The organism is Streptomyces sp. NPDC048825 (assembly GCF_043198355.1).
Taxonomy (GTDB): domain Bacteria; phylum Actinomycetota; class Actinomycetes; order Streptomycetales; family Streptomycetaceae; genus Streptomyces; species Streptomyces xiangluensis.
On the sequence record NZ_JBICUR010000036.1, the window covers coordinates 1 to 47244 of the forward strand.

The following is a 47244-nucleotide window of genomic DNA, read 5'->3' on the forward strand; positions in this document are numbered from 1 at the left end:
GGCACGCTGTTGAGTTCTCAAGGAACGGACGCTTCCTTTGTACTCACCCTCGCAGGCTTTCCTCCGGGCTTCCCTTCGGTCTTGCGTTTCCGACTCTACCAGACCCTTTCGGGCCCGATTCCCAGTCGAAAGTGGGCTGTCTTCACGGCCGTTCGGGCCGTTCCGACGAGTGAGACTTTAGCGGAATCTCCGGCCCCGAGCTAATCGGGGTCGCGCCCTTTCGAACGCGGATTCCTCATTTCGCAAAAGCGCATCAAAACGAGCCGACGACGGATCGTCGATCGTTAGGTGCTTACTGCGGAATGGCTGTCCGGGGACCGACCGGAGTCGGCGCTCACGTCGGACAACTCGGAGAACAGTACGGAGCGGGTTGGGGCGTGTCAACTTGACGCCGTAGAGCACTCAGGAGAGGTAGCCTCGGGCGTATGACGACGCATACGTGCACCCAGCTGTGGTGGGCCGCCTGAGGGCGGCCGTGCTCACGTATGTACTCAACGGCCGCCGCCTCGGCGGCCGTTCTCGTTTCTCCCTCCTGGAGAGCTCGGCCGACGGGCCGCGGCGGTCCTGATCAGGAGGTGGAGAGATGACGCGGGTCTTCAGTGGGGTCAAGCCGACGGGGCATCTGACGCTGGGGAACTACCTGGGAGCCGTACGGCGTTGGGCCGATGTCGATCAGAACAGCGCCGATGCGCTGTTCTGTGTCGTCGACTTGCACGCGCTGACCGTGGAGCACGATCCCGGGCGGGTGCGCAGGCTCAGTCGACAAGCGGCCACGCTGTTGCTGGCCTCGGGACTCGATCCCAAGCTGTGCACTGTCTTCGTACAAAGTCATGTGGATGAGCACGCGCGGCTGTCGTATGTGCTGGAGTGCGTCGCTTCGGACGGGGAGATGCGGCGGATGATCCAGTACAAGGAGAAGGCCGCGCGCGAGCGGACGCGGGGTGGGAGCGTACGGCTGTCGCTGCTGACGTATCCCGTGCTGATGGCGGCGGACATCCTTGCGTACGGGACGGATGAGGTGCCGGTCGGGGACGACCAGACGCAGCATGTGGAGCTGGCGCGGGATCTGGCGGTGCGGTTCAACCAGCGGTACGGGCATACGTTCGTGGTGCCTCGAGCCACGCATCCGGTGGTGGCGACGCGGGTGATGAACCTCCAGGATCCGACGTCGAAGATGGGGAAGTCCGAGGATGTCGGGCCGGGGATCGTCTATCTGCTCGATGAGCCGGATGTGATCCGGAAGAAGATCATGCGGGCGGTGACCGACAGCGGCCGGGACGTCGTGTACGACCGGGAGGGACGGCCGGGGGTCTCGAATCTGCTGGAGATCCTCGCGGCCTGTGAGAGTGGGAACCCCGAAGGCCTGGCCGGTGTATATGAGTCGTACGGATCTTTGAAGAAGGACACCGCCGAGGCTGTGGTCGAGCTCCTCAGGCCCGTACAGGAGAGGCACAGGGAGTTGTGCGCGGATCCTGCGTACGTGGAGGGGGTGTTGCGGGACGGTGCGGAGAAGGCCAGAGAGATGGCGAAGCCGAGAGTGGACGCGGCGTATCGGGCGATCGGATTGCTGCCGTCGGCGTGAGAGCTGAGTCCGTGGGCGTTGTATCCGTGACCGCTGGGGTCGGTGATCGCTGAGTCGCTGTGCCCTTGGCGCCGGGGGTCTGGACGGGCGGGGTCCAGGCCCGGCGCCGGGGGCGGCGTCAGGTGTTGTTGCCGGAGGCCAGTTCGCGGCCGCGGTCGCGGGCTGCCTCGAGTGCGGCGATGAGGGCGGCTCGTACGCCGTGGTTCTCCAGTTCGCGGATTGCGTTGATCGTGGTGCCCGCGGGGGATGTGACGTTCTCGCGGAGCTTGACGGGGTGTTCGCCGCTGTCGCGGAGCATCACGGCGGCACCGATCGCGGACTGGACGATGAGGTCGTGTGCCTTGTCGCGGGGCAGGCCGAGGAGGATGCCCGCGTCGGTCATGGCCTCAACCAGGTAGAAGAAGTACGCCGGCCCTGAGCCGGAGAGGGCAGTGCAGGCGTCCTGCTGGGACTCGGGGACGCGGAGCGTCTTGCCGACGGCGCCGAAGATCTCCTCGGCGTGGGCGAGGTGCTCAGCGGTGGCGTGGCTGCCGGCGGAGATGACGGACATTGCCTCGTCGACGAGGGCGGGGGTGTTCGTCATGACACGGACGACGGGGGTGCCCTGGGCGAGGCGCTCCTCGAAGAAGGAGGTGGGGATGCCCGCTGCACCGCTTATGACCAGGCGGTCGGCGGGGACGTGTGGGGCCAGTTCGACGAGGAGGGTGCCCATGTCCTGGGGCTTGACCGTGAGAATCAGGGTGTCGGCGGTCTTGGCTGCCTCGGGGTTGGACACCGGGGTGACGCCGTAGCGAGTGCGGAGCTCTTCGGCTCGCTCCGGGCGACGTGCGGTGACCAGGAGGTCGGCGGGGGACCAGCCGGCTCGGATCATTCCGCTGAGCAGGGCTTCGCCGATCTTGCCGGTGCCGAGCACTGCGACTTTCTGGATCATGTTCGGTTGCCCTCCGGGCGGGGGTGCGTCGTCCAGGACCCATCCTCGCACCGGGGTCGCGGGGGTGGGCCGCCGTGTCCGCTGGGCGGGATGGATGGCGAACCCCGGGCGCGGGGGCGCTAGGCCGTGCGGCGGCGGAGGGTTGCGGCGCCGAGGGTGAGTACCAGGAGGGCGCAGGCGGCGACGATCAGGACGTCGCGGATGAAGTCGGCGGTGACGTCGGTGTGCTTGAGGACTTCGTTCATGCCGTCGACGGCGTAGGACATGGGGAGGACGTTGGAGATGCCTTCGAGGACGGGGTGCATGTTGGGACGGGGAGTGAAGAGGCCGCAGAGGAGGAGCTGGGGGAAGATCACCGCCGGCATGAACTGCACGGCCTGGAACTCCGAGGAGGCGAAGGCCGAGACGAAGAGGCCGAGGGCCGTGCCCAGGAGAGCGTCGAGGAGAGCCACGAGCAGGAGGAGCCAGGCCGAGCCCGTGACGTCGAGACCCAGGGCCCAGACGGCGAGACCGGTGGCGAGGGCGGACTGGACGATGGCGAGGGCCCCGAAGGCGAGGGCGTAGCCAGCGATGAGGTCGGCCTTCCCGAGGGGCATGGCGAGGAGGCGTTCCAGGGTGCCGGAGGTGCGTTCGCGGAGGGTGGCGATGGAGGTCACCAGGAACATCGTGATCAGCGGGAAGATGCCGAGGAGGGAGGCGCCGATGTTGTCGAAGGTTCGCTGGCTGCCGTCGAAGACGTAGCGCAGCAGGAACAGCATCACGCACGGGATGAGGATCATCAGCGCGATGGTGCGCGGGTCGTGGCGGAGTTGGCGCAGGACCCGGGCCGCGGTGGCGGTGGTGCGGGAGACGCTCAGCGCGCTCGTCGGGGCGGACGCCATCGTCGTGGACGTACTCGTCGTCGTGCTCATCGCGTCGTCTCCTTCTTGCGGCCCGCCGCGACCGCCTCGTCAACCAGGCGCAGGAAGGCCGCCTCGACCGTCTCGGAGCCGGTGCGGTGGCGCAGGGCCTCCGGGGTGTCGTCGGCGAGGATCTCGCCCTCGCGCATGAGGAGGAGGCGGTGGCAGCGCTCGGCCTCGTCCATGACGTGGGAGGAGATCAGGAGGGTGGCGCCGCGTTCTGCGGCGATGGAGTGGAAGAGGTTCCACAGGTCACGGCGTAGTACGGGGTCCAGGCCGACCGTGGGCTCGTCGAGGACCAGGAGTTCGGGGGTGCCGAGGAGGGCCACGGCCAGGGAGACGCGGCTGCGCTGGCCGCCGGAGAGGTTGCCGGCCAGGGCGTCGGCGTGGCTGGTGAGGTCGACGTCGGTGATGGCGTGGGTGACGTTCTCGTGACGTCGCTCAGCGGAGCCACGGCCGGGGTCCAGGATCGCGGCGAAGTAGTCGAGGTTCTGGCGGATCGTCAGGTCGTCGTAGACGGAGGGGGCTTGGGTGACGTAGCCGATGCGGGTGCGGAGGGTGGGGTGGCCGGCGGGGCGGTCGAGGACGTCGAGGGTGCCGGTGACCTTGGCCTGGGTGCCGACGATCGCGCGCATCAGGGTCGACTTGCCGCACCCGGAAGGGCCGAGGAGACCGGTGACCTGGCCGCGCGGGACGGTGAAGTCGAGGCCGCGCAGGACCGTGCGGGGGCCTCGGACGACGGTGAGGCCCTCGGCGCGGACGGCGGGGGCGCCGACTGAGCCAGGTGCGCCGTCGGTTCGGGGTGCTCCCTCGCTGGGTTGCCCGGAAGCATAATTCATCATGCGATGAATAATGCTCGCGTGGGCAGGACGCGTCAAGGGGGAGGCGCACGGTGGCATGGGTGCACGGCGGGATGAGGGCGCGCGGGGGCGTGAGGCCTGCGTGGGCATGAGACGTGAGGCCTGCGTGGGCATGAAGGGAGGGGGAGCACGGGGTGGCCCGGCAGCTGCCGCTCACCGCCGGTCTCGATTCTCGGCGGGCCTTCGGTGCCGGGGTGCTGTGCAGGGGATTCCAGGCGGGGATGCCGGGTGGGGTCAGGAGGCGGCCGTGGGCTTGGTGGCCACCAGCAGGATTACGTCGTAGACCTCCTCGACGATGCCGTCCGGGAAGGCCTTGAGCAGGTGCTTGCGCTCCTCGGTGAGGAAGGCCGCGGTGCGTTCCTTGCCGTGGACGAGGAAGACCGAGTGACTGCCGATGTTCGCGAGGTGCGTGTCGACGGGGACGCGGCGGCTCCAGCGGACCGTGCGGCGGGTGAAGTCGAGGCGTCCGGTGGGGTCGGCGAGCGCGGCACTGACCTCGGGGCCGTTGCCGTTTCTGTCGACCTCGCGGGCGGTGCCGAGGTGGCGCTCGATGCGGTCGGCCTGCTCGCTGATCCACGGGAGTTTCAGGGCGCTGGTGTTCCACCACAGCGCGAGCGAGCCACCTGGGCGCAGGACGCGGAGCGCCTCCGGAACCGAGCGGGCCGGATCGGTCCAGTGCCAGGACTGGGCGTAGGTGAGGAAGTCGGTGGAGGCAGTGGCCAGGGGGAGGGAGTTGCCGTCGCCGCGCAGGAGGGGTACGTCGGGGAGGGTGCGGCGGAACTGGGCCGCCATGCCGTCGCCGGGCTCCACGGCGACGACGTCTGCGCCGCGGGCGTGGAGCAGTGCTGTCGCTATGCCCGTGCCGGCGCCGATGTCCGCGACGCGGGAGCCGGTGAGGGGGTGGCCGGCCAGGTCTTCGATCGCGTGGAAGAGGGCGGGCGGGTAGGAGGGGCGGTTGGCGGCGTACTGGGCCGCGGCGGCGTTGAAGGAGTGGGCTCGGCCGGCGTGGAGAGCGGAGGGCTGTGGCGGGGGCGTCGTGGACATATCGCCATGGTGGCCGGGGGCAGGTGGAGGTGACAGTGGGTTTTCAGTGAGAGATGACAGTGAGTTTTCGGTGAGGGATGGCGTGCGGTGGCTGGGCAGCGGTCCTGCACCGGTCGCTAGGAGCGGCGGCGTTTCTTCGATGGGTTGCCCGTGCGGCGGGTGGTGCGTTTCTCGTGTTGTGTGCGGGCCGTCTCGTATTCCTCGCGGTGGAGTTTTTCGCCGGGGGCCTCGATGAGGGAGCGGAAGAAGTAGGCGAGGAGGGAGCCGACGAAGCCGACGGCCAGCAGGCCGCGGAGGGAGGCCTGGCGGTCGGGGTCGGGGCGGCGGGTGAAGCCGTCCCAGGTGTGGCGGAAGGCCAGAGCGCTGCAGATCGTGAACATCACGAGCATGAGGAGCGTGACGAAGCCTCCGGTCTCGGCGATCCGCAGGCCCTCGTAGGTGAGGCGGAGGACGAGGCAGGCAGCGGCAGCCGCCACCAGCGAACCGGCGGCTGCGCCGATGCGGCGCGCGGCGTAGCCGTGGTCGTGGTTCAGCCAGGTCGTGCCGAAGAAGCGGATGGGTTCGGGCTGAGGGCCCGCGGGGACGCCGGGCCCGGTTTCGTCGCTCATGGGCCGATTATCGTCCCCGCAGCTGGATGTCGAGGCCGCCCCCCGACCCGGGCGATGGCCCTGCCGACCGATGGGGACGCTAGTTTGGGTGGGCACGATGTGACGTACGGGGAAGGTGAAGCGGCTGTGCATCTCCGCGCAGGAGATCCGGAGGAGATCGGCGGCTACCCGCTGGAGGCGCGCCTGGGCGCGGGCGGGATGGGCACGGTCTTCCTGTCGCGTACGGCATCGGGCCGGCCGATCGCGATCAAGCTGATCCATCAGCAGTTCGCGGGCGACGAGGAGTTCAGGACCCGCTTCCGGCAGGAGGTGTCAGCTGCCCGGCGGGTCAGCGGTGTCTTCACCGCCGCCGTGGTGGACGCGGATGTCGAGAGCCACCACCCGTGGATGGCCACGGCGTACATCTCGGGCCCCACACTGGCCCAACGCATCAGTGCGGACGGTCTGCTGGGCGGAGCCGAGCTGCGCATGCTCGCCATCGGGCTGACCGAGGCACTGCGCGACATCCACCGCGCCGGGGTGGTGCACCGCGACCTCAAGCCGTCCAACGTCGTGCTGTCGCCGGAGGGGCCACGCGTCATCGACTTCGGCATCTCGCGTGCCGCCGACCACCAGACGCTGACCATGACGGGCCGGGTCATCGGCACCCCCCCGTTCATGTCGCCCGAGCAGTTGCAGGCGCCGCGGGAGGTCGGCCCCGAGTCGGACGTGTTCTCGCTGGGCACGCTGCTGGTCTACGCGGCGACCGGGCAGGGACCCTTCGACGCCGACAGCCCGTACATGACGGCGTATCAGGTCGTGCACGAGGCGCCGGCGCTGGACCGGGTGCCCGACGCACTGCGCGCGCTCGTCGAGCCGTGTCTCGCCAAGGAGCCGAAGAACCGCCCCTCCGCCGACGAGTTCCTGAAGCAACTGCGCACCCTCCCGAAGGACTTGGGGCAGCCGGAGTCAGAGGGCCCCGCCGGGCTGGGCACGGATACGGACACCCGGCTGCTCTCCGCGCGTCCCAAGGAGCCCACGAAGGACCCCGCAGATCCCGCGGGCGCCCGCGATGGCGGTCCCCTCGTCGGCCGTACGCTGCGCCGCCGCTGGCGCACCGTCGTCGCGTGCGCCGCGGCGGTGGCCGCCATCGCGGGCGGGGCCGCTGTGCTGCAGTCCGGCACCGGGACGACGGCGGGGCAGGACACCGTCCCCGACGGCGACCGCCGGACCGTCAGCGCGTCCGACGCGCAGTTGCCCGACGGGTTCCGGCCGTGGCAGGTGACGGTGCGCGGCGGACGGAACATCCCCGACGAGATGCGCTGTGCGGCGCGGGGCGACTCCGTGTACTGCGGGGGTGGCGGGGTCATCGCCACGCGGATCAATGTCGCGGACGGCACCCGGGTGTGGAGCCGTACGAATCCCGGGGTGCCCGTGCACAACATGCACTTCGTCGGCGTTTCCGGGGACACCGTGCTCGGTTACCGCACCGGGGACGACGGCGGCGCGGAGGAGGTGGTCGCCCTGGCCGCCGCGGACGGCGAGGAGCTGTGGTCGGCGCCGCTGGGGAGCGACACGACCGCTCTCGTCGGGCAGCCCGCCGAGGCCGTGCTGCTGGGCTTCTCGGTGTACGCGGCCGACGCGTCCGAATCCCGGTTGGTGGCCCGCGAAGCCGCCACCGGAAAGACGGAGTGGAGGACGCCCTTCCCGGCCGGTTCCACGTGCGCGCCGCTGGTCGCGGGCGAGCGCGTCTACGCGGTGTGCGCCCAGCGGTCCGAGGTCGACTCGCTCGAGGTGACCAACAAGTCCTTCCATACGGTCGACGTCGCGACGGGACGGCTGGGGAAGGCCATGCGGGTCACGGGCGACGTGCTGCCGCTGGGCACGGCCGACGGCTCGCTCGTCCTGCTGGAGCAGCACCGCTCGGACTTCGAATTCGACGGTTTCTCGAAGGTGATACGCCTCGATCCGCGAAGCGGCCGGGTCACGTCCTCGGCGTTGCCGGAGCGGTACTCCGGCACGGTTCCGGGGCTGGCCGGCAGCAGGGTCTACTTCTCCGGGGACGCCGGTCTGATCACCGCGGTGGACCCGGCGACCGGCAAGAAGGTATGGGCCCGCCAGACGAGCGTGGAGGCCGCGTCCGGACCGGTGGGCTCGGGCGGAACCCTGTACTTCAGCTCGGCCAGCGGGCGCGTGGCCGCCCTCGATCCGGACGGCGGCCGCGTCCTGTGGACGTCGGACCCGCAGGCGGGCAGCGATCTCGGCGAACCCGTGACCACCGCGCGCGTGGGGTTCTCCGGGCGGGCGCTGATCGGGACCGCGAGCGGCAACACGGTGTTCGGCTTCGACGCGCAGGAGCCGCCGAGGATGGAGTGACACCCCCGGCGGCCCGATCGAACAGCCGAACGGCCGGTGTCAGCAGCGCGGCGCCACGTAGCCGTCGCTTCCGGTCCGGACGTAGGTGTCGCTGATGTAGCGGCCGCTGCCTATGCGGTCCCAGATGTTGGAGGTCCCCATCGGGCCCGTGATGGTCTGGCCCGGGGTCTGGCAGTAGATGGTGACCCTGGTTCCGGCGGACAGGCGCCCGACGATGGCGTACGAGGTGCTGGGACCGGAGCGCACGTTCACGTTGGCGACCACGGTGTAGGTGGCCGCGGCCGTTGCCGTGGCGGACAGCTCCTCGGTGCCCCTCTCCTCCTCGGTGCCTGTCTCGGCGAGGTTCTCACTCATTCTGTTCTCCCCCGTTTGCGGACGGTACGCGGAGACGTACTGTCACTTGGCATGCTCTGCACACATTAGACGCCCCCCACAGCGGCATAGTTGCGCTGCGAGGGGCGTCTCTTTACGTACGTCTTACGAGGGGCGTACGGGGACGTTCGTCGTAGGGGAGCTACCGGGGTGCAGGAGCTACAGGGCCACGAGAGCTACTAGTGGTACCAGCGGTACGCGTGACGCCGAGGCGTCAGCCCAACTTCGAAACGTCCCGCACCGCGCCCTTGTCCGCGCTCGTCGCCATCGCGGCGTACGCGCGGAGGGCGGCCGAGACCTTGCGGTCGCGGGCGGCGGGGGCGTAGACACCGTTCAGGGCGGCGCGGCGGGTTGCCAACTCCTCCTCCGGGACGAGGAGTTCGATCGTGCGGTTCGGGATGTCGATGCGAATGCGGTCGCCGTCCTGGACCAGGGCGATCGTGCCGCCGGACGCCGCCTCCGGGGAGGCGTGGCCGATCGACAGGCCCGAGGTGCCGCCGGAGAAGCGGCCGTCCGTCACCAGGGCGCAGGCCTTGCCGAGGCCGCGGCCCTTGAGGAAGGAGGTGGGGTAGAGCATCTCCTGCATGCCGGGCCCGCCCTTGGGGCCCTCGTAGCGGATGACCACCACGTCCCCTTCGCGCACCTGCTTGGCGAGGATCTTCTCGACGGCCTCCTCCTGCGACTCGCAGACCACCGCCGGGCCCTCGAAGGTCCAGATCGACTCGTCGACGCCGGCCGTCTTCACGACACAGCCGTCCACGGCGAGGTTGCCCTTGAGGACGGCCAGGCCGCCGTCCTTCGAGTACGCGTGGGCGACATCGCGGATGCAGCCGTTCGCCGCGTCCGTGTCGAGTTCCTCCCAGCGCTCCGACTGGGAGAAGGCCTCGGCGGAACGCTTGCAGCCGGGGGCCGCGTGCCACAGCTCCATGGCTTCCTCGGACGCCGATCCGCTGCGGATGTCCCACGCGTCCAGCCACTCCTTGATGGAGGGGCTGTGGACGGTGTGGACGTCCTCGTTCAGCAGGCCGCCGCGGTAGAGCTCGCCGAGGATCGCGGGGATGCCGCCGGCGCGGTGCACGTCCTCCATGTAGTACGTCCGTGTCGCCGCGACGTTGGGCGCGACCTTCGCGAGGCACGGGACACGGCGGGAGACGGCGTCGATGTCGTTCAGGTCGTAGCCGGCCTCGGCCTCCTGGGCGGCGGCCAGCAGGTGCAGGATCGTGTTGGTGGAGCCGCCCATGGCGATGTCGAGTGCCATGGCGTTCTCGAAGGCCGCGTGGGTGGCGATGTTGCGCGGGAGAACGGAGGCGTCGTCCTCGTCGTAGTAGCGCTTGGTCAGCTCGACGACGGTGGCGCCGGCCCGCTCGTACAGCTCCTTGCGGGCCGTGTGTGTGGCCAGGACCGAGCCGTTGCCGGGGAGGGACAAGCCGATGGCCTCGGTCAGGCAGTTCATGGAGTTGGCGGTGAACATGCCGGAGCAGGAACCGCAGGTGGGACAGGCGTTCTCCTCGATACGGAGGATGTCCTCGTCCGAGACCTTGTCGTTGACCGCGTCGGAGATCGCGTCGATGAGGTCGAGCGTACGGACCGTGCCGTCGACCAGCGTCGCGCGGCCGGACTCCATGGGGCCGCCGGAGACGAAGACCGTCGGGATGTTCAGGCGCAGCGCCGCCATGAGCATGCCCGGGGTGATCTTGTCGCAGTTGGAGATGCAGATCAGGGCGTCGGCGCAGTGGGCTTCCACCATGTACTCGACGCTGTCCGCGATCAGGTCGCGGGAGGGCAGGGAGTACAGCATGCCGCCGTGGCCCATCGCGATGCCGTCGTCGACGGCGATCGTGTTGAACTCGCGCGGGATGCCTCCGGCCGCCGTGACCGCCTCGCTGACGATCCGGCCGACCGGCGCCAGGTGGGTGTGGCCGGGCACGAACTCGGTGAAGGAGTTGGCGACTGCGATGATCGGCTTCCGGCCGATGTCCGCGCCTGGTACACCGGAGGCGCGCATCAGGGCGCGGGCGCCCGCCATGTTGCGGCCGTGGGTGACTGTGCGGGACCTCAGATCGGGCATCGTCGCTCGCTCCTTAGGAGAGTTCTGACAGGTTTCGAGCCTACGCCGGTGCTCCAGGTTCCCGACGGCTCGTCCGGAATACGGGATGTGTGTCTTGGTTGGCGGCCGGGGCGAGCAGAGGTTCGTGTTCCGGTCGGCGGCCGTGCCGGAGGCCTCGTCAGGGCCTTCAGGGCCCCGTCAGATGGCCCTGGACGACCGGAGCGAGCCGCGCGATGACCAGCTCCGGGTCCGCCGACGCCAGCGGCTCGATCTTGATCACGTACCGCATCATCGCGACTCCCACGAGCTGGGCGGCCGCGAGTTCGGTACGCAGTTCCGCGTCCGGGGCGTCGAGCCGGCCGGCGATGCGGCGCATCAGCTGCGCGGCGACCAGGCGGCGGAAGACGGCGGCCGCGGTCTCGTTGTTCACCGCCGACCGGACGATCGCGAGGAGCGGCATCCGGGTCACGGGGTTCTCCCAGAGGCCGAAGATGAGGCGGGTCATGCGCTCGCCGACCTCGTCGAGGGGGCCTTCGAGGACCACGTCGCGCATCTTGAGGGCGGGCGAGAAGGCGACCTCGACGGCCGCCTCGAAGACCTGCTCCTTGGTGCCGAAGTAGTGGTGCACGAGTGCCGAGTCCACGCCGGCCGCCTTGGCGATGCCGCGTACGGACGTCTTGTCGTAGCCGCGCTGGGAGAACTCCTCGCGGGCCGCCGCCAGGATGCGGTCACGTGTCGCGGGCGCGTCCGCCGACTGCGTACGGGAAGGGCGTCCGCGGCGTCGGGGGGCCGTGTCGGTCATGAGCCGGCGACCCGCAGCGCCGAGGCGAGGTGGAGCCGGCTGAAGGCCAGGGCCTCGGCGAGGTCGGCCTCGCGTTCGGCGCTGGACATGGCCCGGCGGGTGTTGACCTCGATGACGACATGGCCGTCGAAGCCGCTCAGCGCGAGCCGCTCCAGAAGCTCGGCGCAGGGCTGGTTGCCGCGCCCCGGGACGAGGTGCTCGTCCTTCGCCGAGCCCCGGCCGTCGGCGAGGTGGACGTGGCCGAGGCGGTCGCCCATGCGGTCGAGCAACTGCATGGCGTCGGCGCGGGCCGTGGAGGCATGGCTCAGGTCGATCGTGAAGTGGCGGTAGTCGTCCTTCGTCACGTCCCAGTCGGGGGCGTACGCGAGCATCTCGCGGTCGCGGTAGCGCCAGGGGTACATGTTTTCGACGGCGAACCGTACGTCCGTCTCGTTGGCCATCCGCCAGATCCCGGTGACGAAGTCGCGGGCGTACTGGCGCTGCCAGCGGAACGGCGGATGTACGACGACCGTGGAGGCGCCGAGCTTCTCGGCCGCGGACCTGGCGCGCTGGAGCTTGACCCAGGGATCGGTGGACCAGACGCGCTGGGTGATGAGCAGGCAGGGGGCGTGAACGGCCAGGATCGGGATCTGGTGATAGTCGCTGAGCCTGCGCAGTGCCTCGATGTCCTGGCTGACCGGGTCGGTCCACACCATGACCTCGACCCCGTCGTACCCGAGGCGCGCGGCGATCTCGAAGGCCGTCGCCGTCGACTCCGGGTAGACAGAGGCCGTCGACAGCGCGACCTTCGCATCCGGGATGCGGACCACTGGTTCTGCCACGAAGGACAGAGTACGGGTTGCCTCCGGCGGTTGTGCGGGGGCGGCTCGCCTTGGCCGAAGGGTGACGCCGGTTGTCGTACGGTTCGCCCAATCGACGTTGTGGTTTTCGCCACGGGCGAGTGCGGGTTCGTCGTGGCTTGTCGCTCCCCCACTCTCGGCTTCTCCCCCACGCTCGGCTGCGCTCGAGCGGGGGGACCCCCATGAGCCGGGGGAGCCCTATGAGCGGGGGACCTCCATCACGGCGGAGCCGCACATTGGCGCAGCCCCGCGCCTCTTCGGGCGCTTACGTGGTCGGCATCTGATCCAGGTGCCGGAGGATCACTCCCTCCCTCAGCGCCCAGGGGCAGATCTCCAGGGTCTCCACGCCGAACAGGTCCATCGCGCCCTCTGCCACCAACGCGCCTGCCAGGAGTTGGCCTGCTCTGCCCTCGGAGACCCCGGGGAGTTCTGCTCGTTGGTCTGTGGTCATGGTGGCCAGCTGGGGGACCCAGTCCTCCAGGGATCTGCGTTTCAGTTCGCGTTGTACGTAGAGGCCTTCTGCCGAGCGGGCGGCTCCTGCTATGCGGGCCAGCTGGCGGAATGTCTTGGAGGTGGCGACCACGTGGTCGGGGGAGCCGAAGCGGCTGAACTCTCCGACCGTGCGGGCGATCTGGGCGCGTACATGCCTACGCAGCGCCTTGACGTCCGCGGGGTCCGGTGGGTCGCCGGGCAGCCAGGCGGCCGTCAGGCGGCCCGCGCCGAGTGGCAGCGACACCGCCGCGTCGGGTTCCTCGTCTATGCCGTACGCGATCTCCAGGGAGCCGCCACCGATGTCGATGACCAGCAGCTTTCCGGCCGACCAGCCGAACCAGCGGCGGGCGGCGAGGAAGGTGAGCCGGGCCTCCTCCTCGCCGGTGAGGACCTGGAGTTCGACGCCTGTCTCGGTGCGCACCCGCTCCAGTACGTCGTCGGCGTTGGTCGCCTCGCGCACGGCGGAGGTGGCGAACGTCAGCAGGTCCTCGACGCCCTTGTCCTCGGCCGCGTCGAGTGCCTCCCGGACGACCGAGATCAGTTTGTCGACGCCCTCGGGGCCGATCGACCCGCTCTCGTCGTGCAGTTGGGCGAGCCGTAGTTCCGCCTTGTGCGAATGGGCGGGCAACGGGCGCGCGCCAGGGTGTGCATCCACCACCAGGAGGTGCACCGTGTTCGAACCCACGTCGAGGACACCGAGTCTCATGGGCGGAACGCTACTGCGAGCTGGCCCCCTGCTGGTCCCCGGAGCGGTTCCCGGCGACTTACCCTGGACGCGTGCCAAAGACGAAAAAGGCGAAGACCGACAAATCGGCAGGCTCAGACACATCGGCCAAGGGTTCTTCGCAGGCGAAGGCGCCCGGCAAGAGCAAGAAATCCCCGAAGAAGTCCCACAAGCAGTCCCCGCAGCACTCATCCAAGAACTTTCCGAAGAAGGCCGCTGTCCCGGCGTCCGAGCAGGACGAGAAGGGGCTCGACTTCGCGCGTTCGTGGGTGGAGTTCCCGGATCCGGCCGACGACGAGCAGGTCTTCCGCTGCGATCTGACCTGGCTGACCTCTCGCTGGAACTGCATCTTCGGCAGCGGCTGCCAGGGCATCCAGGCGGGTCGCGCGGATGACGGCTGCTGCACGCTCGGCGCCCATTTCTCGGACGAGGACGACGAGAAGCGCGTCGCCGGGCATGTGGCGAGACTCACGCCGGAGATCTGGCAGAACCACGACGTCGGCACGGAGACCGGCTGGGTCTCGACGGACGACGAGGGTTCCCGGCAGACCCGCCCCTACCAGGGCTCGTGCATCTTCCAGAACCGCCCCGGCTTCGAGGGCGGCGCGGGCTGCTCGCTGCACATCCTGGCGCTGAAGGAGGGCCGCGAGCCCCTGGAGACCAAGCCGGACGTCTGCTGGCAGCTGCCCGTGCGACGGACGTACGACTGGATCGACCGGCCCGACGACACCCGCGTACTCCAGATCTCGATCGGCGAGTACGACCGCCGCGGCTGGGGTCCGGGCGGCCACGACCTGCACTGGTGGTGCACGTCGGCGACGTCCGCGCACGGCTCGGGCGAACCGGTGTACGTCACGTACCGGCCCGAGCTCATCGAGATGATGGGCAAGGCCGCGTACGACCGGCTGGTGGAGCTGTGCGAGGAACGGCTGGCGTCCCGGCTGCCGCTGGTGGCGGCTCATCCTGCCGATCCGGTGGATTGAGTCGTCAGCTTCCCTGGGGGCTCGGGGTGCTGCCGTCACTCGCCGGCGAGGGTGGGCCTGTGGGTTCCGTAGGGGTCGGTGTCGGGTCCGGCTCGGACGGGGCCGGGCTGGTGGGCGTGGGCTCGGGGGCCGAAGGGGTCGGGTCGCTGGGTGCGGGGCCGGGAGCCGGCGGTGTGGGAGCGCTCGGCGTCGGGTCCGGGGCAGGGCCTGGGCCTGGGCCCGGGCCCGGGCCCGGGCCCGGGTGTGATGGGCCCGCCGTCCCGTAGCCGTCGATCGAGACCATCGCGCCCGCGGGTGCGATCGACACCCGCGCGCTCCAGGGGCCGTTCGGCTCGCGGAGATGGTCGACATACACCTTGATCGTCAACGACTCGCCGGGCCGCAGCGTTCCCGACGACTGGCTCAGGTAGAGCCAGGAAGCGCCGGTGCGCGCGGACCAGTGGACCGGTGAACCACCCGATGCCCTGAGCGTGATCAGCGTGGTGTCGCCGCTGGAATCGGCCTCTACGGAGAGACCCTTCTTCTGGTGGCCGGAGGCCACGCCGGTGACCTGGACGGCGACTTCGGACGAACGGTTTCCCTCGCCGAATCCCTTGCCCATTCCCTCGCTGAGCTGCGGCTCCGGCCTCGGGTCGGCGCTGCCCGCGTTCTCGTAGTCGTCCGCGTACTCGCCGCCGAGTGCGTCGGGGCCGTGCGCCTCGTTCGCGGTGATCGGACGGCCGGGCGTGCCCTCGCCGATGAGGGGGGCGCCGCGGTAGGCCGCCCACAGGGCGAGTACGGGAGCCGCCACCACGGTGACGACGACCGTCGTGGTGACGGCACGCGCGCGGAGGCGGTGACGGCGGGCAGCGTGGTGCTTGGGGTCCATCGGGAAGCCGCGCCGGTCGAAGCGCAGAGTGCCGCCCCGCGCGCGTGGGGCATGCGCCATCGCCATGTGGAGGGCCGCGCGCGGGGCTTCGAGTACGGGGAGTGCGGCGGGCGTGACGCTGGTGCCGGGCCAGGAGCCGGGGATCGCGCGCTCGGCGGTACGGCGGCAGCGCGGGCAGTCGTCGACGTGCCGGACCAGTTCGCGGCGCAGGGGCGTGCTGAGGACCAGCCGGTCCCCGGTGAGCCGGGCGACGCCCGGGCAGGCGCCGGTCTCGACGACGGCGAGGGCCGCGCGGGTGCGCTCCACCTCGCAGGCGGCGGCACCGAGAAGTTCGCGGGCGGCGTGCAGCTCCATGCCGAGGACGGCGGCGACTTCGCGGACGGCGAGCTGGTGCCGAACGGCGAGTTCGAGCGCTTCGCGCTGCTCGGGCGTGGTCCCGGCGGCCTCCGGCCAGGCGAGCAAAGCGAGTTCACGACGGCGACGGTCTTCTTCGGCTTCCGACGCGCGTGTGCCGTGACGCCTCTGCCCGACGGGCTTGGCGCCCTTGGCCTGTTTGGCCTGTTTGGCCTGCCGATTGCCCTGCCGATCCGCGTCCGTGGTCTCGGCGAGCTTGCGCAGGCACGCCCAGCGGGCGAGGGCGTACAGCCAGGCCCTGTGCTCGTCAGCGGCCTGCACACCGCGCGGGCCGCGGCGCTCGGCGAGCGCGAGGGCGTCCCCGAGGGCGGCGACCGCCGCGTCGTGGTCGCAGAGCACGGACAGGCAGTACGTGAACAGGCCGTCCAGATACGGCTCGTAGCGCGTGGGCGGGCACTGCGCCGACGTACGGACCGCCGCCCGGTCGGGTGCGGCACGGTACGCCAGGGGTGCGCCGGTGGTGTGCGTGGTGGTTTCCGGACTGCGGCTCATCACCCGAGGGACCGTAGGCGCCGGGCGGCGGCCGCTTCTCCCTGCATGAGCGCTTTTAATCCATACGGGTGAAACGATCCTCCATAAGGGGACAGGAACGCATAATTCCGCGGCGCGTTCCGGATAGGTTGCGGCCGTTTTGCGAAGGGTGCCCCGATCTCGGCAGCGGGGCCGGAAGCACGTGGTCGCGGCCGGGTTCGTGGGCGGGGACGGCGTTGTCAGTGGCGGCGGTTACGGTTTCGTCCATGGCTGCCCGTACGAAGACCGCGAAGGACCGGCCGTCCTACCGCTGCACCGAATGCGGCTGGCAGACGGCCAAGTGGCTCGGCCGCTGCCCCGAGTGCCAGGCCTGGGGGACGGTCGAGGAGTACGGCGCGCCCGCGGTCCGTACGACGGCCCCCGGCCGGGTCACGACGTCTGCGGTGCCCATCGGCCAGGTCGACGGCCGCACGGCGACCGCCCGCCCCACCGGCGTACCCGAGCTGGACCGGGTGCTGGGCGGCGGCCTGGTGCCGGGCGCGGTCGTGCTCGTCGCGGGCGAGCCGGGCGTCGGCAAGTCCACGCTGCTGCTGGACGTGGCGGCCAAGTCGGCAAGTGACGAACATCGCACGCTCTACATCACCGGCGAGGAGTCCGCGAGCCAGGTCCGCCTCCGCGCCGACCGCATCAAGGCGATCGACGACCACCTGTATCTCGCCGCGGAGACCGATCTGGCCGCCGTGCTCGGTCACTTGGACGCGGTGAAGCCGTCCCTGCTGATCCTCGACTCGGTGCAGACCGTGGCCTCTCCGGAGATCGACGGCGCCCCCGGAGGCATGGCCCAGGTCCGTGAGGTGGCCGGAGCCCTGATCCGCGCCTCCAAGGAGCGCGGCATGTCCACACTCCTTGTGGGCCATGTCACCAAGGACGGCGCCATCGCGGGCCCCCGCCTCCTGGAACACCTCGTGGACGTCGTCCTGAGCTTCGAGGGCGACCGGCACGCACGCCTGAGGCTCGTACGAGGCGTCAAGAACCGGTACGGCACGACGGACGAGGTCGGCTGCTTCGAACTGCACGACGAGGGCATCACCGGACTCGCCGACCCCAGCGGCCTGTTCCTCACCCGCCGCGCCGAGCCCGTTCCCGGCACCTGCCTGACCGTCACCCTCGAAGGCCGCCGCCCGCTCGTCGCCGAGGTCCAGGCGCTCACGGTCGACTCGCAGATCCCCTCCCCCAGGCGTACGACCTCGGGCCTGGAGACCTCCCGTGTCTCGATGATGCTCGCCGTCCTGGAGCAGCGCGGCCGGATCAGCGCCCTCGGGAAGCGGGACATCTACTCGGCGACGGTCGGCGGCGTGAAGCTTTCCGAGCCGGCCGCGGACCTGGCGATCGCCCTCGCCCTGGCCTCCGCCGCGAGCGACACCCCGCTCCCCAAGAATCTCGTGGCGATCGGCGAAGTGGGCCTCGCAGGCGAGGTCAGACGGGTCACGGGCGTCCAGCGCAGACTCGCCGAAGCCCATCGTCTGGGCTTCACGCACGCGCTCGTACCGGGCGATCCCGGCAAGATCCCTCCCGGTATGAAGGTCCTGGAAGTGGCCGACATGGGAGACGCGCTGCAGGTGCTCCCGAGGTCGCGTCGTCGAGAGGCCCCACGGGACGAGGAGGAGCGCCGGTAGACTTTGCCCAGGTCTCGCCCGTCCGTACGAAAGAAGTATGCGAAACGGGAGCGCCCCCAGATCCTGCGACCGGAGGAGTGCAGTGGCAGCCAATGACCGGGCGGCAGCTCCCGGAAAGTCCGGTGGGAGCTCCGGTGCCGATGGGCTGATGCGCGCCTCACTGAGCGCCGTGGCACCTGGCACGGGTCTCCGCGACGGCCTGGAGCGGATTCTCCGCGGCAACACCGGCGGGCTCATCGTGCTCGGCTGGGACAAGACGGTCGAGTCGATGTGCACGGGCGGCTTCGTCCTGGACGTCGAGTTCACGGCGACCCGGCTGCGCGAGCTGTGCAAGCTCGACGGCGGCATCATCGTCGACAAGGACATCACCAAGATCCTTCGGGCGGGCGTACAGCTGGTACCCGACCCCACCATCCCCACCGAGGAGACGGGCACCCGGCACCGCACGGCCGACCGGGTCTCCAAGCAGGTCGGCTTCCCCGTCGTCTCCGTCTCCCAGTCCATGCGCCTGATCGCGCTGTACGTGGACGGACAGCGCCGCGTCCTGGAGGACTCGGCGGCCATCCTCTCCCGCGCCAACCAGGCCCTGGCAACGCTGGAGCGCTACAAGCTCCGCCTCGACGAGGTCGCCGGCACACTGTCCGCCCTCGAAATCGAGGACCTGGTCACCGTCCGGGACGTCTCGGCCGTGGCCCAGCGTCTGGAGATGGTGCGCCGGATCGCCACGGAGATCGCCGAGTACGTGGTGGAGCTGGGCACGGACGGCCGCCTTCTCGCCCTCCAGCTCGACGAGTTGATCGCGGGCGTCGAGCCCGAGCGCGAACTCGTCGTACGGGACTACGTACCGGAGCCGACCGCCAAGCGCTCCCGCACGGTCGACGAGGCCCTCGCCGAACTCGACGCGCTCACCCACGCCGAGCTGCTCGAACTGCCCACGGTGGCAAGGGCATTGGGCTACACCGGCGCCCCCGAGACCCTCGACTCCGCGGTGTCACCGCGCGGCTTCCGACTCCTCGCCAAGGTGCCGCGCCTGCCCGGCGCGATCATCGACCGCCTGGTCGAGCACTTCGGCGGCCTGCAGAAGCTGCTCGCCGCGAGCGTGGATGACCTCCAGACGGTGGACGGCGTCGGAGAGGCGCGGGCGCGGAGCGTTCGGGAGGGGCTGTCGCGGTTGGCGGAGTCGTCGATCCTGGAACGTTACGTCTGAGGAACCTGGAGTTTCGTACGTCCCTGACGGCGCCCCGCAGGAACGTACGAACCCTCAGTCCTTCGCCAGGACGAACGACGTGCGGGCCGTGGTCAGGCCCGGAGCCGTTGCCTCCACCAAGTACGTGCCGGCGCTCGCCGTATCCGCCAGAGGCGTGGCGCACTGGGGGGCACTCGCCTCGCGGTCCCACTCAAGGGTGCGGGTGACGCTTTCCTTCGCCGGAATGCGGTACAGGACGCTGCCGGCGCCAGTCGGGCAGTCTGCCGAGGACCACATCTCGTCGTCGCCGCCTGCCTGAGTGATCGTCAGCACCGCTTCCTTCGGGCCGAGATCGAGCTTGCAGTCGGTGGCGGAGGAGTTCGCGACGATCAGCTCCAGCTCGGGCTGCTCATCGGGCGAGTACGTGTTCTGGATGCTGCGCAGCGTCAACTTGACTGCTCCAGGGGTGCAGTTGGGGAGGCCGGACCCAGCGGGAACCGTATCCCCGGAGACGCCGCCACTCCCCACGCCGGCCGAGCCGCCACCGGCACCGCCCGCACCACCGGAGGAACCCTCCGCCCCACCGGAGCCCGCGGAGCCACCGCCGGAGTCGCCGGACCCGTCGCTTCCTCCGCTCTCCCCACTGCCGCCGCTGCCCCCACTCTCTTCGCCCGACTCGTCGCGTCCGCCCGGGGCTTCGCTGATCGCGGGCCCTGAACTGGTGGGGCCGGGCGTGATGGAGGGCGCGGGGTTCTTGCCGTTGGACCCGTCCGCGCCGTTGTTGCCGCCCCCGCCGCCAGAGGTGACGATCCAGGTGATCAGCAACGCCAACAGCGCGACCAAGGACACCAGAACGGCCCTCCGACGCCAGTAGATGGAGGAGGGAAGCGGCCCGACAGGATTGCGCAGAGATCCCACGGCGCAAACCTTACGAGAGATCGGCGGGTTCACTGTCCCCACCCGCCGCCGTGAGCCCCAACTTTTCCGGATCATCATCCCGGAACCAGTGCCTCCGGCGGTTGGGCGGGGGGCGCCTACAGGGTGGGTGGGTTCGGTTCGCTGGCGACTGCGGGTTCGTTGTGGCTTGTCGCGCCCCGCGGCGGAGCCGCATATGTCACAGCCCCGCGACCCTAAAAGCAAAGCCTGCGCCTCCGCCCCTGTCTTTCGTCAGGTCCTGGTTCGGACGATCGCAGGGTGTGAAGACCGATGGCGCCCGAATACCGTCCGTGACCATGGACTCCGACCTTTACCGAGAGATCATCGACGGCGCCCATGACACCCCGGCGTGGGTACAGCACTTGGCCGAGATATGGACGGAGGCCGGGCTGTTGCTCTACGGCGTCCTCTTTGTCGTCGCCTGGTGGCGTCGGCGGCGGGGCGAACCGGGGGTGTTCGCCGTCGCGGTGCTTGCGCCTCTGGCCACGGCTGTGGCGTATGTGTGCAGCGAGCTGCTCAAGTCCGCTGTTGACGAGGAACGCCCGTGCCGCGCCGTGGCCGATGTGACGGCCCCACTAGTCGACTGCCCACCACACGGCGACTGGTCCTTTCCCAGCAATCACGCCACGATCGCGGGCGCCGCAACGGTAGCGCTGGCGCTGACCTGGCGCGGCATCTTATGGCTGACGGCACCGATGGCCCTGCTCATGGCCTTCTCGCGGGTGTTTGTCGGTGTGCACTACCCGCACGACACGGTGGCGGGCCTGGCCCTCGGCGCACTCGTCGCCTTCACCTTCGTACGCTTGACGACACGTCCGGCGGCACGGGTGGCGGAGGCGATGCGGGGGAGGGCCGGCGACGCCGTACCCACCGCCGCTGACCCGCCGTCATGACCGCTCACTCCACCAAGCCCGCCTCGTACGCCACGATCGCCGCCTGGACGCGGTTTCTGACCTCCAACCGGTCGAGAATCGCGCTCACGTACGCCTTCACCGTGCCCTCCACGAGGTGCAGGCGGGTGGCGATCTCGGGGTTCGAGAGGCCGGCTCCGAGCAGCCCGAGGACTTCACGTTCGCGCGGGGTGAGTGGCACGACACGCTCACGCGCGGCGGACTCGCGACTCAGCCTCCGCCCGGCGCCCAAACCGTCGATCACATGCCGGGCCACCTTCGGCGAGAGGAATGCGGCACCGTCAGCGACCGCCCGCACCCCCGCGACGAGTTCGTGCGGATCACCGGACTTCAACAGGAACCCCGTGGCACCGCCGCCCAGCGCCCGGGCCACATACGCGTCCTCCGAGAAAGTCGTCAGGATCGCAACCGCCGTTCCGGGCACGGTCCGTACGATCTCCTCGGCGGCCGCTAGCCCGTCCAGGCGTGGCATCCGGATGTCGAGCAGCGCCACGTCGGGCCGGTGAGCCTGTGTCAGCGCGACGGCCTCGCGTCCGTCGGCGGCCTCCGCGACGACCTCGATGCCACCCCCGCCCCCGGCGTCGAGGATCGCCCTCACGCCGGCGCGGACCATCGCCTCGTCGTCGGCCAGGAGTACGCGGATCACCGCACTCATCCGTCTTTCTCCTCATCAGGCCCCTGTCCGGCCGTACCGCCTTTGGGGACCACGTCCTTGGCGACCAATCGGCCCCTGTCGTCGAAGCACAGCCTGAAGTGCTCGACGGAGACGAAGAGTTGGCCGCTCGCGCGGTAGTAGCGGCAGTCGGTCCCCTTCGGCACGGCGGGGGCACGTTCCACCGGTGGGTCGCTCACCGTGCGGTCGGGAAGTACTCGTTCGGCCTCGTCGAGCGGAGTTCCGAGGCGCAGTTCGGCGTAGTCGCCGGGCTTCAGGACCGAGTGCGTCTTCGTGTACGCGTACCAGACGACAGCTCCCCCGAGGAAAACGGCTCCGACGGCGACGGCACCCGCGAAGGACAAGACCACGCGGCGACGTGCATGCACGGAGGGGGTGGTGTCGGGCGGGCTTGGCGGGAGGTGCTCGGCCGCCCTCTCACCCGAAGCGACGCGAGCGACCGATGCGGCAGGTACGCACGCCATGACCCGGAAGCCCTCCCCGGACGGCCCCGCCTCGAACCGACCGCCGACACCCTCGACCGCCGTCCGCAGCCCCAGCAACCCCGTACCCCCGGACGACGACGAACCCGCCTCCGTGGAGGCCTCGTTGACCACGCTCACCTCCGTGCCTTCGGCCTCTCGCCGCACCGCGACGGTGACTGCCGCGCCGGGTGCGTGCCGGGCGGCGTTGGTCAGGGACTCGCGTACGACCCGGTGGACGATCCGCTCGACGAGCGAGTACGTACCGGCCGTTCCCGTCGCCTCCCAGCGCACCGGGAGGCCCGACTCCGCCGCGCGGGCCACCAGTTCCTCGACGGTCTCGCCGGCCGGGGTCAGCGGGGCCGGCCCGTCGTCCTCCTCCCGCAGGAGGCCGATGATGAGGTGGAGCCGTTCCGTGGCGTCGGAGGCTGCCTGGCGGAGGTCGGCAGCGGACGTGCGGTGGTGCTCCGCGAGGTCGGGGGCGAGTTGGAGGGCGCCGGCGCGCAGGGCGATCAGGCTCAGTTCGTGGCCGAGGGAGTCGTGCATGTCCTGGGCGATACGGGCCCGTTCGCTCAGTCGCGCCCGGTCCTCAGCGATCCGTTGCTCCCACTCCAGCTGTTCGCGGCTCTGGCGCCAGTAGCGGCCGCCGAGCCAGGGGAACACGACGCCGAAGTGCAACGTGCCGATGAGTACGAGCCACTGGGCGGACGGGTCTACTCCGCGTACCGCGATCTGGAGCGTGCCGATGACGCCGACCGCGCCGAATGCGGTCAGAGCCGGGCGGGTTTGTGCCTGCAGTCCGAGGAGGAGGGCGAAGGCGGCGAGGGCCGGGCCGTACGAGAGGGTGAGTAGGGCGGGTTCCGAGGCCAGGCTGAGGACTGCGGTTGCCGCGAAGGCCGTGAGCGGGCTTTTGCGCCGTGCTGCTACGGCTGCGGCCAGGGTTGCGATGCCTGCGAGTTGCTCCGCCGTGGTGCGCGGTTCGTTCAGGCCGATGCGGTCGACTGTGACCACCGGCAGCGCCAGGGCCGCCCACAGCAGGGCGTCTGCGGCCCTCCTCCGACGACGTTCCATTTCCCCGACGCTACAAGCGGGCGTATGGCTGGCGCCCCTGTCGATCGTCAGGGTTCCTGCCGCGGGGGCTGGGGTGCGGGCAGTTTTCTTCCCCCAACCCCGCCCCTTCCCGAAACAGGGGGCTGCGCCCCCAGGCCCCGCATCGGCCTGGCGGCCTCGTCCTCAAGCGCCGGACGGGCTGGTTGTGTTTGGGCGGCTGGTGGGGCGCCTATTGGGGTGGGGTGTTGGGATCGTGTGCGGGTGCAGGTTCCTTGTGGCTTGTCGCGCAGTTCCCCGCGCCCCTGAAAAAGCAAAAGCCTGCGACTCCCCGCGCCCCGAGCAAGCCCGCGCCCGAAAAAATCCGGCCCCTGAAAGGCCCGCACCCCCCTCGTGCCCGCAGCCTCCCACCGGCGGGAGGGGACGTGGGCCGGTGCGTCGTATGCCCGTCGCGTAGGTTCTGTCTCAGGCCACCTGCGCCCTGTGTCAGACGAAGGGCCGTATGCCCACCCTGCGACGGGCTGACGCACCGGCCCACGGCCCCGACCCACCCACGCACCCAGGGGCGCGGGGCTGTGACATCAGCCGCTCCGCCGCGGGGCGCGACCAGCCACAACGCACCCGCACCTTCAAAACCGAACCCAACCCGCCACGACCCCATTCCGCCCAACCGCCGGAGGCACGTGGCAGGATCGGTGCCGTCATGACTGCGCCCACAAAGCCCACCCCCAGCACCCCCGAAACCCTCCACACCCCCGTACTCCACTGGTTCGAAGAAAACGCCCGCGACCTCCCCTGGCGCCGCCCCGAAGCCGGCCCCTGGGGCGTCATGGTCAGCGAGTTCATGCTTCAGCAGACGCCGGTGAAGCGCGTGCTGCCGGTGTACGAGCAGTGGCTCAGCCGCTGGCCGCGGCCCGCCGACCTCGCCGAGGAGTCTCCGGGCGAGGCCGTCCGCGCCTGGGGACGCCTCGGTTACCCACGGCGCGCGCTACGGCTGCACGGAGCCGCCGCAGCCATAACGGAGCGCCACGGCGGGGACGTGCCCACGGATCACGCGAAGCTGCTCGCGCTGCCCGGCATCGGCGAGTACACGGCTGCCGCCGTGGCTTCGTTCGCGTACGGGCAGCGCCACCCCGTCCTCGACACGAACGTGCGCCGCGTGTTCGCCCGCGCCGTGACCGGCGTGCAGTACCCCCCGAACGCCACCACCGCCGCCGAACGCAAGCTCGCCCGCGCCCTGTTGCCCGAGGACGAGCACACGGCCTCGCGCTGGGCCGCCGCCTCCATGGAACTCGGCGCGCTGATCTGCACGGCGAAGAACGAGAGCTGCCTACGGTGCCCGATCGCCGCCCAGTGCGCCTGGCGCCTGGCCGGCAAGCCCGCGCACGAGGGCCCGCCGCGTCGCGGCCAGACGTACGCGGGAACGGACCGCCAGGTGCGCGGCCGGCTCCTCGCGGTCCTGCGCGAGGCGGTCGGACCGGTCCCGCAGCCGGCGCTCGACCGTGTCTGGGACGAGCCGGTGCAGCGCGCCCGCGCCCTGGACGGCCTGGTCGCGGACGGCCTGGTCGAACCCCTGCCGGGCGGCCTGTACCGACTCCCCCTCACCTGACGCGTATCGCCGCTCCCCCTCAGCCAACCCACAGGTTCCGCAAACACATCACAGCCCACTGACAGAGAACTGGTACCGCTCCCGTAAGCAAATCCCCCCAATCCCGCCCCATCCCCCACGCCTCTTTATTCCCGCCCTACTTCCGTTACACAACCGACGGACAGCCGAGCGCTCGCCGCAGGCTCGCTCGGACAACCCCGTGACAAGCCCTCCGTAGCTTCATTGGCGTACCGCGGACCAGCGGCGCACGAAGCGGAGAACAGCCGGCAGCAGGCGGGTCGGTAACGGGGATCGGAGGCGGTTGGACATGGCGCACGGCGAGGTGCTCGAGTTCGAAGAGTACGTACGCACCAGGCAGGACGCGCTGCTGCGCAGTGCCCGCCGTCTGGTGCCGGACCCGATCGACGCCCAGGACCTGCTGCAGACGGCGCTGGTACGGACGTACGGCCGCTGGGACGGCATCTCCGACAAGCGTCTCGCGGACGCCTACCTGCGCCGCGTCATGATCAACACGCGTACGGAGTGGTGGCGGGCCCGCAAGCTGGAGGAGGTCCCCACCGAGCAGCTGCCGGACGCGAGCGTGGACGACTCGACCGAACAGCACGCGGACCGCGCGCTGCTGATGGACATCCTGAAGGTGCTGGCTCCGAAGCAGCGCAGTGTCGTGGTGCTGCGACACTGGGAGCAGATGTCCACGGAAGAGACGGCCGCTGCCCTCGGCATGTCGGCCGGAACGGTCAAGAGCACGCTGCACCGGGCCCTGGCCCGGCTCCGTGAGGAGCTGGAGAGCCGCGGCTATGAGGGGCGAGCGCTCGAAGCGGGCAAGGCGGGTAAGGAGCAGGAGCGTTGCGCGGCCTAGACACAGGCTCGGACACGGAGCCCCCACGGGCCCGTAGGGCCACGAAGGCGGCGATCACGGCAGTGGCCGTGCTCGCCGCCCTCGGCCTTTTGGTATCCGCCTGCGCGAGTGGCGGCACCGGCGCCCGCGACGAGGGCCCGGCCCATTCCGACTCGGTGTCGGTGGGCGCCGTCGCGCCCTCCGCCTCGCCCTCCACGGCCGAGCCGAGCGTGGACGCGGTCCAGCTCCTCAAGGCCGACCCGAAGGTCAGCGCTGCGGTCAAGCACGATCTGCAGCCGTGCGTCGCCGATGAGTACCCGGTCGACGTGTCGTACGGCAAGCTGACGGGCGGGTCCGCGAACGACATCGTGGTCAACGTGCTGACCTGCGGCGATGCGGTCGGAGTGGGCTCGTATGTGTATCGCGGGCAAGGCGGCGAGTACAAGAACGTCTTCAAGGCCGAGGAGTCTCCGGTCTACGCGGAGATCGACCGGGGCGACCTGATGGTCACCCAGCAGGTGTACGAGCGGGGCGACTCGGTGGCGCTGCCGTCCGGCGAGGAAGTGATCACGTACCGCTGGATCGGGGGCCGCTTCACGGAGCAGGCCCGCACGCAGAACGACTACAGCAAGGTAGTGGGCGGCGAGACGCCGAGCCCGGCCGAGACCTGACCTTGACTGACGACTGACCTTGACTGACGACTGCCCCCTGACCGACAACTGACCCTGACCCGACAACTGACCGATGGAGAACTGAGAGCACCGGATGGCAGAGCAGACCCACGTCCTGTTCGTCGAGGACGACGACGTCATCCGCGAGGCCACCCAGCTCGCGCTGGAGCGCGACGGCTTCGTGGTCACCGCCGCGCCCGACGGGCTGGCCGGCCTGGAGGCGTTCCGTGCGGACCAGCCCGACATCGCGCTCCTCGATGTGATGGTGCCGGGTCTGGACGGGGTCTCCCTGTGCCGCAGGATCCGTGACGAGTCCACTGTCCCGGTGATCATGCTGTCGGCCCGCGCCGACTCCATCGATGTCGTCCTGGGCCTGGAGGCGGGCGCCGACGACTACGTGACGAAGCCCTTCGACGGGGCCGTCCTGGTCGCCCGGATCCGCGCGGTGTTGCGGCGCTTCGGCCATGCGAGCGGGCAGCGGGCCGCCGCCGAGGCCGAGCGTTCCTCGTCCGTCGACCGCGGTGTGCTGTCGTTCGGTGACGGCGATCTGGAGATCGACACGGAGGGCATGGAGGTCCGCAGGGGCGGTACGCCGGTGGCACTGACGCCCACCGAGATGCGGCTGCTCCTGGAGTTCTCGTCCGCGCCGGGTACGGTCCTGTCGCGCGACAAGCTGCTTGAGCGGGTGTGGGACTACGGCTGGGGCGGCGACACCCGCGTCGTCGACGTCCATGTGCAGCGGCTGCGTACGAAGATCGGCCAGGACCGGATCGAGACGGTCCGCGGTTTCGGCTACAAGTTGAAGGCCTGACCGGATCATGCGGGGGACGAGCAAGAGTCCGAGCGTGAATCCGGAACGCCGCCGGAGGTTCAGGCGCCCGATGCTGCGTACGGGCCTCAGGTGGAAGCTCAGTGCGGCCATCGCCGCGGTCGGGGCGCTGGTGGCCCTCACCCTGAGCGTGGTCGTGCACAACGCCGCCCGGTACTCGATGCTCTCCAACGCGCGCGACCTCGCGGACGAGCGCGTACAGATCGCGCAGCGGAACTACGAGACGTCCGGGCGGACCAACTTCCCCGGCATCAAGATCGACGATCCGGACCTGCCGAAGGACCTGCTGGCGAAGGCCACGGCCGGCCGGCGGGCGACCTATGTGGCGGACGGCCCCAGCGGTGTGCCCGACATCTGGGCCGCCGTACCCCTCAAGGACGGCCGGATCCTGTCGCTGCACACTGGGTTCACCGACCGCAGCGCCGCCGTGCTGGACGACCTCGACGAGGCGCTGCTCATAGGTTCGATCGCGGTCGTCTTCGGCGGCTGCGCGCTCGGCGTCCTCATCGGCGGCCAGCTCTCGCGGCGGCTGCGCAAGGCGGCCACGGCGGCCCGGCAGGTCGCGCAGGGCGAGACGGATGTACGGGTGCGGGACGCCATCGGCGGAGTCGTACGCGACGAGACCGATGACCTCGTGCGGGCCGTGGACGCGATGGCGGACGCGCTCAGCCAGCGCCTGGAGGCCGAGCGCCGGGTGACCGCCGATATCGCGCACGAGCTTCGTACGCCGGTGACCGGGCTGCTCACGGCGGCCGAGCTGCTGCCGCCGGGACGGCCGACGGAGCTCGTACGGGACCGGGCGCAGGCGATGCGTACGCTCGTCGAGGACGTCCTGGAGGTGGCGCGGCTGGACAGCGCGTCCGAGCGGGCCGAGTTGCAGGACATCATGCTGGGCGAGTTCGTGACCCGGCGGGTGGCGGCGCGGGACGCGGGAATCAAGGTGCTGGTGGTGCACGAGTCGCAGGTCACCACCGACCCGCGCCGCCTGGAGCGAGTCCTCATCAACCTGCTGGTCAACGCGGCCAAGCACGGCAGGCCGCCCATCGAGGTCACGGTGGAGGGCCGGGTCATCCGCGTACGCGACCACGGCCCCGGCTTCCCCGAGGAACTGCTCGCCGAGGGGCCGAGCCGCTTCCGTACCGGGAGCAAGGACCGGGCGGGCCACGGCCACGGCCTCGGCCTGACCATCGCGGCAGGCCAGGCCCGGGTACTGGGCGCACGGCTCACCTTCCGCAACGTACGCCCCGTAGGTGTGCCGGAGGACGTGCCCGCGGAAGGGGCGGTGGCGGTGCTGTGGCTGCCGGAGCACGCGCCGACGAATACGGGGAGCTATCCGATGCTGCCGAACTAGGGCTGGGCGACCTCGGCGAAGTGGCGGAGGAGCCGAGAGGGGGGGAGCGACCAGCCCCCCACCGGCCCGCGGGTTCGTCACCGTGCTTTCGGCGGAGCGCTTGGCGCGCCGGTGCGGCCCTCCGCTTCAGCAGGTCCAGTCCTTGCCCAGGTCGAGGCCGCCCTCGCGGGACTGGGTGAACGAGAACCAGTTCCCGGAGTCGTCGCGGAACAGCGCCTCTGTGCCGTACGGCCGCTCCTGGGGCTCCTGGATGAACTCCACGCCGCGGTCCTTGAGCTTCTTGTAGTCACCGTGGATGTCGTCGGTGGTCAGCACGCCCGCGCCCAGGGCACCCTTGGCGACGAGCTTCTTGATCATCTCAGCGGACTCGGGGTCCATCCCGGGCCCGTTCGGCATCATCAGCGTGAGCTCGACATCGGGCTGGTTCGGGGAACCTACGGTGAGCCAGCGCATGCCGCCCTCGCCCATTGTCATGTCCGTACGGACCTCGAGACCCAGCTTCTCCGTGTAGAACTTCTTGGCCCGGTCCTGGTCGAGGACCCAGACGGTCGAGATGGCGAGACCCTTGATCATGGCGTGCTCCTGTGGGCTGCGAGCTGCGGTTCGTGGCTGTCATGTCACGGTAGGCAGCGGCGCCCTCAGTCCGCTTCTCCGGAATTGCGCTGTGCACTGGGCTGTGCGCCGGGCTCTGCGCCGGCTGGAGCCGATCTGAAGCCGCCGGCCCAGTGCATGACGTAGCACCCCGGTATGAGGGCGGTCCCGCGTCCCACGTGCTTGGCCCGGTAATCGCTGGGCGTCAGCCCGGTGAACGCCTTGAACCGGGCCGAGAACGTACCCAGGCTGCTGAAGCCGACGAGATGGCAGATCTCCGTCACCGACAGATTCGCGGTACGCAGCAGGTCCTCGGCGCGCTCGATGCGGCGGTGCGTCAGGTACTGGCCGGGCGTCTCCCCGTACGCCTCCTTGAAGGCGCGTATGAAGTGAAACCGCGAGTACCCGGCATGCGCGGCCACGGCGTCCAGATCCAGCCCGGGCTCGGCCCAGTCCCGGTCCATCGCGTCCTTGGCAAGCCGCAGCTGCCGCATCTTGTCCATGCCGTCGATGGTGGCACGGGCCACTGACAATGCACCGGCGTGCGTCTTTCGCCCCCGCCGCCCTTACCCGTCCCATCCCGGGGCGTTGCCCCGAACCCCCACCAGGGGCTCCGCTGGGGGCTACGCCCGTAAGACCCCCCAATCGGCCTGAACGGCCTCGTCCTCAAGCGCCGGACGGGCTGGTTGATGCGTGACTGGGCTGGAAAGTTCCGCCTGGGCGGCGGAATTCAGGGCGGGGCCGCCTCGATTCAGCCCCTCCGGCGTTTGAGGAGCGGGGTCCGGGGCTGGCCCCAAACCGGGGTCCGGGCTGCCCCCCTGAAACGGGTCCGGGGCGCAACCTCTAAGGGGGCCCGGGGGCGCAGCCCCCACGGGCGTCCGGGGGCGCAGCCCCCCAGTGGGCTCTGGGGCCTGGCCCCGGGATGGGACGGGACGGGACGGCGGGGGCGAAACAAACCCGCCGAAGGCCCACGCTCAGACCCGCTCCGCCACCGCCCCCTTCGACGCAACGTCGTCCCCCACGTCCTCCCCCGCCTGCTGCGCCGCCCCCTTCAGCGGCACCTCCTTCACAAACACCGCCGCCACCAGAGAGACAACAGCCACGACTGCCCCCAGCAGGAACGCCGAATGCGTGCCAGAGGACACCGCATGCTTGTACGCCTCCTGAGCGGCCTCCGGCAGCCTCGCCATACTCGCCGCATCCAACTGCGCCGACCGCTCGGTGACCGCGGACCCGAGAGCCCCGGCCCGCTCGGCCATCACATCCTGGACCCGGCTGTTGAACAGCGCTCCCATGATCGCGACCCCGAAGGACGCCCCGAGCGTACGGAACAGGGTGGTGGAGGAGGACGCGACGCCCATGTCCTTCATCTCGACGCTGTTCTGCGAGACCAGCATGGTGATCTGCATCAGACACCCCATGCCGGCACCAAGGACCGCCATGTACACACCGGAGGTGACCCGCGACGTATCCGTGTCCATCTGCGCGAGCAGGAACAGCCCGACGACCATCAGCACACTGCCCACGACCGGAAACACTTTGTACCGCCCGGTGTTCGTGGTGACCCGCCCCGCGACCATCGACACGACGAGCATCGCCCCGAGCATCGGCAGCAACAGCAATCCGGAGTTGGTCGCGGACGCCCCCTGCACGGACTGCTGATACAGCGGCAGGAAAAGCGTGGCCCCGAACATCACGAACCCGGTGATGAAGCCGATCACCGACATCAGCGAGAAGTTGCGGCTGCGGAAGATGTGCAGCGGCATCACCGGCTCGGCGGCCCTGGTCTGCACGAACACGAAGCCCACCAGCGTGGCGACCCCGATCGCGATCAGCTCCATGATCATGGCGGAGCCCCAGGCGTACTCGGTGCCACCCCACGTGGTGACGAGCACGATCGCGGTGATGCCCACGGCCAGCAGCCCGGCCCCCAGGTAGTCGATCCGCGCCTGCGCCCGCTTCTTGGGCAGATGCAGTACGGCACTGATGGCGAGGAGCGCCACGGCGCCGAGCGGCAGGTTGATGTAGAAGGACCAGCGCCAGCCCCAGTGGTCGGTGATGGTGCCGCCGACGAGCGGCCCGCCGATCATGGCGAGCGCCATCACGCCGGCCATCATGCCCTGGTACTTTCCGCGCTCCCGGGGCGGTATCAGATCGCCGATGATCGCCATGACACCGACCATCAGCCCACCGGCACCGAGCCCCTGAACGGCCCGGAACTCGATCAGCTGCCCCATGTCCTGGGCCATACCGCTCAGAGCCGACCCGATCAGGAAGAGCACGATCGAGGTCATGAAGACGCCCTTGCGCCCGTACATGTCGCCGAGCTTGCCCCAGATCGGGGTTGAGGCGGCGGTCGCGAGCGTGTACGCGGTGACGACCCACGACAGATGCTCGAGTCCGCCCAATTCGCCGACGATCGTCGGCATGGCGGTCCCGATGATCATGTTGTCGAGCATCGCGAGCAGCATCGCGATCATCAGCGCGAGCAGGACGACGCGGACGCTCCGGGGTTGCCTGCCCTCGCTGTCCACCACTGCCTCGGTGTCCGCCATTGTCCCCACTCCCTGATGACCGCCCCGACACTTACTTGCCGACCGGCAAGTTGACTACACTCGGAACGTAGGTCCGCAACTAGCCGGGCGTCAAGTAAGTTTTTATTTACCCGCTTCCTTACTCCCGTAAGAAGCGACTACGAAGCCCGACCACGAAGCCGAGGAGCAGCCACGATGGGCGCCAGCAGGCAGCAGCGCGGACACACCCGCCAGCGCATCCAGGACGTGGCCCTCGAACTCTTCGCCGAGCAGGGCTACGAGAAGACATCCCTGCGCGAGATCGCGGAGAGGCTGAACGTCACGAAGGCGGCGCTCTACTACCACTTCAAGACCAAGGAAGACATCCTCATCAGCCTCTTCCAGGATCTGACGAAGCCGATGGACGAGCTGATCGAGTGGGGCAAGCAGCAGCCGCGCACCCTGGAGACGAAGCGCGAGATCCTCAACCGCTACAGCGAGGCCCTCAACGACGCGGCACCACTGTTCCGCTTCATGCAGGAGAACCAGGCGACCGTACGTGATCTGCGCTCCGGCGAGGACTTCAAGGACCGCATGCTCCGCATGGTGGACCTGCTCCGGGAGCCGGACGCCACGATGACCGATCAGGTCCGCTGCGTCACGGCCCTGTTCTCCATGCACGCCGGAATGTTCGCCCTCAGGGACCTCGAAGGCGACCCCGAGGAGAAGCGCAAGGCCGTCCTCGAGGTCGCCATGGAGCTGATCACCCGCGCCAACACCCGTGAAGAGTCCTGACGGTCCGTTGTTACTTACGGTCCTTAAAGGGTGACGCCCTTGGTGCGCAGGAAGCGTACGGGGTCTATCGCGGAGCCGTAGTTGGGGGACGTACGGATCTCGAAGTGCAGGTGCGGACCGCTGGAGTTGCCGGTGTTGCCGGAGAGCGCGATCTGCTGATCTGTCGCGACGATCTGGCCGACCTTCACCTGGACGCGGGACAGGTGGGCGTACTGCGAGTAGGTCCCGTTGCCGTGCTGGATGACGACGGCATTGCCGTACGCGGGCCCGTCACCGCCGCCGTTACCGCCGGCCTTGACGACGGTGCCGCCGTGCGCGGCGTAGACCTTGGTGCCGGAGGCCACGGCGAAGTCCTGGCCGGAGTGGGTCGAGTTCCACAAGTTGCCGGCCTGGTTGAAGCTGGCGGAGAGCTTGTACTTCTTGACCGGATCGACCCAGGAAGGCTTCGGCGCCTTCTTGACGGCGGCTGCCTTCTGAGCCGCCGCCTGCTTCGCGCTCTCGGCGGCCTTGGCCTGAGCGGCGACCTTGGCCTTCGACGCGGCCCTGGCCTGTGCGGCGGCCTGCTCCCGCACGGAGGAGGCAGCAGCCCCCTGCACCGCCCCGGTGCTCGCCTCATTACCGGCGGCAACCGCGACCCCGGCCCCCAGCGCGACCGACACCCCCAGCCCGGCGGCCATGACAGCCGCCCGGGCACGGAGCGGGGACGTACCGAGAACGTGGGACTTGGTGATGCGCAGCGACATGGGGACTACCTCCGGGGGACGGGCACGAACACACCCGACGCGCTGTCGATGCGCCGGGCGAGGCGTCCCTTGGTAACCCGTGGCGCCGGTGTCCCACAAAGAGCCCATCTACGACCCGAAGTCGTACTTGACTCTGAAACTTCCCCCTTCTTGACACGAACGCCGTCCCGTATTGGATCCTCCGCGTTTCCTACTGGAAGTCTGGTTTAACCCCACTTCACAGCGGTCCCCTTACGCCCTGGACCCGCTCCTCCAAGCCGAACCGGGCCACCCCCGAAGCGCCTCTCAGCCCACTGACCCAAAGGTCCGTTTTGCCCCGCAACACGTCACCACTACTCCCCCTAGTACAGGACAAATCGCCTGTGCGTCATGTCACCGACCGGCAAGATCCAGACGCCTTGGGATGTGACGCGCACTACGCGGTCACGGGTCCCGACCAGGTGCGGTGCCGTAACCCGAAGGCCGTCACCGCACCCGTTGCCACAGCCGTCCGTCACCAGCCAGAGGTCAGCGCGACGGCCGGAGCATCTTCGGTGGCGTGAACCTGGTGTACGTCGGCTCCAACGGCCGGTCCGCACCGGTGCCGAAGTCGAGCACCTTCTGGTACGCCGGACCCGTCGCGCTCGCCGAGGCGTTCAGCCGGGCCGACGTCCGTCGCCGAGGCGACACCCCCGACACCGGTCCTCACGACCACCCCACCACCCTGGCGGCCCTCATACGAACACTCGCCCGAACCCCACACGTTCGGGTGACATGAAACGGTTCGCCCTCGCGTAACGATCACCGTGCGCGAGCCTCACCTCATGCACGAGAACGTCGAGGCCGAGCCCAGCCTCCCCGCCCAGCAGAACGCCCTGCCCTCCTGGTACGGCGACCTACTCGGCGAGGTGAAGGAAACCGTGGCGTGGGCACGCCTCCGCGCACAGCGGGCCGTGACCACGGAACTGGTCCAGATGTACTGGCAGATCGGAAAGCTCATCCTGGCTCGCCAGGAGCAGGAAGGCTGGGGCCCCAAGGTCGTGGGCCGGCTCGCCGCGGACCTGAAGACGGCCTTCCCGAACCAGCGCGGCTTCTCCCGACGCAACCTGATGCACATGCACAAGATGGCCGCACCTGACCCGAGCCAATTGCGCAACAGCCAGTTGCACGATTGCCGTGGGGCCATCCGCGACTTCGACCGCGTTTCCAGCGGAGCGCTCAGCGCTGCGACGACCGCGTTCGTTCACCGGATCGTCCGGACGCCGCCGCCTCACCCCCCACCGGCACCCCCGCCACCTGCTCCGCCACCGCCCCGATCTTCGCCAGCCGGGCCAGCGTGGGCCTCGACAGGACCTCCCCGATGTCGTGCAGGGCCACGATCAGCTCGTCGACACCGTCCAGGGGGGCGTCCTTGCCCGCGTACAGGAGGACCCCCCGGTATTCCTCGGGCGAGATGGACCGGCCCGGCAGTTCGATCTGCTCCGCTTCCGCGAGGAACAGCGCGGGGACCGAGGTGTCCAGGGCCAGGGCGATGGCGGTCAGCTCGGCTGCCGTGAAGGCGCGGCGGCCCCGTTCGGCCTGGTGGACGGCCTGGCGGCTCCAGGGGCGGTCGAGGTACTGGCCCATCGCCTCGCCGAGTTCCGTCAGCGACAGCCGTCGTGCCTCCCTGAAGCGCGCGATCTGCTTTCCGATGGCCTCTTCGACCCGCACCCGTGCTCCTCGCGTCATCCCCCACAATCCGCTACGTCACTCTCCATGATGACAGCGAAAGCCCACCATTGACAAGCCTCATCGACCGCCCTACTGTAGTTCCACGCAACTCGTTGTCACTCCATGGAATGACAGCTCAATGGCGGCACAGTGCCGACTCAAGACGACCCGACGCCGACACGGGAGACCGACGTGCGCGACTTACACCTGAACTCCATCACCGCCGGCGGCAGCTGCGCCGTCCTCCAGGTCTCCGGCGAGATCGACGTCTATACGGCTCCCACCCTGCGCGAAGGCATCATCGATCTCCTCGACAAGGACGTCGTCCACGTCATCACGGACATGCGGAACGTGGATTTCCTGGACTCGACCGGCCTGGGCGCCCTCGTCGGCAGCCTCAAGCGGCTGCGCACCCATGAGGGCTCGCTCAGGCTCGTGATCGACAGCGACCGTATCCACCGCATCTTCCGGATCACCGGACTCGACCGTGTCTTCGCCATCCACCCCTCGCTCCAGGAGGCGATCACTGCCGACGGACACTGGCGAGCGGCCGTGGAAGGCGGCGGCCACGGCATCGAAGAGTGGTGCCGACAGCACGAGTTGCTCCCGGACTAGCCCCCGAGCGGCAACGCCCCGAACACATGCCCCCGCCAAACTCTCCGCGACCCCTCCTCCGGATACGCCGCCACAGCCGGACTCGTATCGAAGAGCTGGACGAGCCGCTGTTCCAGGTCGTACGCGGGCCAGCCTGGCCCGTCGCCCGACGCGAAGCCCGTCCACGCGGAGCGGAAGCGCGCGGACAGCTCCTCCGCCTCCGGAGGTGGTGTCTCGCCGAGCAGTATCGCGGGCAGACCCCCGTCCAGGTTGCCGAACACCAGCGGCACATCCAGCCCATGGCAGGCGCCGAGCCCTCCGCCCATGCCCGGCGCGGCCCACGTCAGCTCGTAGAAGTGCGCACTCCCGCCCGCCTCGACCTGCGTCTCGGCCAGCCGTAGCGACGGCATACGGAACAGCCAGTCGGAGTTGACGAGTTCGTACAGTTCCTCGGGGCCGGCGTCCGGGAACGCGGCGCGGTACGCATCCTCCCCGCCGGGAGCGAACGCCTCCAGAGCCACGGCTGCCTGGTCCTCCGTCACCTCACCGATCATCCCGCCGAGCGCCATGAAGAGGCGGTACTCGTCACGCGTATGCCCGACGACGAGCTCGACCTCCCGCCCGGCCCCGGCGGCCAGCGCCTGCCACGGATCGACCGGCAGAACATCTCCGTCGACGACCGGCGCGAGCGGAACCGACGTAAGGGCGACCTGCCCCCACCGCTCCACGGACCGGCGCATCGAAGCAGCCACCGCATCCCCCGCCGCGGGCAGCCGACCTGGCGCCACCGAGCCCAGATCGGCCACGGTCGGCCGCAGCCCCAGTTCGTCGGCGAAGGCAGCGGTGAAATCGGCCGCGAGCTCGGCCGAGAAGAACGTACCGGGCACACTCTGCGCTACAGCCCGCCGAAAGAGCCCGGCCGCGCGCGGCATCGCCAGAAGCGCGGCGACCGATCCGGCCCCCGCCGACTCGCCGAACACCGTCACCCGGTCCGGATCGCCGCCGAACGCCCGGATGTTCTCGCGCACCCACTCCAGCGCGGCGACCTGGTCGAGCAGCCCCCGGTTGGCCGGCGCCCCCTCAATGAGCCCGAACCCCTCAATCCCCACCCGGTAGTTGAGCGTCACCACGACCACCCCCTCGCGGGCCAGCCGCGCTCCCTCGTACTCGGGCAGACTCGCCATCCCAATGCTGTACGCACCTCCGTACAGCCACACCATCACCGGCAGCCCGGCGCCCGGTCCCGGCTCGGGCGTCCACACGTTGAGCGTCAGCCAATCGTCACCCGCGTCCTGGGACAGCGCGTCCATCCCGAACGCCGACGCCTGCGGAGGAGGCGGCCCGTACGCCACAGCCTTCCGTACGCCGTCCCAGCCCCGTACGGCCCGTGGCGCCCCGAACCGCAGCGCACCGACGGGCGGCTGAGCGAAGGGAATCCCGCGGAACACCGCAAGCCCCGGCTCTCCTTCCCCTCGCAACACGCCTGCTGTCGTACGGACTTCGGGTTCGTCGGCGCTCATTGCGGCTCCCTTTGAAGGCAGTTCGGACACCGCGGATCCTCCCGCGACCGTGCCTCCGAAGCCAATGTGTTTACCAGCTACGCTGATCACCCACCCGCCATGCCCTCGGGGGAGAGACATGGAACCAGCGTCCATAGGCGTCCGGTTGGCGTCGAGCGTGATCAGCCCGCTCGTCAGGAAGCTTTTCGTCACGGAGGGGCCGGGAGCGGCCCTGGTCGACAAGCCCGTACGCATCTCGGCATACGTCTCCTTCAGCGGCGAGAAACGGTCCCTGACCGAGAAGGACGTCACCAAACTCGCCGCCGAGCTGGTCAAGCGCGCCCTGAAGAGCGGCGAACGCCCCCTCCCCGCCGACGAGGAACAGGCCGTGGTCCACGCCCTGTCCCGCACCCTCCATGCCCTCGGCGACCTCACCATGACCGACGTACAGGCAGTGGAGCTCGGCCACTCGGGCCTCGCCCTCCACCTGCGCCAGGCCGCCGGGAACCCCGACCGTGACCTGGCCTTCGACTCGGCGCTCTTCTACGAGCGGCTCCTCGACACGGCCTGCCTGCACATCCTGCACTTCTTCACGCAGCGGTCGGCCTTCGTACCCCGCACGCTCGTCGAGCAGACCCGTCGCCAAGCCGAACTCCTGGCGAAGATGGACGAGTTGATCGCCCGGAACCCGCTCCCGGGCAGCGAGGACGAGGCCTTCGAACGGCGCTACCTCTCGTACGTGGCGGCCAAGCACAGTCAACTCACCATCTACGGCATCGACTTGGCCAACTCCCCCGACCGCTGGCCTCTGGACGCCGCCTACCTCACACTCCAGGCCCAGCGCCCCACCGACGACCAGGAGCCGGAGGGCGGCTACATTGCCGCGGCCGGCAGCTCGCTACCCGCCGAAGAGGCCTTCGCCGACCACGACTTGGTCCTGTTGCGCGGTGTGGCGGGCTCGGGCAAGACGACGCTGGTGCAGTGGCTCGCCGTGACGGCGGCGCGGGGTGAACGCGGGGACCGCGTCCCCTTCGTACTGCCGCTGCGTACGCTCGTCCGCCGCGCGGACGGACTGCCCGCGCCCGCCGACTTCCTGGCCGCCGCTCGTGTCCCCTTCCACGGCGCGGCCCCGGACGGCTGGCCGGACCGGGTGCTGACGGCGAGCCGCGGCCTGCTGCTCGTCGACGGCATCGACGAGATCCCGGAGCCCGACCGCGAGCGCACCCGCCGCTGGCTGCGCGACCTCCTCGACGCCTACCCGGGCAACCAGTGGCTGGTCACCTCGCGCCCCTCGGCCGTACGCGAGGACTGGCTCGCCGCGGACGGCTTCACCGAACTGGCCCTCTCGCCGATGAGCCGCACCGACGTGGCCGCGTTCATCGAGCGCTGGCACACGGCGGCCCGTATCGACGCCCCGGACCCGGAACGCCTCACGGCATACGAGACCTCGCTCCTGGAGGCCGTACGCACCAAGCCGGACCTGGGCCAACTCGCCACCAACCCTCTGATGTGCGGCCTGATCTGCGCCCTGCACCGCGACCGGCGTGGCTATCTCCCGCACGGGCGGCAGGAGTTGTACGACGCCGCCCTCTCCATGCTCCTCGCGCGCCGCGACCAGGAGCGCGACATGCTCCCCGAGTCGCCGCAGGACGGCATCCGGCTCACCGAACTCCCCCAGATCCAGCTCCTCCAGCGCCTGGCCTACTGGCTGATCCGCAACAACCGGCTGGAGATGGACCGCGAACGCGCCGAACGCATCATCGCCGACGCCCTGCCGTCCCTGCCCGCCGTCGCAAGCCAGGGAGACGCCCCCGCGATCTACCGCTATCTCCTCATACGCAGCGGGCTCCTGCGCGAACCCGCCCTCGGCACCGTCGAGTTCGTCCACCGCACCTTCCAGGACTACCTGGGCGCGAAGGCGGCGGTGGAGGACGGCGACTTCGGGCTCCTGGTCCGGAACGCGCCCGATTCCCAGTGGTCGGACGTGATCCGCATGGCGGTGGCCCATGCGCGGCCTCGCGAGCGGGCCGTATTTCTGGAGGACTTGCTCGCCTCCGCCCATAACGTCGGCGATGACACCGCGGGCACCCACATCCGCCTCCTCGCCCTGGCCTGCCTCGAACAGGCCACGGAACTCGACCCCAAGGTCCGGGGAGACGTCGAGGAACAGGCGGCCACGCTCATTCCGCCCCGTACAACGAAGGAAGCCCGGGAGCTGGCCTCGGTGGGCCCGCTCGTCCTGGAGCTGCTGCCTGGACCGGAGGGTCTGTCCGAGGAGGAGGCCAGGACCGTGGTGGTCGCGGCGTCACTGATCGGTACGGATGCGGCCATTCCTGTACTGGCCCGCTTTCGCACCCACCCGTTCCTGTCGCTGCGCGCTCAACTCACCTGGAACTGGCACCGGTTCGACACCGAGCGGTACGCCACCGACGTCATCGCCCATCTCCCCGCCGACGACCTCTACTTCACCGCCCATTCGGCCGCCCATCTGCGCGCCCTGCACGAACTCGGCGACCCTCCCCGCCTCCACCTCGTCGGGGACATCGAGGAGGCCGAGCTGAGCACCTGGCTCGCGCATGATCAGACGCGCATGCTCGCCATCCGGGAGAACCACAAGCTGGGCAGCCTGGACTGCCTTTCAGCGCTGCGCAGGCTCGTACATCTGGACATCAGTGACAGTCCGGACGTGGAGAGCCTCGCGCCCTTGGCCGAAATGCCATTGCCATGGCTGTCGCTGGCCCTCATGCCAGGTCTGGAAAAGCCGGATGCGCTGGCGCCACTTTCGGCCTCGGCCACCCTGCGCAAGCTCGACATCGGAGTGCCGCTCTATGGCGAATCCGTCGATGCAGCACTCCCGAACCTGCCGCTGGAGTTTCTGCGATTCACCAGGAACGCCCTTCGATTCACCGGCCTGCGCGGCTTGCACCGTATGCGATCTGTGAAGGTGCTGAGCCTGGGAAACCTCTCCGCACCCCTCACCTCCAAGGACTACGAAGAGGTCGCGATGCTCCCCGAACTGGAGGAATTGCGGCTCAACTGGACCGCTGCGCCCTGGACCGAAGGCCCCACGCTTCCTGGGATCAGGCGGCTTCGGCTCAACAAATTCACCGGAAACGAAGATCTCTCCGCGGTACCGGCTCTGTTTCCAGGGTTGCATTCGGTCGAATTCGTCCTCGCGCCGGAAGTAATCGAAGTGCCGGAGCACACCCTCCAACTCTTCCCGGGCATGCACACGGTCACGAAGTCGCACACCGCCATCTAGTCCAACTCCACTTGGGCACCTTACAGTTACCAGCCGGTAATGCCTTCGCCTCCCTGTGGCCTCACACGGCCGTGACGATGCAGCGCGACCCCTGCACCTCGGTCGTCCCGCAGTTGTCCCTCAGTGCTCCGACGCGACTCAGACGCGAGAGGAACCCCCCATGACAGGAAGAAGCTGGAAACGCCTCATCGGCGTGACCGCCGCCGCCACTGCCGTCACGGCGGCCCTGGTCTCACCGGCCGCCGCCGCGAGCCCGGCAGCGGCCCCCGCCGCGGCACCGGCCGCAGCCACCACCGCCGCCGCGGCGGACGTCGACTACGACACCTGGCAGAAGGACTGCCAGGCGGTGATGGACCAGGCACTGCCCTATCTGAAGCAGCGGATCGCGAACACCAAGCCGGGCGAGAAGCAGGCGATCGTCTTCGACATCGACAACACCACGCTGGAGACCGACTTCGGCTTCAGCTACCCGTCCCCGGCCAACGCGCCCGTCCTCGAAGTCGCCAAGTACGCCCAGGACCGTGGCGTCGCCCTGTTCTTCGTGACGGCGCGCCCGGACATCATCGGCTCCGTGACCGACTACAACCTCAAGCACGTCGGCTACAAGGTCTCCGGGCTCTATGTCCGCAACTTCGGCGATCTCTTCAGGGACAAGGCCGAGTACAAGACCGCCAAGCGCGTGGAGATCGAGGCCAAGGGCTACACGATCATCGCGAACATAGGCAATACCCCCACCGACCTCTCCGGCGGCCACGCGGAGAAGACGTACAAGCTGCCGGACTACGACGGCCAACTGTCGTAAGCCACGCCCATTGGAAGCCACATGGGGAGCCACCCCCATCGGGCACGCGAAAGGGGGCCGGTGCTGAAAAGCACCGGCCCCCTTTCGCGGCTTTCGGCTCAACCCCCGAAGGGTCAGGCCTCCTTGCTCAGGTTGGGACCAGCCCCACCGGCGGCCTGCTCGATCGGCGGGACGTCCGGCAGCGCCGACTTCTCCTCACCGCGGAAGGTGAAGGTCTTGGTCTCGCCCTCTCCCTCCGTGTCGACGACCACGATGTGGCCGGGACGCAGCTCGCCGAAGAGGATCTTCTCCGACAGGCTGTCCTCGACCTCGCGCTGGATCGTGCGACGCAGCGGGCGCGCGCCGAGCACGGGGTCGTAACCCTTCTTGGCCAGCAGCTCCTTCGCGGACTGGGAGAGCTCGATGCCCATGTCCCGGTCCTTGAGGCGCTCGTCGACCTTGCCGATCATCAGGTCGACGATCCGCAGGATGTCCTCCTGCGTGAGCTGCGGGAAGACGACCACGTCGTCGACGCGGTTGAGGAACTCGGGCCGGAAGTGCTGCTTGAGCTCGTCCGAGACCTTGTTCTTCATGCGCTCGTAGTTGGACTTCTTGTCGCCCGAGGCCGCGAAGCCCAGGTTGAAGCCCTTGGAGATGTCCCGGGTGCCGAGGTTGGTCGTCATGATGATGACCGTGTTCTTGAAGTCCACGACCCGGCCCTGGGAGTCGGTCAGCCGACCGTCCTCCAGGATCTGCAGCAGCGAGTTGAAGATGTCCGGGTGGGCCTTCTCGACCTCGTCGAACAGGACGACCGAGAACGGCTTGCGGCGGACCTTCTCCGTGAGCTGACCGCCCTCTTCGTAGCCCACGTAACCGGGGGGCGAACCGAAGAGACGGGAGACCGTGTGCTTCTCGCTGAACTCCGACATGTCGAGGGAGATCAGCGCGTCCTCGTCACCGAAGAGGAACTCGGCGAGCGCCTTGGACAGCTCGGTCTTACCGACACCGGACGGACCGGCGAAGATGAACGAACCACCGGGACGCTTCGGGTCCTTCAGACCGGCACGCGTACGACGGATCGCCTTCGACAGCGCCTTGACGGCGTCGATCTGACCGATGACCCGCTTGTGGAGCTCGTCCTCCATGCGCAGCAGGCGGCTCGACTCCTCCTCGGTCAGCTTGAAGACCGGGATGCCGGTGGCGGTCGCGAGGACCTCGGCGATCAGCTCGCCGTCGACCTCGGCCACGACGTCCATGTCGCCGGCCTTCCACTCCTTCTCCCGCTTGGCCTTGGCGGCCAGGAGCTGCTTCTCCTTGTCGCGGAGAGAGGCGGCCTTCTCGAAGTCCTGCGAGTCGATCGCGGACTCCTTGTCGCGGCGCACGCCCGCGATCTTCTCGTCGAACTCGCGGAGGTCCGGCGGCGCGGTCATCCGACGGATACGCATCCGGGAGCCGGCCTCGTCGATCAGGTCGATCGCCTTGTCCGGCAGGAAGCGGTCCGAGATGTACCGGTCGGCCAGCGTCGCGGCCTGGACGAGGGCCTCGTCCGTGATGGAGACGCGGTGGTGCGCCTCGTACCGGTCGCGCAGGCCCTTGAGGATCTCGATGGTGTGCGGCAGCGACGGCTCCGCGACCTGGATGGGCTGGAAGCGGCGCTCGAGCGCGGCGTCCTTCTCCAGGTGCTTGCGGTACTCGTCGAGCGTGGTGGCACCGATGGTCTGGAGCTCACCGCGGGCCAGCATCGGCTTCAGGATCGAAGCGGCGTCGATGGCGCCCTCGGCGGCACCCGCACCGACCAGCGTGTGCAGCTCGTCGATGAACAGGATGATGTCGCCGCGGGTGCGGATCTCCTTGAGCACCTTCTTCAGGCGCTCCTCGAAGTCACCGCGGTAACGGGAGCCGGCGACCAGCGCGCCCAGGTCCAGGGTGTAGAGGTGCTTGTCCTTGAGGGTCTCGGGCACCTCGCCCTTGACGATGGCCTGCGCCAGGCCCTCGACGACGGCGGTCTTGCCGACGCCGGGCTCGCCGATGAGCACGGGGTTGTTCTTCGTACGACGGGACAGCACCTGCATGACCCGCTCGATCTCCTTCTCGCGCCCGATGACCGGGTCGAGCTTGGACTCACGAGCGGCCTGGGTGAGGTTCCGGCCGAACTGGTCGAGGACCAGGGACGTCGAGGGGGTGCCCTCGGCAGGCCCACCTGCCGCGGCGGTCTCCTTGCCCTGGTAGCCGGAGAGCAGCTGGATGACCTGCTGCCGCACCCGGTTGAGATCAGCGCCCAGCTTGACCAGGACCTGGGCTGCGACGCCCTCGCCCTCACGGATCAGGCCGAGCAGGATGTGCTCCGTGCCGATGTAGTTGTGGCCCAGCTGAAGGGCCTCGCGGAGCGACAGCTCCAGGACCTTCTTGGCACGGGGGGTGAAGGGGATGTGCCCGGACGGGGCCTGCTGCCCCTGCCCGATGATCTCCTCCACCTGCTGGCGGACCGCCTCGAGCGAAATCCCGAGGCTCTCCAGGGCCTTAGCGGCGACACCCTCACCCTCGTGGATCAGGCCCAGGAGGATGTGCTCGGTGCCGATGTAGTTGTGGTTGAGCATCCGGGCTTCTTCCTGAGCCAGGACGACAACCCGCCGCGCGCGGTCGGTGAACCTCTCGAACATCGTTAATCGCTCCTCAGAGCGGTCAGGCAGTAAGGGGACGCTCCCCTCCCTGTCCTTCCGCAGCTTAGTCCCGCAAGCGGGGACCGCTCATTCCATCTGCCGACACCCGTCCTTGGCCTCCCAATCGCCGAACGCCGACATCTGCTCCAACCCGATGGTGCGAGACGATGTTCCCGCAGGCCAGGCAGATACCCTCACCAGCTGTACGCCGATGGCGAACGTGAGATGCCTGAGCCTTGCGTGTCGCCCCTCCCACTAGGGATGTCTTACCCGTACGCACCGACAGTCCATGCCGCGCGCACCCATTCCCTCCGCTATGGGCGAACATCCTTGCGCCGCCGAGCGCTTCCACACGCCCCCGTTTCCGATACTCGGCGCGCGCATACGAACACCCAACGTAACTCGAAGCCCGTTTTGGCGGTTGCTCCTGGCATGGCCCACCCGTCTCCCGACCACCGCCCCTCATCGAGGCGCTGCGCGCCACATCCACTTGTCGCCGTTCCTCTCCCACGCAGCCCACTGGACGCTGGCGACCACATGCGCCAGTGGTACGAGAACGAACTGGGCTGGGCGACAGTGCCCGGACCTCCCGTCGAGCTGCTGACGGGCCTGCGCTTCGACGTCCTGGAGGTGCCGGCGGAGGCGGGTCACGCGGCACTGCGGCATCTTGGGCCGGGTTCTCCGGTGGCCGTGCGGGCGGACCGGATGCGGCTGCTGGTGGCCGCGGGAAGCGCCGACGAGCTGCCGGGGCTGCTCGACTGGCTGGAGTGGGGATCTCTCGCGCTGGACCTCAGGGCGATCGGCGCGGGCGGGCGCATCGAGGCGCCGCTGCCCCCGCGCGGCGCACGGGACACCGCGGTGGACGGCTCGCAGGGGGCCGCCGTCTGGCTGCGGCCCCCAGAGTCTGACTGCGAGGTGGAGCCTGCGTTGCCGACACTGTCGGCGCTCGGCGGGGGCGGTGGGGGCGCCCCCGATCTCGTACGACTCGTGGACACGATGGCAACGCAGTGCCACCGGATCCGCCTGCGGCAAGCCCGCTATCAGGCGTTGGCCTTCTCGTAGGCCTCGCGAATGGACGCCGGAACACGGCCACGGTCATTGACCTCGTAACCGTTCTCCTTCGCCCAGGCGCGGATCTGCGCGGTGTCCTGACTTCCGCCGGAAGCGGCGCGTGCCTTGCCACGCCCTCCAGAAGCACGGCCTCCGGTACGACGACCGCTCTTCACGTAGGGCTCGAGAAGGCCGCGGAGCTTGTCCGCATTGGCGGTGGTGAGATCGATCTCGTACGTCTTGCCGTCCAGCGCGAACGTCACGGTCTCGTCCGCCTCGCCGCCGTCGAGGTCGTCGACAAGAAGGACCTGAACCTTCTGTGCCACCGGATTTCCTTTCATCGATAACTTCAGGGCCCGAGGTCCGCGGCGGCTGCCGCTGATTCATGCCCCCTGTTATATGCACTACTGCAGTACGTCCGAAAGCAAACCGCTTTTGCTGGAAAAACACAAACCCCTGGGAGAGACCGGGAGAGACCGACCCGACCTGAGAAGACCGAAAACGTACGCGTTTCGGACAAAGAGCCCCCGGGCAAGAGGTGCCGGGCGTATTCCAAGCCGACGATCACAGATGCAGAAGCATCCGGCTGTTGCCCAAGGTGTTCGGTTTCACTCGTTCGAGACCGAGGAACTCTGCCACGCCCTCGTCATAGGAACGCAGTAGCTCGGCGTAGACCTCGGGGTCAACGGGTGTCTCACCGATCTCCACGAAGCCGTGCTTCGCGAAGAAGTCGACTTCGAAGGTCAGGCAGAATACCCGGCGAACGCCGAGCCAGCGGGCGGTCTCCACCAACTTCCCCAGCAACTGATGCCCGACGCCGGCACCCTTGAGCCTGGGGTCGACCGCGAGAGTACGGACTTCCGCGAGGTCTTCCCACATCACGTGCAGTGCACCGCAGCCGACCACCTCGGCGCTTGACCCGGCATCCCGTTCCGCGACCCAGAACTCCTGGATGTCCTCGTAAAGCGTCACCGTCGCTTTGTCGAGCAGGATGCCGCCGCGGACGTACGCGTCAAGGAGACGGCGTACCGCGGGGACATCGCTGGTCCGGGCCCGGCGGACAGTGAGGGGTTTACGGGAGGCGACTTCGGACTGCTCTGCTGGCATGACCGGACGTTATCGCCCGGTCTCGCCCTCGCTGGCGGCGGGGTTCTCGCCCGGGGCGTTCTGGCGGGTGGAGCTTTCGCGAGGGGCGGATTCGCCGGCCGCCGTTTCGCCCGGGGCGCTTTCGCCGGCCGAACTTTCGCTGGTCGTCGTTTCGCCGCTCGTCGTTTCCGGGCCTTCCACGATGCGGAGGGCGTCACGCAGTGCCGCGCGCTGTTCCGGGGACATCATGCCGAAGAAGGCGACGAGAGCGGCGGCCGGGTTGTCGCTCCGCGACCAGGCCTCGTTCATGAGGGCGGCCGCGTAGGCGGCGCGGGTGGAGACCGCCTCATATCGATAGGCCCGGCCTTCCGCTTCGCGGCGCACCCAGCCCTTCTGATGGAGATTGTCCAAAACGGTCATCACCGTGGTGTACGCGATGGACCGTTCCTGCTGAAGATCTTCCAGGACTTCTCGAACGGTCACCGGGCGGTTCCACTTCCACACCCGCGACATGACCGCGTCTTCCAGATCTCCCAAGGGGCGAGGCACAACTCAGACCCTAGTGGGACATTCCAGTCAAAGCATTACAGACGTGGCCTTGACGGACGTTTGGCAATAAAAGTGGCGTACGAGTTCAGGCGTCGGCGTTGCGATCACGTTCGCCGGAGACCTGACGGGTGTTCTCGGCATGCGCGAGGGCGGCGTCGACGACCGCGTCCTCCTTGGCCTTGTTGGCGCCGCCCTGCGTCTTCACGATCGTCACGATCAGACCGGTGAAGAACACAGCCATCACTACTGGGGGTACGAGCGCGGAGACGTATTCCATGCCTTTCAGAGTAGCCAGGGCATCGGGGCGAGCTACTGCGGGGGCTTGCCGGGTGGCGTGGGCGGCTTGCGCCGGGGCGGGAAGACCTCGCCCGGGGTGGGGATGGGCCGGTGCGGCTGAGCGGGCTTGGGGCTGCGTTGCGGCTCGGCCTTCGGCTTCGGCGTCGGCTGAGAGGCGGGCTCTTTCGCCGGCTTCTTCTCGGGGTCCTCGGCGGCGGCACGCGCGGGGGCGTAAGGCGTAAGCATGAGGCGACGATACGCACTAATCAGACAACCTTCACGGAACGCAACGCCTTGGGCGGTTGAGCGGGTGGGTTCGTTGTCGAGTGCGAGTCCGTGGGTGGAGGGTTTTCGTTTCCCCAGCCCCGCCCCTTCCCGAAACTGGGGCTGCGCCCCAGGCCCCCGCCAGGGGGTGGGGTGACACGTCGTGTCGCGGCTGCGGGTCCGTTGTGGCTGGTCGCGCCCCGCGGCGGAGCCGCTGATGTCACCGCCCCGCGCCCCTGAAAAGCAAAAGCCTGCGACTCCCCGCGCCCCAAAAGGATCCGCGCGCAGAAAAAGCCCGTACCCCCAACTACCCGCAGTCTCCCACCGGCGGGAGGGGACGTGGGCCGGTGCGTCGTATGCCCGTCGCGTAGGTTCTGTCTCAGGCCACCTGCGCCCTGTGTCAGACGAAGGGC

The 47244-nt window shown here is 69.4% G+C and carries 42 protein-coding genes and 2 pseudogenes; 18 read left to right on the top strand and 26 right to left on the bottom strand.

Annotated features, from left to right (window positions below; translation table 11 throughout):
• Positions 1 to 583: 583 nt before the first annotated feature.
• Positions 584 to 1582, top strand: coding sequence for a tryptophan--tRNA ligase (gene trpS, locus ACGFNK_RS44970; RefSeq protein ID WP_393426983.1), 999 nt, complete (start codon positions 584 to 586; stop codon positions 1580 to 1582).
• A 118-nt stretch (positions 1583 to 1700) separates the two neighbouring features.
• Here the strand turns inward: trpS and proC are convergent, their stop codons facing one another.
• The 5 genes from proC to ACGFNK_RS44995 form a co-directional block, all read right to left on the bottom strand.
• On the bottom strand, positions 1701 to 2513 hold the full coding sequence (proC, locus tag ACGFNK_RS44975) for a pyrroline-5-carboxylate reductase (protein ID WP_386347648.1): 813 nt from the start codon (positions 2511 to 2513) through the stop codon (positions 1701 to 1703).
• Between the two features lie 119 nt (positions 2514 to 2632).
• A complete protein-coding gene (locus ACGFNK_RS44980) occupies positions 2633 to 3424 on the bottom strand; it encodes an ABC transporter permease (RefSeq protein ID WP_393426987.1) in 792 nt (263 codons plus the stop codon).
• Positions 3421 to 4254, bottom strand: coding sequence for an ABC transporter ATP-binding protein (locus ACGFNK_RS44985; RefSeq protein ID WP_393426990.1), 834 nt, complete (start codon positions 4252 to 4254; stop codon positions 3421 to 3423). The genes ACGFNK_RS44980 and ACGFNK_RS44985 overlap by 4 nt, the downstream gene beginning before the upstream one ends.
• Before the next feature lie 252 nt (positions 4255 to 4506).
• Positions 4507 to 5316 carry a class I SAM-dependent methyltransferase gene (locus ACGFNK_RS44990; protein WP_393426993.1) on the bottom strand — a complete coding sequence of 270 codons (810 nt, stop codon included), beginning with the start codon at positions 5314 to 5316 and terminating at the stop codon, positions 4507 to 4509.
• 116 nt (positions 5317 to 5432) lie between these two features.
• Entirely contained in the window at positions 5433 to 5924 is a 492-nt protein-coding gene (locus tag ACGFNK_RS44995; protein WP_393426996.1) for an EamA/RhaT family transporter, read from the bottom strand.
• A gap of 126 nt (positions 5925 to 6050) precedes the next feature.
• Here ACGFNK_RS44995 and ACGFNK_RS45000 point away from each other — a divergent pair, with 126 nt between their 5' ends.
• The gene (locus ACGFNK_RS45000) at positions 6051 to 8279 is read left to right on the top strand and encodes a PQQ-binding-like beta-propeller repeat protein (protein WP_393426999.1); all 2229 of its coding nucleotides are present in this window, start codon (positions 6051 to 6053) and stop codon (positions 8277 to 8279) included.
• A gap of 39 nt (positions 8280 to 8318) precedes the next feature.
• Here the strand turns inward: ACGFNK_RS45000 and ACGFNK_RS45005 are convergent, their stop codons facing one another.
• The 5 genes from ACGFNK_RS45005 to ACGFNK_RS45025 form a co-directional block, all read right to left on the bottom strand.
• On the bottom strand, positions 8319 to 8633 hold the full coding sequence (locus tag ACGFNK_RS45005; protein ID WP_386347630.1) for an SH3 domain-containing protein: 315 nt from the start codon (positions 8631 to 8633) through the stop codon (positions 8319 to 8321).
• 232 nt (positions 8634 to 8865) lie between these two features.
• On the bottom strand, positions 8866 to 10719 hold the full coding sequence (gene ilvD, locus ACGFNK_RS45010) for a dihydroxy-acid dehydratase (protein WP_393427003.1): 1854 nt from the start codon (positions 10717 to 10719) through the stop codon (positions 8866 to 8868).
• Positions 10720 to 10885: 166 nt separating this feature from the next.
• Positions 10886 to 11500 (bottom strand): TetR family transcriptional regulator, encoded by a 615-nt coding sequence (locus tag ACGFNK_RS45015; RefSeq protein WP_393427006.1) that lies wholly within the window; start codon positions 11498 to 11500, stop codon positions 10886 to 10888.
• On the bottom strand, positions 11497 to 12321 hold the full coding sequence (locus tag ACGFNK_RS45020) for a sugar phosphate isomerase/epimerase family protein (RefSeq protein ID WP_393427009.1): 825 nt from the start codon (positions 12319 to 12321) through the stop codon (positions 11497 to 11499). The genes ACGFNK_RS45015 and ACGFNK_RS45020 overlap by 4 nt, the downstream gene beginning before the upstream one ends.
• 283 nt (positions 12322 to 12604) lie before the next feature.
• Positions 12605 to 13537 (bottom strand): Ppx/GppA family phosphatase, encoded by a 933-nt coding sequence (locus ACGFNK_RS45025; protein WP_393427012.1) that lies wholly within the window; start codon positions 13535 to 13537, stop codon positions 12605 to 12607.
• Positions 13538 to 13608: 71 nt separating this feature from the next.
• Here ACGFNK_RS45025 and ACGFNK_RS45030 point away from each other — a divergent pair, with 71 nt between their 5' ends.
• On the top strand, positions 13609 to 14538 hold the full coding sequence (locus ACGFNK_RS45030) for a hypothetical protein (RefSeq protein ID WP_393427015.1): 930 nt from the start codon (positions 13609 to 13611) through the stop codon (positions 14536 to 14538).
• Between the two features lie 4 nt (positions 14539 to 14542).
• On the opposite strand, the gene ACGFNK_RS45035 is transcribed toward ACGFNK_RS45030, so the two are convergent.
• Entirely contained in the window at positions 14543 to 16312 is a 1770-nt protein-coding gene (locus tag ACGFNK_RS45035) for a hypothetical protein (RefSeq protein ID WP_393427018.1), read from the bottom strand.
• Between the two features lie 245 nt (positions 16313 to 16557).
• Here ACGFNK_RS45035 and radA point away from each other — a divergent pair, with 245 nt between their 5' ends.
• Together radA and disA are read left to right on the top strand one after the other, a co-directional pair.
• Complete coding sequence (gene radA / locus ACGFNK_RS45040) at positions 16558 to 17967, top strand: DNA repair protein RadA (RefSeq protein ID WP_393427021.1); 1410 nt, start codon at positions 16558 to 16560, stop codon at positions 17965 to 17967.
• Positions 17968 to 18049: 82 nt separating this feature from the next.
• Positions 18050 to 19174, top strand: a complete 1125-nt coding sequence (gene disA / locus ACGFNK_RS45045) for a DNA integrity scanning diadenylate cyclase DisA (protein WP_386347610.1) — start codon at positions 18050 to 18052, stop codon at positions 19172 to 19174.
• A gap of 54 nt (positions 19175 to 19228) precedes the next feature.
• Here the strand turns inward: disA and ACGFNK_RS45050 are convergent, their stop codons facing one another.
• A complete protein-coding gene (locus ACGFNK_RS45050) occupies positions 19229 to 20071 on the bottom strand; it encodes a hypothetical protein (RefSeq protein WP_393427024.1) in 843 nt (280 codons plus the stop codon).
• Positions 20072 to 20385: 314 nt separating this feature from the next.
• On the opposite strand from ACGFNK_RS45050, the gene ACGFNK_RS45055 reads away from it, so the two are divergent.
• Positions 20386 to 20982: a phosphatase PAP2 family protein gene (locus ACGFNK_RS45055; RefSeq protein WP_393427027.1), complete on the top strand. Its 597-nt coding sequence runs from the start codon at positions 20386 to 20388 to the stop codon at positions 20980 to 20982.
• A 4-nt stretch (positions 20983 to 20986) separates the two neighbouring features.
• Here ACGFNK_RS45055 and ACGFNK_RS45060 read toward each other — a convergent pair whose 3' ends face one another.
• Both ACGFNK_RS45060 and ACGFNK_RS45065 read right to left on the bottom strand, forming a co-directional pair.
• Positions 20987 to 21646: a response regulator gene (locus ACGFNK_RS45060; protein WP_393427080.1), complete on the bottom strand. Its 660-nt coding sequence runs from the start codon at positions 21644 to 21646 to the stop codon at positions 20987 to 20989.
• A gap of 5 nt (positions 21647 to 21651) precedes the next feature.
• Positions 21652 to 23205: a sensor histidine kinase gene (locus tag ACGFNK_RS45065; protein WP_393427030.1), complete on the bottom strand. Its 1554-nt coding sequence runs from the start codon at positions 23203 to 23205 to the stop codon at positions 21652 to 21654.
• A 679-nt stretch (positions 23206 to 23884) separates the two neighbouring features.
• On the opposite strand from ACGFNK_RS45065, the gene ACGFNK_RS45070 reads away from it, so the two are divergent.
• The 5 genes from ACGFNK_RS45070 to cseC all read left to right on the top strand — a co-directional run bounded on the left by ACGFNK_RS45070 (position 23885) and on the right by cseC (position 28479).
• A complete protein-coding gene (locus ACGFNK_RS45070; protein ID WP_393427033.1) occupies positions 23885 to 24790 on the top strand; it encodes an A/G-specific adenine glycosylase in 906 nt (301 codons plus the stop codon).
• Between the two features lie 307 nt (positions 24791 to 25097).
• Positions 25098 to 25649, top strand: coding sequence for a SigE family RNA polymerase sigma factor (locus ACGFNK_RS45075; RefSeq protein ID WP_386347600.1), 552 nt, complete (start codon positions 25098 to 25100; stop codon positions 25647 to 25649).
• On the top strand, positions 25637 to 26299 hold the full coding sequence (locus ACGFNK_RS45080) for a hypothetical protein (protein ID WP_393427036.1): 663 nt from the start codon (positions 25637 to 25639) through the stop codon (positions 26297 to 26299). Before ACGFNK_RS45075 ends, ACGFNK_RS45080 begins: the two co-directional genes overlap by 13 nt.
• A 94-nt stretch (positions 26300 to 26393) precedes the next feature.
• A complete protein-coding gene (gene cseB, locus ACGFNK_RS45085; RefSeq protein ID WP_393427039.1) occupies positions 26394 to 27110 on the top strand; it encodes a two-component system response regulator CseB in 717 nt (238 codons plus the stop codon).
• Between the two features lie 70 nt (positions 27111 to 27180).
• Entirely contained in the window at positions 27181 to 28479 is a 1299-nt protein-coding gene (gene cseC / locus ACGFNK_RS45090) for a two-component system sensor histidine kinase CseC (protein ID WP_393427042.1), read from the top strand.
• A 126-nt stretch (positions 28480 to 28605) separates the two neighbouring features.
• Here the strand turns inward: cseC and ACGFNK_RS45095 are convergent, their stop codons facing one another.
• The 3 genes from ACGFNK_RS45095 to ACGFNK_RS45105 all read right to left on the bottom strand — a co-directional run bounded on the left by ACGFNK_RS45095 (position 28606) and on the right by ACGFNK_RS45105 (position 31625).
• The gene (locus tag ACGFNK_RS45095; protein ID WP_393427045.1) at positions 28606 to 29052 is read right to left on the bottom strand and encodes a VOC family protein; all 447 of its coding nucleotides are present in this window, start codon (positions 29050 to 29052) and stop codon (positions 28606 to 28608) included.
• 65 nt (positions 29053 to 29117) lie between these two features.
• A complete protein-coding gene (locus ACGFNK_RS45100) occupies positions 29118 to 29564 on the bottom strand; it encodes a helix-turn-helix transcriptional regulator (RefSeq protein ID WP_393427083.1) in 447 nt (148 codons plus the stop codon).
• A 480-nt stretch (positions 29565 to 30044) separates the two neighbouring features.
• Positions 30045 to 31625, bottom strand: a complete 1581-nt coding sequence (locus tag ACGFNK_RS45105; RefSeq protein WP_393427048.1) for an MDR family MFS transporter — start codon at positions 31623 to 31625, stop codon at positions 30045 to 30047.
• Positions 31626 to 31799: 174 nt separating this feature from the next.
• Here ACGFNK_RS45105 and ACGFNK_RS45110 point away from each other — a divergent pair, with 174 nt between their 5' ends.
• Positions 31800 to 32378 carry a TetR/AcrR family transcriptional regulator gene (locus ACGFNK_RS45110; protein ID WP_393427051.1) on the top strand — a complete coding sequence of 193 codons (579 nt, stop codon included), beginning with the start codon at positions 31800 to 31802 and terminating at the stop codon, positions 32376 to 32378.
• Between the two features lie 23 nt (positions 32379 to 32401).
• Here the strand turns inward: ACGFNK_RS45110 and ACGFNK_RS45115 are convergent, their stop codons facing one another.
• Positions 32402 to 33121 (bottom strand): M23 family metallopeptidase, encoded by a 720-nt coding sequence (locus ACGFNK_RS45115; protein ID WP_393427053.1) that lies wholly within the window; start codon positions 33119 to 33121, stop codon positions 32402 to 32404.
• A 538-nt stretch (positions 33122 to 33659) separates the two neighbouring features.
• Between ACGFNK_RS45115 and ACGFNK_RS45120 the strand changes: the two genes are divergently transcribed.
• Together ACGFNK_RS45120 and ACGFNK_RS45125 are read left to right on the top strand one after the other, a co-directional pair.
• Positions 33660 to 33878, top strand: coding sequence for a hypothetical protein (locus tag ACGFNK_RS45120; protein ID WP_393427055.1), 219 nt, complete (start codon positions 33660 to 33662; stop codon positions 33876 to 33878).
• A 46-nt stretch (positions 33879 to 33924) separates the two neighbouring features.
• Positions 33925 to 34218 (top strand): annotated as a pseudogene (locus ACGFNK_RS45125) (DUF1016 N-terminal domain-containing protein); the annotation flags it as partial.
• Positions 34219 to 34318: 100 nt separating this feature from the next.
• Here the strand turns inward: ACGFNK_RS45125 and ACGFNK_RS45130 are convergent.
• The gene (locus tag ACGFNK_RS45130; protein WP_393427057.1) at positions 34319 to 34810 is read right to left on the bottom strand and encodes a helix-turn-helix domain-containing protein; all 492 of its coding nucleotides are present in this window, start codon (positions 34808 to 34810) and stop codon (positions 34319 to 34321) included.
• Positions 34811 to 35002: 192 nt separating this feature from the next.
• Between ACGFNK_RS45130 and ACGFNK_RS45135 the strand changes: the two are divergent.
• Positions 35003 to 35341, top strand: a pseudogene (locus ACGFNK_RS45135) (STAS domain-containing protein); the annotation flags it as partial.
• Positions 35342 to 35421: 80 nt separating this feature from the next.
• Here the strand turns inward: ACGFNK_RS45135 and ACGFNK_RS45140 are convergent.
• Entirely contained in the window at positions 35422 to 36924 is a 1503-nt protein-coding gene (locus ACGFNK_RS45140) for a carboxylesterase/lipase family protein (protein ID WP_393427059.1), read from the bottom strand.
• 118 nt (positions 36925 to 37042) lie between these two features.
• Between ACGFNK_RS45140 and ACGFNK_RS45145 the strand changes: the two genes are divergently transcribed.
• Positions 37043 to 40165, top strand: a complete 3123-nt coding sequence (locus tag ACGFNK_RS45145) for an NACHT domain-containing protein (RefSeq protein WP_393427061.1) — start codon at positions 37043 to 37045, stop codon at positions 40163 to 40165.
• 160 nt (positions 40166 to 40325) lie between these two features.
• Positions 40326 to 40967 carry an HAD family acid phosphatase gene (locus ACGFNK_RS45150; RefSeq protein WP_393427063.1) on the top strand — a complete coding sequence of 214 codons (642 nt, stop codon included), beginning with the start codon at positions 40326 to 40328 and terminating at the stop codon, positions 40965 to 40967.
• 113 nt (positions 40968 to 41080) lie between these two features.
• On the opposite strand, the gene ACGFNK_RS45155 is transcribed toward ACGFNK_RS45150, so the two are convergent.
• The gene (locus ACGFNK_RS45155; protein ID WP_393427065.1) at positions 41081 to 43606 is read right to left on the bottom strand and encodes an ATP-dependent Clp protease ATP-binding subunit; all 2526 of its coding nucleotides are present in this window, start codon (positions 43604 to 43606) and stop codon (positions 41081 to 41083) included.
• A 432-nt stretch (positions 43607 to 44038) separates the two neighbouring features.
• Here ACGFNK_RS45155 and ACGFNK_RS45160 point away from each other — a divergent pair, with 432 nt between their 5' ends.
• Positions 44039 to 44668: an SCO3374 family protein gene (locus ACGFNK_RS45160; RefSeq protein WP_393427067.1), complete on the top strand. Its 630-nt coding sequence runs from the start codon at positions 44039 to 44041 to the stop codon at positions 44666 to 44668.
• On the opposite strand, the gene ACGFNK_RS45165 is transcribed toward ACGFNK_RS45160, so the two are convergent.
• The 5 genes from ACGFNK_RS45165 to ACGFNK_RS45185 all read right to left on the bottom strand — a co-directional run bounded on the left by ACGFNK_RS45165 (position 44647) and on the right by ACGFNK_RS45185 (position 46813).
• Positions 44647 to 44982, bottom strand: a complete 336-nt coding sequence (locus ACGFNK_RS45165; RefSeq protein WP_393427069.1) for an Lsr2 family protein — start codon at positions 44980 to 44982, stop codon at positions 44647 to 44649. The genes ACGFNK_RS45160 and ACGFNK_RS45165 overlap by 22 nt on opposite strands.
• A 238-nt stretch (positions 44983 to 45220) precedes the next feature.
• Positions 45221 to 45763, bottom strand: a complete 543-nt coding sequence (locus ACGFNK_RS45170; RefSeq protein WP_393427071.1) for an amino-acid N-acetyltransferase — start codon at positions 45761 to 45763, stop codon at positions 45221 to 45223.
• 9 nt (positions 45764 to 45772) lie between these two features.
• Positions 45773 to 46291: a BlaI/MecI/CopY family transcriptional regulator gene (locus ACGFNK_RS45175; protein ID WP_393427073.1), complete on the bottom strand. Its 519-nt coding sequence runs from the start codon at positions 46289 to 46291 to the stop codon at positions 45773 to 45775.
• Positions 46292 to 46376: 85 nt separating this feature from the next.
• Positions 46377 to 46568, bottom strand: a complete 192-nt coding sequence (locus ACGFNK_RS45180; protein ID WP_393427075.1) for a hypothetical protein — start codon at positions 46566 to 46568, stop codon at positions 46377 to 46379.
• 32 nt (positions 46569 to 46600) lie between these two features.
• The gene (locus tag ACGFNK_RS45185) at positions 46601 to 46813 is read right to left on the bottom strand and encodes a hypothetical protein (protein WP_393427077.1); all 213 of its coding nucleotides are present in this window, start codon (positions 46811 to 46813) and stop codon (positions 46601 to 46603) included.
• Between the last annotated feature and the right edge of the window lie 431 nt (positions 46814 to 47244).

What these genes read in the sequence shown, in the direction of transcription:
- proC (WP_386347648.1), bottom strand. Translation starts at nt 2,513, where the DNA reads ATGATCCAGAAAGTCGCAGTGCTCGGCACCGGCAAGATCGGCGAAGCC.
- ACGFNK_RS45150 (WP_393427063.1), top strand. Translation starts at nt 40,326, where the DNA reads ATGACAGGAAGAAGCTGGAAACGCCTCATCGGCGTGACCGCCGCCGCC.
- ACGFNK_RS45035 (WP_393427018.1), bottom strand. Translation starts at nt 16,312, where the DNA reads ATGAGCCGCAGTCCGGAAACCACCACGCACACCACCGGCGCACCCCTG.
- ACGFNK_RS44985 (WP_393426990.1), bottom strand. Translation starts at nt 4,254, where the DNA reads ATGATGAATTATGCTTCCGGGCAACCCAGCGAGGGAGCACCCCGAACC.
- ACGFNK_RS45105 (WP_393427048.1), bottom strand. Translation starts at nt 31,625, where the DNA reads ATGGCGGACACCGAGGCAGTGGTGGACAGCGAGGGCAGGCAACCCCGG.
- ACGFNK_RS45180 (WP_393427075.1), bottom strand. Translation starts at nt 46,568, where the DNA reads ATGGAATACGTCTCCGCGCTCGTACCCCCAGTAGTGATGGCTGTGTTC.
- ACGFNK_RS45070 (WP_393427033.1), top strand. Translation starts at nt 23,885, where the DNA reads ATGACTGCGCCCACAAAGCCCACCCCCAGCACCCCCGAAACCCTCCAC.
- ACGFNK_RS45115 (WP_393427053.1), bottom strand. Translation starts at nt 33,121, where the DNA reads ATGTCGCTGCGCATCACCAAGTCCCACGTTCTCGGTACGTCCCCGCTC.
- ACGFNK_RS45100 (WP_393427083.1), bottom strand. Translation starts at nt 29,564, where the DNA reads ATGCGGCAGCTGCGGCTTGCCAAGGACGCGATGGACCGGGACTGGGCC.
- ACGFNK_RS45055 (WP_393427027.1), top strand. Translation starts at nt 20,386, where the DNA reads ATGGACTCCGACCTTTACCGAGAGATCATCGACGGCGCCCATGACACC.
- ACGFNK_RS45065 (WP_393427030.1), bottom strand. Translation starts at nt 23,205, where the DNA reads ATGGAACGTCGTCGGAGGAGGGCCGCAGACGCCCTGCTGTGGGCGGCC.
- cseC (WP_393427042.1), top strand. Translation starts at nt 27,181, where the DNA reads ATGCTGCGTACGGGCCTCAGGTGGAAGCTCAGTGCGGCCATCGCCGCG.
- ACGFNK_RS44990 (WP_393426993.1), bottom strand. Translation starts at nt 5,316, where the DNA reads ATGTCCACGACGCCCCCGCCACAGCCCTCCGCTCTCCACGCCGGCCGA.
- ACGFNK_RS45185 (WP_393427077.1), bottom strand. Translation starts at nt 46,813, where the DNA reads ATGCTTACGCCTTACGCCCCCGCGCGTGCCGCCGCCGAGGACCCCGAG.
- trpS (WP_393426983.1), top strand. Translation starts at nt 584, where the DNA reads ATGACGCGGGTCTTCAGTGGGGTCAAGCCGACGGGGCATCTGACGCTG.
- ACGFNK_RS45140 (WP_393427059.1), bottom strand. Translation starts at nt 36,924, where the DNA reads ATGAGCGCCGACGAACCCGAAGTCCGTACGACAGCAGGCGTGTTGCGA.
- ACGFNK_RS45110 (WP_393427051.1), top strand. Translation starts at nt 31,800, where the DNA reads ATGGGCGCCAGCAGGCAGCAGCGCGGACACACCCGCCAGCGCATCCAG.
- ACGFNK_RS44995 (WP_393426996.1), bottom strand. Translation starts at nt 5,924, where the DNA reads ATGAGCGACGAAACCGGGCCCGGCGTCCCCGCGGGCCCTCAGCCCGAA.
- ACGFNK_RS45095 (WP_393427045.1), bottom strand. Translation starts at nt 29,052, where the DNA reads ATGATCAAGGGTCTCGCCATCTCGACCGTCTGGGTCCTCGACCAGGAC.
- cseB (WP_393427039.1), top strand. Translation starts at nt 26,394, where the DNA reads ATGGCAGAGCAGACCCACGTCCTGTTCGTCGAGGACGACGACGTCATC.
- ACGFNK_RS45160 (WP_393427067.1), top strand. Translation starts at nt 44,039, where the DNA reads ATGGCCCACCCGTCTCCCGACCACCGCCCCTCATCGAGGCGCTGCGCG.
- ilvD (WP_393427003.1), bottom strand. Translation starts at nt 10,719, where the DNA reads ATGCCCGATCTGAGGTCCCGCACAGTCACCCACGGCCGCAACATGGCG.
- ACGFNK_RS45170 (WP_393427071.1), bottom strand. Translation starts at nt 45,763, where the DNA reads ATGCCAGCAGAGCAGTCCGAAGTCGCCTCCCGTAAACCCCTCACTGTC.
- ACGFNK_RS45025 (WP_393427012.1), bottom strand. Translation starts at nt 13,537, where the DNA reads ATGAGACTCGGTGTCCTCGACGTGGGTTCGAACACGGTGCACCTCCTG.
- ACGFNK_RS45005 (WP_386347630.1), bottom strand. Translation starts at nt 8,633, where the DNA reads ATGAGTGAGAACCTCGCCGAGACAGGCACCGAGGAGGAGAGGGGCACC.
- ACGFNK_RS45015 (WP_393427006.1), bottom strand. Translation starts at nt 11,500, where the DNA reads ATGACCGACACGGCCCCCCGACGCCGCGGACGCCCTTCCCGTACGCAG.
- ACGFNK_RS45155 (WP_393427065.1), bottom strand. Translation starts at nt 43,606, where the DNA reads ATGTTCGAGAGGTTCACCGACCGCGCGCGGCGGGTTGTCGTCCTGGCT.
- ACGFNK_RS44980 (WP_393426987.1), bottom strand. Translation starts at nt 3,424, where the DNA reads ATGAGCACGACGACGAGTACGTCCACGACGATGGCGTCCGCCCCGACG.
- radA (WP_393427021.1), top strand. Translation starts at nt 16,558, where the DNA reads ATGGCTGCCCGTACGAAGACCGCGAAGGACCGGCCGTCCTACCGCTGC.
- ACGFNK_RS45145 (WP_393427061.1), top strand. Translation starts at nt 37,043, where the DNA reads ATGGAACCAGCGTCCATAGGCGTCCGGTTGGCGTCGAGCGTGATCAGC.
- ACGFNK_RS45075 (WP_386347600.1), top strand. Translation starts at nt 25,098, where the DNA reads ATGGCGCACGGCGAGGTGCTCGAGTTCGAAGAGTACGTACGCACCAGG.